Raw genomic sequence first — 57671 nt, 5'->3', positions numbered from 1 at the left:
CGGAGTCGCCCAGGTACTCCGCCAGCCGGATCACCATGCGCTCGGCGCGCTTGCGGAGCTGGAGCGACGGCCAGCCGTCGGGCAGCGCGAGCTCCGGCCAGCGGCGGTCGAGCTCCTGGTTCAGGTCGGTGAGTGATCCCCTCGGGTGGCTCTGCGCGATGGAGTGCAGCAGCGTGCCGAGGCTCTGGTGGGTGGCGTCGGGCTTGGTGCCGCCCGCCGACTCGAACGCCCAGCGCAGGGCGCACGTGGTCACGGTCTCGACCTTGGAGGGCGACACGGTCACGATGTCCTGGGCGCCCCACAGCGGCACCTCGCTGGAGACGCCGGCCACGCCGTACCAGGTGCTCGGGTCCGCCTCGGCGACGGCCGCCGCCGCGAGGTCGGCGAGCAGGGCCGCGGCGGGGTGCGCGGGGTGCGAAGCGCCCGCCGGCTCGGCGGCCGGGCCGGCCGCCGTTCGCACGAGCTCGGAGCGTGCCGCGGCCACCACGCCGCGCAGGTCGAGCGGCGGGCCGACCTGGACGCGGCGCGGGTCCGGCCCGTCGCCGCCGTCGTCGCGCGGGGACACGAGGTCGCAGAAGACGCTCGGGGCCTCCTCGGTGTCCTCCACAGCGGTGACCAAGAGCCGCCGCCGAGCCCGGGAGACCGCCACGGCGAACGCGCGCAGCTCGTCGGTGAGCACCTGGCGCCGCGCCTCGGCGCCGACCACGCGGCCGTCGTCGGACCGCCCCGCGATGAGCTCGACGAGTGCCTGGGAGCCGAGCAGCGAGTCACGCAGCCGCAGGTCGGGCCACACGCCGTCCTGCACGCCGGCCACGACCACCACGTCCCACTCCCGCCCGGCCGCGCCGGGAGGCGTGAGCGCCTCCACGGCGCCCGCGCCCTGGGCCGACGCCGCCAGGGAGTCGGCCGGGAGGTCCTGCGACGCCAGGTAGTCGACGAACGCGGCGACGGGCGCACCCGGCATCCGGTCCACGAAGGTCTCCGCGGCGCGGAAGAGCGCGAGCACGGAGTCGAGGTCCCGGTCGGCCCGCAGCCCCGCCGGGCCGCCGGCCAGTGCGGCGGCGCTCCACCGCTCCGCCAGGCCGGTCGCGGCCCAGGCCGCCCAGAGCACCGTCTGCGCCGTGGCGCCGGGCTCCCCCGCCGCCTCCCGGCCCGCCGCGAGCACGCGGGCGACCGCGAGCGGCCCGCGCCGCACCTGCGTGGGCAGCAGCGCGGCGCGTGCCGGGTCCGCGAGCACCTCGACCAGCAGCGCGTCCGAGGTGCGGCCACCGCCCGCCGACAGCTCCTCGGCACGCAGCGCGCGCCGCAGCCGCCGCAGGGCCACGGCATCGAGCCCGCCGATCGGGGAGACGAGCAGCAAGGCCGCCGTCTCCGGGTCCAGCACGGGCTCCTCGCCGTCGAGCTCCTCGGCGATCAGCGCCTCCAGGCTGCCCCGCGGCGCGCCCGCGCACGTCTTCACGGCGGCGAGCAGGGGCGCCACGGCGGGCTCGTCCCGCAGCGGCAGGTCCGAGCCGAGCAGCGCCACGGGCACCGACGCCGAGACCAGCTCGCGGCGCAGCGCCGCCAGCCGGGTGCCGCTCCGCGCGATCACGGCCATGCGGTCCCACGGGGTGCCGTGCAGCAGGTGCTCCGCGCGCAGCTCGCGCGCGATCCAGGCGGCCTCCTGAGCGGCGCCCGCGAGCACGGCCACCTGGACCGACGCGGGCGTGGGCTCCTCGCTGCCTACGGCGGCCCCCTCCGACGGGGTCTCGCCGGAGGCGTCGTCGTCCGCGCGAGGCCCTTCCGCACGAGACCCTTCTGCACGAGACTCTTCCGCGCGGACCTGGTCCGCGCGGGCCACCGCGCGCCGGTGCATCGCGCTCGCCGACACGGGGATCCGGTTGGTCACGGCGCGCGTCACGGCGCGCAGCTCCGGTGCCTGGCGCCAGACCGTGCCGAGCACCACCGTCTCGGCGTCGAACGCGCCGAACTCCCGGCCCGGCCCGGCGGGAGCGGCGGCACGGCCGGTCAGCCCGGGCGCGGCGCCTCGGAACGTCTGCACGGCGGAGTCCGGGTCCGACAGCAGCACGAGTCGCGCGCCGTCGTCGTGCAGCACGCGCAGGAGCCGGACGGTCGCGGCCGTGGCCTCCTGGTAGTCGTCCACCACGACCAGGTCCCAGGTGGGGCGCGGTGTGCCGGGCACCTCGTCCTCCCAGGAGCGCAGGGACTCCGCGGCCTCGTCGATCACGACGGCGGGGTCGTAGCGCGGCCCGGCGTCGGGCGTGGCCAGCCGCAGCGTCATGGTGTCGAGGTACTCCTCGTAGAGCTGCGCGGCCATGACCCACTCGGGCCGGTCGTTCGCACGCCCCATCTCGTCGAGCTCGACCGGGCCGAGCCCGCGCTCGGCGGCACGCATGAGCAGGTCGCGCAGCTCCTGACGCAGGCCGCGCAGGCCGAGGGACTCCTCCGGCAGGCCGGCGGGCAGCGCGAGCGGGCGCCCCTCGCCCGCGACGTGCCCGGCGAGCAGCTCGGCCAGCACCAGGTCCTGCTCCGGGCCCGAGACCAGGGTGGGGGTCGGCTGCCCGAGCGCCGCGGCACGCGTGCGGAGGACGGCGAACGCGGCCGACGACGCGGTGCGCACCATCGGCGCGCCCACCGTGCGCCCCGCCTGGGCCGCCACCTCGTCCCGCAGCCGGGCCGCGGCGCGGCGCGAGGACGCCAGCACCAGCACCCGCTCCGGCTTGACCCCGGCCAGGAGCGCGCGGACCGCCACCTCACAGGTCACCGTCGTCTTGCCCGACCCGGGAGCACCAAGGACGAGCGTCGCGGGCCGGCTCAGCGCGGACTCGACGGCAGCCGCCTGGCCGTCGTCGAGCAGCACGGAACCGGCGCCGTCGGGACGGGTCCCGGGCGGCGCCAGCCGAGGTGCGAGGGTGAGGGTCGGTGTCACGCGGACGATCGAACCACGAGCCACTGACACTCCCCGACGCCCCGCGCGGAGGCGTCGCGAATGCCCGATTCATCCCCCGGCGTAGCGGGGAACGTCACTCCCGGCCCGCGTCCGGGGCGGGCCACGGCTCCGGGACGCACCCGCTCGTCGTGGTGGTCTGCTGCACCATGACCGTCGCGTGCTTCCCCTTGCCCCGGCACCGGTCGTGGTGGTGGCCGATCACGTGCCCCACCTCGTGGTTCACCAGGTACTGCCGGTAGCGCGCGACGTCGTTCCAGGCCGTGGACCCCGTGGCCCAGCGCTTGAAGTTGAGCACCGCGGTCTCCTGGATGCCGCACGAGAGCTCGCCGATGGTGTCCAGCGGGAGGCAGAGCCGGTCCGTCGTGCCGGGGCTGGCGAGCACCACGCGGGCGTCGTACTCGTCGGTGTCCGTCCGGGCGAACGTCGACCCGTCCGCGGCGTTCCAGCCGCGCGGGTCGTTCAGCGTCGTCAGCACGGCCTCGGCGAAGACCTCCGGGTCCACCGGCAGGCCCCTCTCGACCGCGATCTGGACCCGCCACACCTTGCCCTTGGCGGGCGCCGTCCGGGACCCGGTCGCCACGACGAGCCGGCCCGACAGCTTCGGCTCGACGATGATGTCGGCGCCGAGCAGGCCGGAGCCGGGCTCCGGCGTCGGCGCGTCGACCCGGACCGGCTCCGGCGGTGCGGCCTTCCCCGCGGACGGCGCACTCGGTGAGGTCAGGGGCGCGGCGGGGTCTCCGACGTCGGCCTCCAGCAGCAGCTCCGGGGCCGGCGGCGCGACGCGGTTGCCCGACCGGGCCGCCTCGTACGCGTTCCGGATCGCGTCGCCCGCCTCGACGCCCAGGCTGTCGTCCACCGCGCCGGCCACGACGGCGGCGGACGCGTCGGGCTCGGTGCCCATGGTCACCGCGACGCCCCCACCCAGCCCGAGCGCGAGGCAGAGCCCGAGCGCGGCCATGGCGCGCCGAGGGTCCTGGGGCGACCTGTTCACGCCGACCATGGTGCCACGCACCGGCCCGTAGGCCCACGATGCTGTCCACAGGATGTGGACAGGTATCGGCTCACGGCGAAACCGCAGGCCGACCGCCCCGGTGCGTGACTAGGATCGTCTGGCCGGGTCCCCGGATCCCCGGGCAACGGCGCAATCCCCGACCGAACTGGAGTAAACGTGGACGTCACCATCGGTGTGCAGCACCTGCCGCGCGAGGTCGTGGTCGAGACGGACCAGAGCGCGGACGCCGTCGCGACGGCCGTCAAGAAGGCCCTGACCGGTGGCCCCCTCGAGCTCACCGACTCCCGCGGCCGTCAGGTGATCATCCCTGGCAGCGCCATCGGCTACGTCGAGATCGGCTCCGAGGAGCAGCGCAAGGTCGGCTTCGGCGCCGTCTGAGCGCTGTCGTACCCGACGCCACGTGGCGGACGGCGCCCGCGAGGGCCCTCCGCCACGTGGCGTTCATTACTAACGGCGTCCACGAGGCGTTTCGCTAACCACGCGGAAACATCGTGCGCGTACCATGAATCCCGTACATCGGTTGCCCGGTCGTCACGTTCCGACCCCCGAACCTGTGCTCCGGCCTCCTCCGCGAGGCCGCCGACAGGACGCGCAGCCTGGGCTCCCTGCCCGGCGCGCGATGATTTTCACGATCGGCTGCCGCACGAAGGCGCGATCGCCGGGCCATGAGGGCCCACCGCGCCGCGAGAGATGAAGGCGCCAGTGACTACCACCGAGAACCCGGCCGCGAGTGCGGCCACTGTGACCCCCGAGCCGACCATCGGCACGGGTCCCGACTACTCCTCCCCGTCCGCCATCCAGGCGCAGAACGTGACGTTCGCGGACTTCGGCGTCCGCCCCGAGATCGTCGCCGCGCTGGCGGACTCCGGCATCACCCACCCGTTCCCGATCCAGGCCATGACGCTGCCCGTCGCGATGAGCGGGCACGACATCATCGGCCAGGCCAAGACCGGTACCGGCAAGACGCTCGGTTTCGGCGTCCCGCTGCTGCACCGCGTCGTGGCGCCGGGCGAGGCCGGCTACGACGAGCTCGTCGCCCCCGGCAAGCCGCAGGCCGTCGTCGTGGTGCCGACCCGCGAGCTCGCGGTCCAGGTCGCGAACGACCTGGCCACCGCGTCCGCCAAGCGGAGCGTCCGCATCGTGCAGGTCTACGGCGGCCGTGCCTACGAGCCGCAGATCGAGGCCATGAAGACCGGCGTCGACGTCGTGGTGGGCACGCCCGGCCGCATGATCGACCTGCTCAACCAGGGCCACCTCAACCTGCTGCGTGCGGCGACCGTGGTGCTCGACGAGGCCGACGAGATGCTCGACCTCGGGTTCCTGCCCGACGTCGAGAAGATCCTGGCCCGCACCCCCGCGCAGCGGCACACCATGCTGTTCAGCGCGACCATGCCGGGCGCCGTCGTCTCGATGGCCCGCCGCTACATGAAGCAGCCCACGCACATCCGCGCCGCCGAGCCGGACGACGAGGGCGCGACCGTCAAGAACATCAAGCAGGTCGTCTACCGGGCCCACGCCCTGGACAAGGTCGAGGTGCTGGCGCGTCTGCTCCAGTCCGAGGGCCGGGGCCGCAGCATCGTGTTCGCGCGCACCAAGCGCACCGCCGCCAAGGTCGCGGAGGAGCTGCAGACGCGTGGCTTCGCCGCCGGCGCCATCCACGGCGACCTGGGCCAGGGCGCCCGCGAGCAGGCGCTGCGCGCGTTCCGCAACGGCAAGATCGACGTGCTGGTCGCGACCGACGTCGCCGCCCGCGGCATCGACGTCGAGGACGTGACCCACGTGGTCAACTACCAGTGCCCCGAGGACGAGCGCACCTACCTGCACCGCGTCGGCCGCACCGGCCGCGCGGGCAACACGGGCACCGCCGTCACGTTCGTGGACTGGGACGACGTGCCGCGCTGGTCGCTCATCGACAAGGCGCTCGACGTCGGCTTCCCCGAGCCGGTCGAGACCTACTCCACGTCGCCGCACCTGTTCGCGGACCTGAACATCCCCGAGGGCACCAAGGGCCGCCTGCCGCGCTCCGCGCAGCACCTGGCCGGCCTGGACGCCGAGGAGCTCGAGGACCTGGGCGAGACGGGCAAGCGCAACAGCGGCTCCCGCCCGGCCGGCGGGCGTTCCGGCGGCGGCCGTTCGGGCGCTCAGCGCTCCGGCGGGCGCCAGGGCGGCTCGCACGGCGGGTCGCGCTCCACGTCCCGGCCCGACGGCGAGGCCGTGACCGGGTCGGGCGACGGCGCACCGGCCGACCGTCCGGCGTCGGGCGGCGACGAGGACGGCCAGCGCCGTCGTCGGAACCGCAGCCGCCGCCGCACGCGCGGCGGGCGCCCGGCCGAGGGAACTCAGTCCGAGTCCTGAGTCTGAGCGATCGACGTGTCAGACCCACAGGTCACCCCGGTGACCTGTGGGTCTGACACTTTCCAGAGTTTCTGACAGGCTCGGCGCGTGCAGATCGAGTTCGCCGCTCCCCTGTGGCAGTGGCAGGTGCGTACCGACTCCTGGTGGTTCGTGACCGTCCCGCCGGAGCACTCCGACGAGCTGGCCGACCTCCCGCTGCCCCCGCGCGGCTTCGGCTCGATCCGGGTGCGGGTCACGGTCGGGACGACCACCTGGACCACGTCCGTCTTCCCGAGCGACAGCAACGGCGGCTACGTGCTGCCGATGAAGAAGAAGGTGCGGGAGGCCGAGAAGCTCGTCCCGGAGAAGCCTGTCCAGGTCACCCTGGAGACGATCGACGTCTGAGCTAGACCGTCCGCACGAACTCGATGACGCCGTTCGCGATCATCTGCACGGCGATCGCCGCGAGCAGCACGCCCGCGATCCGGGTCACGAGCGTGACGCCGGAGTCCTTCAGCACCCGGTGCACCACCCCGGCGAACCGCATCGCGGCCCAGGTGCAGACGCAGACCGCCACGATGCCGACGCCGATCGACGCGTAGTGCCCCACGGCCGACTCCCCGGCGTTCACGCCCTGCTGCACGAACACCATGGTCGCGACGATGGTGCCCGGCCCGGCGAGCAGCGGCGTCGCCAGCGGCACCAGCGCCACGTTCCTGCCGGAGCCGGCGTCGGACTCGCCCGCGTCCATCTTGCCCATCAGCAGCTCCAGCGCCACGAGCAGCAGGAGCAGCCCGCCGGACGCCTGGAGCGCCGCGAGCGAGATGCCCATGTGCTCCAGCAGGAGCTGGCCGAACAGCGCGAACACCACGATCACGCCGAACGCCACGAAGATCGCGGTGCGCGCGGCCCGCTTGCGGTCCTGCGCCGTCATCCGCGACGTGAGCGCGAGGAACACCGGCACCGTCCCGGGCGGGTCCATGATCACGAACAGCGTCACGAACACCTCGGTGAACAGCGCGACGTCGAACCAGCTCACCGGAGCACCGCCAGGGCTCCCTGGTCCGCGATGGCGTCGAGGACCTCGGGCGCGGTGGTGTTCTCGCCGATCAGGTTCTGCTTGCCCGCCCCGTGGAAGTCGCTCGACCCCGTCACCAGCAGGTCGAGCGCGCCGGCGAGGTCCCGCAGGCGCCGGCGGGTGTCGGGCGTGTGGTCGCGGTGGTCCACCTCGAGCCCGGCGAGGCCCGCCGCGGCGAGCTCCTCGATCGTCGAGTCCGGGACGATCTTGCCGCGCGCGTCCGCGCCGGGGTGCGCGAGCACCGGCACCCCGCCCGCGGCGCGGACGGCGCGGACCGCGGCGACGGCGTCGGGCGCGTAGTGGCCCACGTAGTACTTGGTGCCCGGACGCAGGATGGTCGCGAACGCCTCGTCCCGGTCGCGGACGACGCCCGCCGCCACCAGCGCGTCCGCGAGATGCGGGCGGCCCAGCGTGGTGCCGGGCTTGGTCTGGGCGAGCAGGTCGTCCCAGGTGATCGGGAAGTCCTCGGCCAGCAGGTCCACCATGCGCCGGGCCCGCGACTCGCGGTCGGCGCGGGTGCGCTCGGTCTCCGCCAGCAGGTCGGGGTGGGTGGGGTCGTGCAGGTAGGCCAGGAGGTGGACGCCGGTGCCCCAGCCCGGGGTCCGGGCGATCGCCGAGATCTCGGCTCCGCGTACCAGACCCACCTGGTACCGGTCCGCCGCCTCGGCGGCCTCGGCCCAGCCCGACGTCGTGTCGTGGTCGGTGATGGCGAGCGTGGCGATGCCGGCGTGCGCGGCGACCTCCACCAGCCGCGCTGGCGAGTCGGTGCCGTCGGACGCGGTGGAGTGCGTGTGGAGGTCGATCACCCCACAAGGGTAGAGATCCCCGGGCCGCGGGGAAGCACCAGGACGTGGTGAGGTGCAGCACCCCGCCGACGGCGCGGCAGCAAGCCCACACAGCACGTTCACGCCTCGTTCCGCCGTCGTCCGCCACGTGCTCAAGCCGATAACGCATCATCGAAGGCAACATGAGCAACAATCGCGAGACCCAGCCCCATAGCCCTGTGAGCGTGGTCTTCGTGCACGGCATGCGCGCCTCCGGCGCGATCTGGGAGCACCAGATCGACCACGTACGCGCCGCCGGCCACGAGGCCGTCGCCGTCGACCTCCCTGCCCACGGCTCACGCCGCAACGACCAGTTCACCATGGACGGCGCCTTCGACGCCGTGGACGACGCCGTCGCGTCGCTCCCCGACGGCCCCGTCGCGCTCGTCGGCCTGTCCCTGGGCGGCTACACGTCCCTGGCCTGGGCCGCCCGGCCCGGCACCACCGACCGCCTCGTGGGCGTGCTGGCCGCGGGCTGCACGGCCGACCCCAAGGGCAAGCCCGTCCGTCTCTACCGCGACATCTCGCGGAGGGTGGCGAGCGCCGTCTACCTCTCCCGTCGCCTGCGCGGGCGCGTGGTCCACCCGGCCGTGCACCGGATGCAGCTCGCCGTGGAGGCGATGCCGTTCAGCCCGCTGCACAGCGCCCCCGGCGGCGCGGACCTGCGCCAGCTCGAGATCGCCCCCCGCCAGACCGCCGAGATGCACCGCCCCACCTGGGACGTCGTCACCGACGCGCTGACGCACCTCGCGGGCATGTCGTCGATCGCGAACGTGCGCGCCGCACGGGTCCCGCTCTGGTTCGTCAACGGCGCGCACGACAGGATGCGCATGGAGGAGCAGCGGCACCTCGCCGCGGCCCGCGACGGCGCGCTCGTCGTCCTGCCGAAGGCGGGGCACCCCGTCAACACCGATGCCCCCAACGCGTTCAACCGGGTGCTCTCCCGGGCGCTTGCCGACTTCGGGCGGGCTGCGTGGAACACTGGGGGGCATGAGCGAGCCGACTACCACTTCGCAGCCTGACGAGCAGGGGACCGCGGACCGCGGCTCCAACCGTTCGCACCGTCCCGCCTCGACCGCGTTCAAGAACTTCGTGATGTCGCAGTGGGCCCCGCGCGCCGAGCTCGGCCTGACGCCGTCGGACGCCGCGCCGTTCACCGTCGCGCGCCGCTCCGCGCTCTCCGACCGGTTCTCCGGCGCGCGCCTCGTGGTCCCGGCGGGCTCGCTCAAGCCCCGGTCCAACGACACCGACTACCGGTTCCGGCCGCACTCGGCGTTCGCGCACCTCACGGGCCTGGGCACCGACCGCGAGCCCGACGCCGTGCTGGTGCTGCACCCCGTCGAGGACGGCGCCGGCGACGCCGGCTCGAACCACCACGCCGTGCTCTACGTGCGGCCGCTCGCCCCGCGGGACAACGAGGAGTTCTACGCCGACGCGCGCTACGGCGAGTTCTGGGTCGGCGCCCGCCCCTCGCTCGCGGACGTCGAGGCCCTGACCGGCATCGAGGCACGGCACATCGACGAGCTGGGCGACGCCCTGGCCAAGGACGTCGGCGAGGGCGGCGTGCGCCTGCTCGTCGTGACCGGCGCGGACGACGCGATCGAGGCCCTGGTCGAGGAGCTGCGCCTGGAGGCCGGCGAGACCGAGGACGAGCAGATCGTCTCGGACGACGTGCTCGTGGAGGCCACCTCCGAACTGCGCCTGGTCAAGGACGAGTACGAGATCCAGCAGATGCGCGAGGCCGTGGCCCGCACCATCGAGGGCTTCGAGGCGGTCGTCCGCGCGCTGCCCGCCGCGAAGGAGCACCGCCGCGGCGAGCGCGTCGTCGAGACCACGTTCGACGGGCACGCGCGGCTGGAGGGCAACGCCGTGGGCTACGAGACCATCGCGGCCTCGGGCGAGCACGCGACGACGCTGCACTGGATCCGGAACGACGGCGAGGTCCGGTCCGGCGACGTGCTGCTGCTCGACGGCGGCGTCGAGGTCGACTCGCTCTACACCGCCGACGTCACGCGCTCCCTGCCCGTCGACGGCGAGTACACCGACGTGCAGCGCAAGATCTACCAGGCGGTGCTGGACGCGGCCGACGCCGCGTTCGCCGTCGCGAAGCCGGGCACCAAGTTCCGCGACATCCACGCGGCGGCCATGGAGGTCATCGCCGCCCGCCTCGAGGAGTGGGGCTTCCTGCCCGACGGCGTCACCGCCGCCGAGGCGCTCGACGAGGACGGCCAGCAGCACCGCCGCTGGATGGTGCACGGCACGTCGCACCACCTGGGCCTGGACGTCCACGACTGCGCGCAGGCCCGCCGCGAGCTCTACCTCGACGGCACCCTGGAGCCGGGCATGGTGTTCACCATCGAGCCGGGCCTCTACTTCAAGGCCGACGACCTGGCCGTGCCCGAGGAGTTCCGCGGCATCGGCGTGCGCATCGAGGACGACGTGCTCGTGACCGAGGACGGTTACGAGAACCTCTCGGCGGCGCTCCCCCGCCGTCCGGAGGACGTCGAGGCCTGGATGGCGTCGCTGCGCTGAGCTTCCCCTGTGGGGTGCGGGTACTGACTTCGGTCGGTTGCCTTGAGACCGGTCGGTCGATTGACCGGTCTCAAGGCAACCGACCGAAGTCATTTCCGGCACCAGGGCTGGCCTCATGTGGGAGGAAGTCTGGGGTCCGGGCGGGCCGCACGCACCACCTCCGGGGGCAGATGCCTGGTCAGGCGGGCGATCATCGCCCGGACGTCCCGCTTGTCCGCGGCGGTGACGTGCTCGATCGTGACGCCGGCCCGGCGGACGGCCTCGGCCCGCGCCTTCTCCCGCAGGTACTCCTGCGCGGGGTCGTGACCAGGGCGGACGCCGTCGGGCCGGTACTTGACCTGGCCGTCGAACTCGATGCCGAGGGCCCACGGCTCGTACCCGAGGTCCGTGTGGAAGCGCCCGCGGTCGGTCTCGACCGGCATCTGGGTGGTCGGCCGCGGCAGCCCGACCCGGAGCAGCTCGTAGCGGGTCCACGTCTCCCAGGCCGACTGGGCGCCGGCGTCGGCCAGCTCGATCACGAGCCCTGCCCTGCGCGCGCCGCGGTGGCCGGCGCCCGCGGCGAGGACGTCGACCAGGGCCCCGCGTTCCGCACCCAGGGCGAGCGCGGAGTCGGCGATCACCAGCCCTTCGAGCGGGTGCATGGTCCGCGCGCAGTCGACGACGGTGCGCTCCAGCGTGGTGACCGGCAGGCCGGCGGCGTCGGTGACGTCGTCAGGTGCGAGCGTCCAGGAGTGCCTGCGGACGTCGTCGCAGGCATGGCCCGACGCGCGATAGTGCTGGTAGACGTGCGTCTCGCCCGGGGTGCTCCAGACCCGACAGCCCAGCAGCAGCGCGGCCGACGTATGACCGAAGACGTGCTCGGCCCGGAGCTGGGAGTGCAGGGCGCCGATCCGGGCCAGGGCACGGTTTCGTTCCTCCAGCAGGTGGCGGGTGGCGCCGTCGGCCCGCAGCTCGCCGGGCGCGCAGTACGCCCCGCGCCGGACCCGGACCACGTCGCCCCGGCGGGCGGCCGTGGCCAGGGCGTTGCGGTCCTGCTCCAGGGTGAGCGCGACTCTCGGGATCTCTACGTCGACCATGCCCCGACGGTGCCCGACCGGAGGGGGTCCGCGGGGGTGGTTCCGACAAACCTGTGCACAAGTGCAGGTCCGGAGGCCCTGTGGTCGCGCTCGAACCGTTGGCTCACCGTCACCAGGGTCTCCGGCTCACCCCAACTGGTCTGCCCGCAACGCTCCCCACCGAGATGGCCTCAGCTCCCTGCCAGGCCCGAAAAATGAGAACGGTCGGTTGCCTTGAGAACGGTCGGTCGATTGACCGGTCTCAAGGCAACCGACCGAAGTCATTGCCTGGGCCTGAAGGCTGAAGGCCGGAGCCCTACTTCTGGTCGTCCGTCGGCGGCGCGTACGGGTTGCCCTGGTGGGGCGCCGGGCGGTCCTTCGGCTCGCCGGGCTCACCTGGCTCGGCCGGCGGGTCGGACGGGTTGTCCGACGGCGGGACCGGAGCGCCCTGGGCGTCGGGAGCAGCCGGGGCGTCCGACGGCGGGACCGGCGCGTCGGCCGGCGCCGCTGCACCAGCACCAGCACCAGCACCAGCACCACCGCCAGGCCGCATCGCGCCGTAGCGCGGCTCGCCCGACGGCGTGACCCAGCGCGGGTCCGGCGTCCGGGGTGCGGCCGGCGCGGCGGGCGCCGTCGGCGCGGCACCAGGGGCCTGCCCGGCCGGGGCCGCGGGCTGCGGCGTCGCGGCCGGGACCCCGACCGAGGCGGCACCGCGCGCCTTGCCGAGCCCGCTCGGGGACTGCACCAGCATGGCCCGGGCGTCGCTCGCGTGGTCGTGGGCGCAGAGGATCGCGTACGTCGCGGCCACGATCTGCGACGACGACGTGAAGTCGCGCCGTCCGCCCGTGAACGCGTACGACAGGATCGAGAACAGCAGGCCGAAGCCGGCACCGAGCGCGATACCGGCGAACATGACCTGGAACCCGGAGGTGGACGAGAAGAGCGTCAGCAGCAGGCCGACGAAGAAACCGAACCACGCGCCGGACAGGGCGCCCGCGAGCGCCACCCGCCCGTACGTGAGCCGTCCGGTGACACGCTCGACCATGCGCAGGTCGGTGCCCACGATGGTGACGTTCTCGACGGGGAACTTGTTGTCGGAGAGGTAGTCGACCGCTTTCTGCGCCTCCAGGTAGGTGGAGTACGCGGCAACCTCGTCACCGGCCGGCAGGGTCGGGACCTTCGGGACGGCACCCGGGCGAGACATGCTCATACCCCATAGTCTCCCCTACCCGGACGCCGGAGGCGAGGAGCGACGCCCCGACACGGGTCGTAGGCTGGCGGGCGTGAGCGCCAGCACCAGGGTTTTTGTCGCACGTCTGGCCGGCACCGTCGTCTTCGACCCGATCGGGGACCAGGTGGGCCGGGTCCGGGACGTCGTCGTGCTGGTGCGAGCGAAGGGGGCGCCGCGCGCGGTGGGCCTGGTGGTCGAGGTCCCGGGCCGGCGCCGGGTGTTCCTGCCGCTGACCCGGGTGACGAGCGTGGACGCCGGCCAGGTGATCAGCACCGGCCTGGTGAACCTGCGGCGGTTCGAGCAGCGGGCCATGGAGTCGCTGGTGCTGGGCGAGCTGCTGGACCGCCGGGTGCAGCTCACGGACGGTTCGGGCGAGGTGACGATCGAGGACGTCTCGATCGCGCAGCAGCGCACGGGCGACTGGCTGGTCGACCAGCTCTTCGTGCGGCGGCGCTCGGCGCGCGGGTCGGGCCCGTTCCGCCGCGGCTCGACCCTGACGGTGCCGGTCGACGCCGTGCAGGACCTGACGAGCCGGCAGGCCGACCAGGGCGCCGCGCGGCTGCTGGAGGCGTACCAGGACATGCGGGCGGCCGACCTCGCGGACGTGATCCGGGACCTGGGTACGGCGCGCCGGATGGAGATCGCCGCCGCGCTCGACGACGAGCGCCTGGCCGACGTGCTGGAGGAGCTGCCGGAGGACGCCCAGGTGTCGATCGTGTCGGGCCTGGACCGGGACCGCGCGGCGGACGTGCTGGAGGTCATGGAGCCGGACGACGCGGCCGACCTGCTGCACGAGCTGCCCCAGGAGCAGGCCGCCCAGCTCCTGAACCTGATGGAGCCGGAGGAGGCGGCCGACGTCCGCCGTCTGCTGGAGTACGCCGAGGACACGGCGGGCGGTCTGATGACCACGGAGCCGGTGATCCTGGGCGCGGACGACACGATCGCGACGGCCCTGGCCCAGATCCGGCGGAAGGAGCTGCCGCCCGCGCTGGCCTCCCTGGTGTTCGTGGTGCGGCCGCCCCTGGAGACGCCGACGGGGCGGTTCCTCGGCGTCGCGCACTTCCAGCGGCTGCTGCGGGAGCCCCCGCACGCGGCCGTGGCCTCCATGCTGGACACGGAGACCGAGTGGCTCACCCCCGACGCGTCCGTGGGCCAGGTGACGCGGCTGCTCGCGGCCTACGACCTGCTCGCCCTGCCGGTGCTCGACGCGCAGCGCCGGCTGCTGGGCGTGGTCACGGTCGACGACGTGCTGGACCACATCCTCCCGGACGACTGGCGCGGCAGCGACGACGAACGCCTGGAGGCGATCGCCGCGCAGTCCGCCCCGGCGGCGCGTCCGGGCACGTCGCGCCCGGGCCAGGGCCGACGGGGGGCCGCTCGTGCCTGACCGTCTCGACACCCCGCTCGCGCAGCGGCGCAGCCTGGTCCCCCGCTTCCGGCTGGACGAGGACGCCGTCGGCAAGGCCACGGAGGCCATCGCCCGGTTCCTGGGCACGCCGCGGTTCCTCATCTACCTCACGGTGTTCTGCCTGCTCTGGCTCGCGTGGAACATCTGGGCCCCGGAGGACCTGCGGTTCGACAGCGCGGCCAACGGGTTCACGGCGCTCACCCTGATGCTGTCGCTGCAGGCCAGCTACGCCGCGCCGCTCATCCTGCTCGCGCAGAACCGGCAGGACGACCGCGACCGCGTCACGGCCGAGCAGGACCGGCAGCGCGGCGAGCGCAACCTCGCCGACACGGAGTACCTGGCGCGCGAGATGGCGGCGCTGCGGATCGCCCTGTCGGAGGTCGCGACCCGCGACTTCGTGCGCTCGGAGATCCGCAACCTGCTCGAGGAGCTCGACGACAAGGACCGCGGTCAGGGCTCCACGTCGTCGTGGAGCACCACGCGCGACAGCTCGTAGGCCCCGCCCGGCAGCTTCCAGTAGTGCAGCCTGCGGGCCGACGGCGTGTTGACCTGCAACGACACCCGCCAGCACACGGCGCCGTCGTCCCGGTGCCGGAACGGGTCGTCGCCGCCGGCGCCCGTGCGGAGCCGGTGCACCTGGAGGCCGTTCATGTCGAGCGCCAGCCCGGTCAGCACCATGACGAGCGTCCAGACCACGCGGTCCCGGCTCACGCCCTCGACGTCGGTCAGGGAGTCGAGGAACCGCGGGCCGAGCGTGTAGCCGGCCAGGGGCCGCCCGGCCTTCTCCGCCGCGGGGATGGTGCGCGCCCACTCGGTCAGCACCTCGAACCGGAGCTGCTCCTCGTCGTCGGCGAAGTGTCGCTCCTCCGGGACCTCGGCCCCGGCGTCGCCCAGCCTGCGGCGCAGGCGCGCGGCCTCCTGCCGCGCCTTGCGCAGCGCCGTGGCCTGCTGCTCCGCCCGGCGTTCGCTGCGCTCCAGCCGCTCGGTGAGCTCGCCGACACGGCCCAGCAGGCGGTCGACCTCCAGCTCCACCTGGCGCCGCCGGACCTTGTCGTCCAGCAGCTCCTTCTCCAGCGACGCCGCCCGGGACCGCGCGGCGTCGAGGGACAGGCTGAGGTCGCGGGCGGCCTTGCCGGCAGGTTCGGGCGCCGTACCGGGCAGCGTCCCGGACGGCGACGGCGAGGGCAGGGCGTCCTGCGCGCCGGCGTGCCGGGCGGCGACGTCCCCGGGGGTCGGCTTGCGCCGCCCGTCGGGCGGCGTCGGCACGGGGCCGACGTCGTCCCGCGCGCGGACCGCTTCGTCCGGCGCGCTGCCGACGTCGTCCGGCGCGGACGGGCGCAGGCCGAACAGGTCGGCGGGCGTGGGCGGCCCTCCAGCCAGCCCCGCTCCGGCCGGCCCCGCGGCCTCGCCCAACGGCGACGGCGGCGCGGGCCCGGCCCCGACCGGACCGACCCCGGACCGCTCAACCAGCGTTCCCACGATCAGCGGGCTCTCGAACCGCGGCAGCTCGGGCTCCGGCTCCGGGGGCTCGAGCCACGGCGGACCGCCGTCGAGCAGCGCGATCGCGGGGACCGGCTCGTCCTCGGACTCGTCAACGTCGTCCAGCCGCAGCGCCAGGCCGTCGAGCGGCGCGGGCACGCGGCGCGCGGCGACGACCTCGCCCTGGGTGAACAGGTCGCTCAGCAGGTCGAGGTCGTTGCCCGTGATCTCGGAGCGGCGCACCCGCACGTGGACGCCGGGCGCCAGGGCGATCCGCACCGCCTCGTCCTCGACGCTCTCGACCCGGCCGAGCACCACCTGGCCCACGCGGTAGGCGGCGTGGACCGCGCGGCGCAGGCCGTCGGCGTCGGGCAGCATGCCGCGGACGTCGAGGAGCCGGCGCACCGGGTCGAGCACGCCCGTGACCCGCATGCCCGGCCCGAGCACGCGGGCGAGGGGCACGTCGGGCAGCACGAGCTCCTCCGCGACGGTGACCTGGCCGCCGTCGTCCGTGCTGACCAGGGCGCGGGTACCCAGGATGCCGAGCACCCTGCCCTCGACGGCGGGCGCGTCCGGGGCGGAGCGGGCCGCGCCGACGATCCCGGCACGCACCGCGAACCGCATGACGTCGCCGATCAGCCGGTCGCGCACCCGGGCGTCCTCGTCCGGGGAGTACGCGAAGTGCAAAGGGGAGCGGCGCGGCTGGTGCACCCACTCCAGGTCGGTGCCGTACACGCGGGAGGCCCCGCCGTACACCTGGGTGTCGGGCGGCATGCCCGAGGAGAACTCCCACGACACGTCGCCCGTCGGGATGACGACGACCTCGGCGAGCCCGGCGACGTCGTCGAGCACCCGCTGGGGGTCGACGAAGGGCGTGTCGTGGCCGGCCGCGGTCGAGATGACGACCACCGGCCAGCGGCGGCCCGGGCGCTGCAGCTCGGCGGCGAGCTCGCGTGCCTGGTCCTCGGAGGTGACACGCCGAACTCGCGCCGGCACGCGTGGTTCGGTCATCGGGCCTCCTCACCCCTGGTGGTGAGGCAGCGTACCGCCACCAATGGACGGGCAGCACAAGGGCATGACCCGGTCATGGCCCGGGAGCGTCAGGGGCCCGGCCTAAGATCGACGCATGACCGCAGTCGACTCCCCCACGCTCGAGGCTCGCGTCCGCGACGCGCTGACCGGCGTGCTCGACCCCGAGATCCGGCGCCCCATCACCGACCTGGGCATGGTCCGGTCCGTGGAGGTGGCCGACGGCGGACACGTCGCCGTCGGCGTGGACCTCACGGTGGCGGGCTGTCCGATGAAGTCGACGCTGGTCAAGGACGTGACGGCGGCCGCGACGGCGGTCGAGGGCGTCTCCGGCGTCGACGTCGAGCTGGGTGTGATGACGCCCGAGCAGCGCTCGTCGCTCCGCTCGAAGCTGCGCGGCGGCGCGGGCGACCCCGTCATCCCGTTCTCGCAGCCGGGGTCGATGACCAAGGTGTTCGCGGTGGCGTCCGGCAAGGGCGGCGTGGGCAAGTCGTCCGTCACGGCCAACCTCGCGGTGGCCCTGGCCGCCGACGGCCTGTCGGTCGGCGTGATCGACGCCGACATCTACGGCTTCTCGATCCCCCGCATGCTCGGCGTGGACCGGCAGCCGACCCGGGTCGACAACATGCTGCTGCCGCCCATCGCGCACGGCGTCAAGGTGGTCTCGATCGGCATGTTCGTGCCGCAGGGCCAGCCCGTCGTCTGGCGCGGGCCGATGCTGCACCGCGCGCTGGAGCAGTTCCTCGCCGACGTCTTCTGGGGCGACCTCGACGTGCTGCTCCTGGACCTGCCGCCGGGGACGGGCGACATCGCGATCTCGGTGGCGCAGCTGCTGCCGTCGTCCGAGATCCTCGTGGTCACGACGCCGCAGGCCGCCGCCGCCGAGGTCGCCGAGCGCGCCGGGTCGGTGGCGACCCAGACGTCGCAGGGCGTCGTGGGCGTCGTCGAGAACATGTCGTGGCTGGAGCAGCCCGACGGCACCCGGCTGTCGATCTTCGGCGAGGGCGGCGGCGAGCAGGTCTCGGCACGGCTCACCGAGGTGATCGGCAAGGACGTGCCGCTGCTGGGCCAGGTACCGCTCGACGTCGCCGTCCGCGAGGGCGGGGACGGCGGTACGCCCGTGGTCCTGACGGCGCCGGACTCGCCGGGTGCGAAGGTGCTGCGGGAGGTCGCGTCGACCCTGTCGACCCGCAAGCGGGGGCTCGCGGGGATGCAGCTCGGGATCAACCCGGCCTGAGGGGCGAAGCGCCTGGTCCCGGGCGGGTGAATTATCGGCACGCTGTACGGTGAGGCGGCTGACATCCCCGACGAAGGACTCCATGAGCACCTCGGCGACGACCGAAACCCAGCCCACGCACGACGACGTCCCACCCGGCACCCGCCGGCGCAGCAGGATCAACCCACCCGTGTTCTTCGGTTCCGCCGGCCTGATCCTGGCGGTGGCACTGTCCGCGATCATCTGGCCCACGCAGACCGAGAAGTACATCGGCAGCGTGGTCGCCTGGATCGCCGACTGGTTCGGCGCCTACTACTTCGTCGTCGCCGCGGCGTTCCTGGTGTTCGTCGTCGGGGTCGCGCTGTCGCGGGCCGGCCGCATCAAGCTCGGTCCCGAGCAGTCCAAGCCGCAGTTCGGCCTGCTGACCTGGTCGGCGATGCTGTTCGCCGCGGGCATCGGCACCGACCTGATGTTCTACTCCGTGGCCGAGCCCGCCACCCAGTACCTGGCGCCGCCCGTGGGCGACGGCAGCACCGTCGAGTCGGCGCGGATGGCCGTGGTGTGGACCCTGTTCCACTACGGGATCATCGGCTGGAGCATGTACGCCCTGATGGGCATGGCCATCGCCTACTTCGCCTACCGCCGCAACATGCCGCTGAGCATCCGCTCCGCGCTGCACCCGCTGTTCGGCGACCGCATCTGGGGCCGGCTCGGCGACGTCGTGGACGTGGCCGCCGTGATCGGCACCATCTTCGGCCTGGCGACGACGCTCGGCATCGGCGTGGAGATGCTCAACCGCGGCCTGTCGGAGCTGATCGGCGTGCCGGTGGGCGTGGGCGCGCAGGTCGCGCTGCTGTCGCTGGCCGTCGTGATGGCCACGCTGTCGGTGGTCTCGGGCGTGCAGCGCGGCGTGCGCCGCCTGTCCGAGCTGAACGTGGTGCTCGCCCTGCTGCTCGTGCTGTTCCTCGTGGTGACGGGCAAGACGACGTTCCTGTTCGACGCGCTGGTGATGAACCTCGGCGACTACGCCTCGTCGCTGCCGGGGATGACGCTGAACACCTTCGCGTTCGACGCGCCCACCGAGTGGCTCAACGCGTGGACCCTGTTCTTCTGGGCCTGGTGGGTGGCGTGGGCGCCGTTCGTCGGCCTGTTCCTCGCGCGGATCTCGCGCGGCCGCACCATCCGGCAGTTCGTGGTGGGCACGCTCACCGTCCCCTTCGTCTTCGTGCTGCTGTGGGTGTCCGTCTTCGGGAACAGCGCGCTCGACTACATCCGCACCGGCGGCGCGGCGGGTGCCGCGTTCGGCGACGCCGCGATGAACGACCCGGCGTCCGGCGTCTTCGCGCTGCTCGAGCAGTTCCCCGCCGCGCCGGCGACCATCGGCCTGGCGATCTTCGTGGGCCTGCTGTTCTACGTGACGTCGGCCGACTCCGGCGCGCTCGTGCTCTCCAGCCTGACCTCGCGCCTGCACCAGGCCGGCGACGACGGGCCGATCTGGCTGCGCATCTTCTGGGCGGCCGCCACCGGCCTGCTCACCATCGGCATGCTGCTGGCCGGCGGTATCGCGACCCTCCAGTCGGGGACCATCATCATGGGCCTGCCGTTCTCCGTGGTGATGCTCGGCGTGATGCTCGGCCTGTACAAGGTGCTGCGGGCCGAGGGCCAGAAGTTCGACACCCTGCGCACGTCCCTGCCCTCCAGCCTGTCCGGCCGCATCGGGCAGAACGGCACGGCGGGCGGCCCCGGGTGGCGGCAGCGCCTCACCCGCCTGGTCAGCTTCCCGGACCGCCGGCACACCTCCCGGTTCATCGACCAGACGGTGCGCCCCGCGCTCACCGAGGTGTCGGCGGCGTTGGCGGAGCAGGACATCACGACGTCGTGCACCGAGGCCCCGGCCGGAGAGACCGGCCTGCCCGCGCTCACGCTCGTGGTCGAGCACGGCGAGCAGCCGTCGTTCACCTACACGCTGTGGCCGCAGGCGCACCCCACGCCGACCTTCCGCATGAACACCTCCGACCAGGACGACACCTACTTCCGGGTCGAGGTGCTGCTGGCGGAGGGCACGCAGGGCTACGACGTCACCGGCTACGCCAAGGAGCAGCTCATCGCCGACGTGCTGGACCAGTACGAGCGGCACCTGCTGTACCTGCACGCGAGCAGCGCGCCGGCGCACCGGACCGAGCAGATCGAGGTCTGACGGCATGGGTCACCACACACCCGCCCGTCCCGACAGGAGCACCACCATGAACACACCCACCACCCTGTACATCGACGGCGTCTGGCAGGCCGCCGCCGCGGGCGGCACCCGCGAGATCCGCTGCCCCGCCGACCGCTCGCTGGTCGCCGAGGTGTCCGAGGCAGCCGCCGCCGACACCGAGCGGGCGATCGCCGCGGCCCGGCGGGCCTTCGACGTCGGCCCGTGGCGCGGCACGACGGCGCCCGAGCGCGGCGAGCTGCTGCACCGCGTGGCCGACCTGCTGGCCGAGCGGGCCGAGGAGTTCGCGCTGGCCGAGTCGCGCGACACGGGCAAGCGCCTGGTCGAGAGCCGCATCGACATCGACGACTGCGTCGCGTGCTTCCGCTGGTTCGCCAAGCTCGCGGGCGTCGACGCCGGACGCGTCGTGGACGCGGGCAGCGCCGACGTGGTCAGCCGCGTGGTGCACGAGCCCGTCGGGGTCTGCGGCCTCATCTCGCCGTGGAACTACCCGCTGCTGCAGACCGTGTGGAAGGTGGCGCCCTGCCTCGCGGCGGGCAACACGTTCGTGCTCAAGCCGAGCGAGCTCACCCCGCACACCTCGATGCTGCTCATGGGGGTGCTGACCGACGCCGGTGTGCCGGCGGGCGTCGCCAACCTGGTGCTCGGCGCGGGCCCCGAGGCGGGGGCACCGCTCTCGACCCACGCCGACGTGGACCTGGTCTCGTTCACCGGTGGCCTGGTCACGGGCCGGATCATCGCGGCGGGCGCCGCGGCGACCGTCAAGAAGGTCGCCCTGGAGCTGGGCGGCAAGAACCCGAACGTCGTCTTCGCGGACGTGGCGGTGACGGACGAGGCCTTCGACGCCGCCGTGGACAACGCGCTCAACGCGGCGTTCGTGCACTCCGGCCAGGTCTGCTCGGCCGGCGCCCGGCTCGTGGTCGAGGAGTCGATCCACGACCGGTTCGTGGACGAGCTGGTGCGCCGGGCGGAGCTGATCCGCCTGGGCGGCCCGTTCGACGAGCGGGCCGAGACCGGCCCGCTCATCTCCGCGGCGCACCGGGACAAGGTCACGGCCTACGTGGAGCAGGCCGTCTCGGACGGCGCCGTGCTGCGCTGCGGCGGGCGCTGGGGCGAGGGCGACCTGGAGCAGGGCTACTACTACCTGCCCACGGTGCTCGACGGCGTGCGGCGCGGGAGCGCCGCCGTCATCGACGAGGCGTTCGGCCCCGTGGTGACCGTCGAGACGTTCCGGACCGAGGACGAGGCGGTCGAGATCGCCAACGACACCGTGTACGGGCTCGCGGGCGCCGTCTGGTCGCAGGACGCGGGCAAGGCGCAGCGGGTGGCGAACCGGCTGCGGCACGGCACGATCTGGATCAACGACTACCACCCCTACCTGCCCCAGGCGGAGTGGGGCGGCTACGGGCAGTCGGGGTTCGGCCGCGAGCTCGGCCTGGCGGGCCTGGGCGAGTACCAGGAGTCCAAGCACGTCTACCAGAACCTGCGGCCCGCGGTCACGGGCTGGTTCGGAGGTACCGATGACTGAGCAGACGTTCGACTACGTGGTGATCGGCGGCGGCTCCGCCGGGGCGGCCGTCGCGGCCCGGCTCAGCGAGGACCCGGACGTCTCGGTCGCCCTGCTGGAGGCCGGCCCGTCCGACGTCGGCGACGAGGCGATCCTGCGGCTGGACCGCTGGATGGGACTGCTGGAGTCCGGGTACGACTGGGACTACCAGGTCGAGCCGCAGACCAGCGGCAACTCGTTCATGCGCCAGGCACGGGCCAAGGTGCTGGGCGGGTGCTCGTCGCACAACTCCTGCATCGCGTTCTGGGCGCCGGCCGAGGACCTGGACCAGTGGGAGGCGATGGGCGCGCAAGGCTGGGGCGCCGCCGCGTCGCGCCCGTACTACACGAAGCTCGAGAACAACGACCAGCCCGGCGAGCACCACGGCCACGACGGTCCGGTGCGCATCCGGCAGGTGCCGGCCGAGGACCCGTGCGGCGTGGCCGTGCTGGACGCCTGCGAGCAGGCGGGCATCCCCCGCGTGCGGTTCAACGACGGCTCCACCGTGGTCACGGGCGCGAGCTTCTTCCAGATCAACGCCCGGGAGGACGGCGTCCGCTCGTCGTCGTCGGTGAGCTACCTGCACCCGATCCTGGACCGGCCCAACCTGACGATCCTCACCGAGCACCGGGCCAAGCGGCTCACGTTCGACGGCACGCGGTGCACGGGCGTGGAGGTGCTCGGGCCGGACCTGATCCGCACGCTCACGTTCACCGCACGCCACGAGGTGGTCCTGTCGGCCGGGGCGATCGACTCCCCCAAGCTGCTCATGCTGTCGGGGATCGGGCCGGCCGGGCACCTCGCCGAGGTCGGGATCGACGTGCTCGTGGACGCCCCCGGCGTCGGCTCCCACATGCAGGACCACCCCGAGGGCGTGATCCAGTGGGAGGCCAGGCAGCCCATGGTCGAGTCCTCGACGCAGTGGTGGGAGATCGGCATCTTCGCGGCCACGGAACCCGGCCTGGACCGGCCCGACCTGATGATGCACTACGGGTCGGTGCCGTTCGACATGCACACCGCGCGGCAGGGCTACCCCACCACCGAGAACGGCTTCTGCCTCACGCCGAACGTGACGCACGCGCGCTCCCGTGGCACGGTGCGGCTGCGGTCCCGCGACTTCCGGGACAAGCCCAAGGTGGACCCGCGGTACTTCACCGACCCGTACGACATGCGGGTCATGGTCGAGGGCATCAAGCTCGCCCGGCGGATCGTGGAGCAGCCGGCGATGGCCGAGTGGGCGGGCGCCGAGCTGTACCCGGGCCCCGACGTGCGGACCGACGAGGAGATCGCCGACTACATCTCGAAGACGCACAACACCGTCTACCACCCCACGGGCTCGGTGCGGATGGGCGCCGACGACGACACGACCTCGCCGCTCGACGCCCGGCTGCGGGTCAAGGGCGTGGCGGGGCTGCGGGCCGCCGACGCCTCGGTGATGCCCGAGATCACGACGGTCAACCCGAACATCACGGTGATGATGATCGGTGAGCGGTGCGCGGACTTCCTCAAGGAGGAGCGCGCGGCCTGACGAGGGCCTGCTCTCCCCTTCTCCTTCGAGACCTAAGTTTCTTCGCTTTCAGCTACTGCAAAGCGAAGAAACTTAGGTCTCGAAGGAGAGGGGCCGCGACCGCCCGTCGGTCAGAGGCCGCGCGCGAACTGCGAGATCAGGGACGGCACGGCGGCGTCGAACCCGGCGACGTCGAGCATGCCCGCGTCGGACGGGTCCGCGATCGAGAACTCGGTCGCGGTCATACCGACCACCACGAGCCGCGCCGGGATGCCCGTGCGCTCCCGGTACTGGCGCAGCGCCTGGTGCGGGTGCACCTCGCCGTGCCACGTCTCGTTGTCGGTGTAGACCACGAACGTGTCGACCTCCAGACCGTTGGCCAGCGCGTACAGCATCGGCTGCGCGCAGTCCGTGCCGCCCATCGGCATCTCGTCGACCACGCGCAGGGCGTCGTCGAGCCGACGGCGGGGCGAGATCCCCAGCGACTTGATCGCCGGCGGATCCCAGGAGCCGTCCGTCGCGGCGGCAAACCCCACCGCCGACGAGCCCGGCTCGGTCGCGAGCTGCACCAGCGCGAGCGCCGCCGACGCCTCCCGGGCCGTGAGCGGCATGCCCGCGATCGGCACGCTCATCGAACCCGACACGTCCACGGCGAGCAGCATCCGCTTCCCGGACGGCTCGACGGCGCCGAAGGCCGCGTAGAAACCGGCGTCCAGCGCGTCGACGACACGCTGCGTCGGCTCCCACCGCCCCGCGCCCCGCGCCGAGACGCCCGAGGCGTAGGTCCGCTGCGCCACCAGGACGCCGACCGGGTGCACGCGGGCACGCCGCAGCCGCTCCGGGTCGGCGAGCAGGGCCGTGACCTCGTCGGTCCGTCCGCCGACGTCGGGCAGCAGCCCCAGGCGGGTGAGCCGCGGGAGCTGGCGCATCAGCGCGGTCGCGGGCAGGCCGACGTCGAGCAGCGCGTCCCACACGGCAGGCTCGGCAAGCGCGGCGTCGGGCAGCATCTCCCAGCTCAGGCCGGCGTCGCGGACGAGCGCCGACCAGGTCGCGGTGTCCGACGCCTCCTGCGCCTTGACGAACGCCTCGACCAGGGCAGGGGTGTGCTCGCCCGTCGCGCCGCGCACGATCCAGTCGAACGTCGCCCGCAGGCCGGGATCGGCGGTGACGGGGTGCGCCAGGCGCAGCAGGTCGCGGTGCGACCAGCCCTCGCGCTGCCGGTACTTGGCCGCCTGGTAGGCGACGGCACCGGCGTCCTTGGCCGTGTACCAGCCGCCGACGGCGCGGCGCAGCCCGCGGCCCCAGCCCCGGAACTGCTCGACGTAGCCCGCGAACAGGAACAGGTGCGTACCGGTGCGGGCCACCTGCGGCAGCGCCGCGAGCGCCAGGGCGGCCGACTCCGGGACCGACGCCGCGTACGCGAGCGCGAACAGGGCCGGGTGCTGCCGGGGTGCGGCGCCGCTGGTGGAGACCTCGACGATCGTGTCGACCAGGGTCACCGGGTCGGCGACCGCCATCCGGCCCACGACCTCGGCGTTCTCCCGGGCGAGCGCCCCGGCGGTGGCGTAGTACGTGCCGCCGTCGACCCCGAGGGTGAGGAACCGCCGCAGGCGGGCGGCGTCGTCCAGGACGAAGGTGTGGCCGCCGGCGGAGTTCGCCTGCTGGCGCGGGTCGGCGGGCTGGTTCTGGGGAGTCCGACGGCGGTTGACGGCACGCAGGATGTCCATGGCGAAGCTCCTCTCGGGGACGGGTCCTTCCGACGGGCAGAGGTGAGCGGCGGCAGGCAGGGCCCGCCGCCGCTCACGGCACATGGACGAGCGGGCGTGTGTCTGCCCTCCGACTCCGCCGGCCGGGGCCGACGGGCAGCGACCCCGGTTGCCCGGGGCGGGACTCGAACCCGCAATGCTGCTGTGTGCCAGATAACCGAAGGACTCCGGCCCGCTCTACGAGGTACGGGTGGGCGTGTGAACGACCGCCGGATGTTGCTCTACCAATTGAGCTACGCCGCCCTGACGGGCGACGGCGGGACTCGAACCCGCAACCTTTCCATGTGAAGTGGTAACCGACGCTCTCCGGCCCACCCGTGCTCGTTCCATGTTCTGTTGTCGAGTCAGGACCCTAGGCCGCGCGAGGTGACCGTGACCAGGGTTTATCGCGAGCTGCCGGGGTGAACCCGAACGGAATCTCGTCTCTGCCGACTCCCCTTTGAGACCTAAGTTTCTTCGCTTTCAGCTGGCCCAAAGCGAAGAAACTTAGGTCTCGAAGGGGAGGTGCCACCTGCGGAATCGAGCAGAACGCACCCGGGGATCAATCCGTACGCCGCGGGGAGATTCGCCAGGAGCAGATACGGGTGCCCCGACGCCCCCGATGCGGTTCGGTGGGCACCATGCGAATCCTGGTGCTCGGCGGAACCGTCTTCCTGTCCCGCGCGGTCGCGGCGGCCGCCGTGGCCCGCGGCCACGACGTCACGTGCGCGGCGCGCGGCGTGAGCGGCTCGGTGCCCGACGGCGCGACGCTCGTGCGCTGGGACCGTTCCGAGGCGGTGCCCGCCGAGCTGACGGACACGGAGTTCGACGCCGTCGTCGATGTCTCCCGCATCCCGTCGCAGGTGCGCGCCGCCGTGGCGGCCTTCCCGCGCGCCCACTGGACGTTCGTCTCGACCGTCAACGTCTACGCCGACACGGCGACCGTGGGCGGCACGCCCGCGACGCTCCCCCTGCTCGACCCGGTCGAGACCGACGAGGACCCGGCCTCGGGCCCCGAGGTCTACGGCGCCATGAAGGTGGCCTGCGAGAACATCGTCCGCGCGGGGACGACGGCGGCCCTCGTGATCCGGCCCGGCCTCATCGTCGGGCCGGGCGACCCGAGCGGCCGGTTCACCTACTGGCCGGCCCGGTTCGCGGAGGCGGCCGACGACGGCCTGCCGGTGCTGGTCCCCGAACCTGTGGACGACCCGGTGCAGCTCGTGGACGTCCGCGACCTCGCGGAGTGGGTCGTGACGGCGGCGGAGCAGGGCACGACGGGCGACTTCGACGGCGTCTCCCGGCCGGTGCCCCGGTCGGAGCTGCTCGCCGGGGTCGCCGAGGGGGTCGGCGCGGACCCGGAGCTGGTCGCGGTCGCCCCGGACGTGCTCGCCGAGCACGAGGTGGCGCAGTGGGCCGGGCCGCGGTCGATCCCGTTCTGGGTCGCGGGCCTGGTCGACGGCGGGTTCATGACCCATGACGTCACGTCCTCGCTGGCGGCGGGCCTGCGCATCCGACCGTTCGCCGACACCGCCCGTGACACCCTCGCGTGGCTGCGCGCCACCCCGGACGCGAAGGTCACGGGACTGACCCGCGCCGAGGAGCAGGAGGTGCTGGCCACGGTCCGGGGCTGAGCGTCACGGTCCGCGGACCGAGCACGCCGAACGCCGTCGGGAAGCGTATTCCCACACGCGTGTCGAGGACCTACCGTTGTCCTGGGTACTCCGGACGAGCGGCCCGCCTGGGCCGTTCCCGACCTGGACAAGGAAGTCCTCATGACGCAGAGCACACACCGGAAGCGGGTCCTCGCGGGCAGTGCCGCCCTGGCCGTCGCCCTGACGACGGCGGGCCTCGCGGTCGGACCGTCGGCGGCGGGCTACGGCGAGGCCGTGATCGAGCCCGTGGAGACCGACCTCGCCGGCAAGGACTGGGTCACAACCCGCGCCACCAGCAACGATGCTGATTCGGGCCGGGCGGTCGACGGCGACGAGAGCACGGCGTGGACGCCGTCGGGCCACCGCGCACACAAAAAGAAGGACCAGGCCCTGACCCTCGACCTCGGCGGTGCCTACGACGGCCTGCACAAGATCGAGGTGGTGCTCGCCGACGCGACGCCCGCCCGCTACGTCGTCGAGACGTCGGCCGACGAGCGGCGCTGGGTGACCGTCGCCGACCACCGCGACGGCCGTAGCGGCGCGGCCGGCACCACCGCCCTGGTCGACCGCGACGGCACCCGGTACGTGCGTGTCCGCTTCACCGACGCGGGACACCAGGGCAAACAGCCCGGCGTCGCCGAGATCCACGCCTACAACTACCTGCGCGACGACCTCCGGCTCGGCGCCGACCTGTCCTACGCCGACCAGGAGCGCGACCAGCCGTACTACCTCGACGCGGAGGCCGCCCTGGCCGGGGAGCCCGACCCCGGCCCGCACCTGCTCGACGTCGTGCAGGACCGCGGCATGGAGCACCTGCGCCTGCGGATCTGGAACGACCCGCGCGACGAGACCACCGGCGTCGAGACGGACCCGGCCTACCAGGGGCCGGAGCGCTCGCTCACGGTCGCCCGCGAGATCACGGCGCGCGACATGAGTCTCGGGATCGACTTCCACTACGCCGACAGCTGGGCCGACCCGAGCAAGCAGCCCAAGCCGCGCGCCTGGGCCGAGCTCCCCTTCGACGACCTGACCGGTCAGGTGCACGACTTCACCGCCGACTACCTGACCCGCCTCAAGGCGCAGGGCACCACCCCGGCCAAGGTCGCGGTGGGCAACGAGGTGATCAACGGCTTCCTGTACGGCAGCGAGGCGGAGATCATCGGCACCACCGCGCCGCAGTACTTCACGGACGAGGCCGACGTCTACCAGTCCCGGCCCGGCGGCGGCCTGCTGTGGGACTACTGGCGCAGCGAGAACCCCGACGAGCAGCGGCTCTACACGCAGCAGTGGGACCGGTTCGCCACGCTCATGGCGTCCGGCATCGACGCGGTGCGCGAGACGTCGCCGGAGTCCGAGGTCGAGATCCACGCGATCGTCGACACCGGGCGCCTCGACAAGACCATGGAGTTCTGGACCCAGCTGCTGACCCGCCTGGAGGCCGCCGACGCCGCCCCCGACGTGCTCGCCCTGTCCTACTACCCCGAGTGGCACGGCAGCCCCGAGGAGCTGGAGAACAACCTGCACACCATCGCCGACGCCTTCCCGGACTACGCGCTCGACGTCGCCGAGACCGCCTACCCAGCGGAGAGCTGGCCGCCCGGTGACCCGACGCCGCTGCCGAACTCACCGTTCCCCGTGACCGTCCAGGGCCAGGCCGACGCGATCCAGCGCGTCTTCCAGGTCGCCAACGACGTGCCGGGCAACCGGGTCCAGGGCGTGCTGGTGTGGGAGCCCGCGAACTGGCAGCCCATGTTCACCTGGGTCGAGACCGGTTCCGGCTGGTTCCCCGAGGCCAACGCGTCGCTCGACGTCTTCCACGACAGCGACGTCGCCCACGTGCTCCAGGACGACGTCCGCGTGGTCGCCCGCGCACACGACGACGTCCGGCTGCCCCGCACCGTCGCCGTGCTCACGCCCGACGACGACGGGCCGGGCGACGGACGGCCGGGCAACAGCAGGCCCGGCCGCACCGCCGTCGTCTGGCAGGCCGTGCCCGACGACGCGACCGCCACACAGCGCACGTCACAGCGCACGTTCACCGTGGAAGGCACCACGCAGTACGGTCCCGTCACGGCGACGGTCCACGTGCTGCCCGACCGCTGACCGAGCGCCACCCGTTCCACCCGTTCCACCTGTTCCACCCGTGAAAGGACCCTCATGCCCACCACCGGAAGCAGCTTCACGCCCGGACCGCAGTTCGACGGCTGGCTGACCGGCGTCGAGCAGATCAGCTACGGCGGCGACTACAACCCCGAGCAGTGGCCCGAGGAGGTCTGGGCCGAGGACGTGCGGCTCATGAACGAGGCGGGCGTGAACCTCGTCAGCCTCGGCATCTTCAGCTGGGCGCTGCTGGAGCCGCGGCCGGGCGAGTTCGACTTCGGCTGGCTGGACCGGATCATCGGGCTGCTGCACGACGGCGGCGTCCGCATCCTGCTGGCCACGCCGACGGCGGCCCCGCCGGCGTGGCTGTACGCGACCCACCCGGACGCGCGAGTCGTCGACAGGAACGGCACGTCGATGGGGCCGGGCGGCCGCGGGCTGATGGCGCCCACCGCCCCCGCCTACCGGGAGGCGGCGCTGCGCATCACCCAGGCCCTTGCCGAGCGATACGGCACCCACCCGGCGCTGGCGGGGTGGCACGTGCACAACGAGTACGGCGCGCCCGTCGCGCTGGACTACTCGGTGCACGCCCAGCGTGCGTTCCGCGTGTGGCTCCAGGAGCGGTACGGGTCGCTCGACGCGCTGAACGCCGCGTGGGGCACCGCCTTCTGGGGCCAGCACTACGCCGACTGGGAGCACGTCCAGGTGCCGGCGGCCGCCCCCGAGGCGGTCAACCCGGCCCAGCAGCTCGACTTCACGCGGTTCTCCGACGCCGCCCTGCGGGACTGCTTCATCGCCGAGCGCGACGCCGTCCGCGAGCACTCCTCCGCGCCGGTGACCACCAACTTCATGGCCGCGAGCTGCCCGTGGACCGACCTGTTCGCGTGGGGCAAGGAGGTGGACCTCGTCTCGAACGACCACTACCTTCAGGCGGCGAACCCGCGCGGCTACGTGGGCCTCTCGCTGGCCGCCGACCTCACGCGGTCGGTCGCGGGCGGCAAGCCGTGGCTGCTGCTGGAGCACTCGACGTCGGCGGTGAACTGGCAGCCGCGCAACGTCGCCAAGCGGCCCGGGGAGCTGGCCCGCAACTCGTTCGCGCACCTCGGCCGCGGCGCGGACGCAGTGATGTTCTTCCAGTGGCGCGCCTCCCGCTCCGGCGCGGAGAAGTTCCACTCCGCGATGCTGCCGCACGCCGGCACGGGCTCACGCGTGTGGCGCGAGGTGGCCGAGCTGGGCGCGAACCTGGGCCGGCTGACCGAGCTGCGCGGCTCGCGCGTGCGGGCCGACGTCGCCCTGGTGTGGGACTACGAGTCGTTCTGGGCGCAGGACCTGGAGTTCCGGCCCAGCGAGGGCGCGCGCCACCGCGAGCGCGTGGACGCCTACTACGACCGGCTCTGGCGCGACGGCCACACGGTCGACCTGGTCCGTCCGGGGCAGGACCTGTCGGGCTACAAGCTGGTCGTCGCCCCGGCGTCGTACCTGCTCACGGCCGACGACGCCGCGAACCTCACCGCCTACGTCGAGGCCGGCGGCTCGCTGCTGGTGAGCTACTTCAGCGGCATCGTCGACGAGCACGACGCCGTGCACCCCGGCGGCTTCATGGCCCCGCTGCGCGACGCGCTGGGCGTGCGGGTGGAGGAGTTCCTGCCGCTGCGCGCGGACGACGCCCTCACCGTGGCGTACCGGGCCGGAGCCGCGGGGGCCGGGGCCGCCACCAACGACACCACCGACCTCACGGGCACGGTCTGGGCCGACGACCTGGTCCTGGACGGCGCCGAGCCCGTCGGCACCTACACGGACGGGCCCAAGCCGGGCGGCGCCGCCATCACCCGGCACCGGCACGGCGCCGGCACGGGCTGGTACGTGTCGACGGCGCTCGGCGTCGACGCGCTGGGCACGGTCCTGGCCGACGTGTACGCGGGCGCCGGCCTGGCGCCGTCGGGCACGGTGGAAGGGCTGGAGGTGGTGCGGCGGCACGGCGACGGCGCCACCTTCACCGTGGCGGTCAACCACACCGACGGCGTCGTGAAGCTGCCGCTGGCGACCCCCGCGACCGATCTGCTCACCGGGCAGCAGGTCGAGGGCGACGCGGACGTGCCCGCCGGGGCGGTCCGCGTGCTGCGCCAGGACGCCTGACGCTGGGTCGCACACCGTCCCGATGACGAGCGCGCCGGTCTCGCTGCCTGACCGGCTGGTGGGGCCGGCGCGCTCAGGGGGCAATAATCAGGTACGTGACCACCATCAACTGGCTCGAGGCCTGGAGCGCCGAGGACGGCGCACGCCGGGTCGACGAGCTCTTCACCCGTTCGTTCGACGGCTCCCCCGAGGGCGTCTGGTCCGCCCCCGGGCGGGTCAACCTGATCGGCGAGCACACCGACTACAACGCCGGGCTCTGCCTGCCCACGGCGCTGCCGCACCGCACCTACATCGCCCTGCGCCCGCGCGAGGACGACCTGGTCCGGCTCGTGTCCGCGCAGGCCGAGGGCGTGTGGGAGGCCCGTCTGTCCGACGTCGCGCCCGGCGCGGTCCAGGGCTGGGGCGCCTACGTCGCCGGAGTCGCCTGGGCCCTGGCCGAGGCCGGGCACAAGGTCGGCGGCTTCGAGGCCGCCGTGGACTCGTGCGTGCCCTTCGGCGCCGGCCTGAGCTCCTCGGCCGCCCTGGAGGCCGCCGTCGCGGTCGCCCTCGACGCCGTGACCGGCCTCGGCCTCGTCGCGTCCGACGCCGGGCGCGCCGAGCTGGTCGACGTCACCCGCCGCGCGGAGAACGAGATCGCGGGCGCGCCCACCGGCGGGCTCGACCAGTCGGCGTCGCTGCGCTGCCGCGAGGGCTACGCGCTGCTGCTCGACTTCCGGCCGGGCCTCAAGCCGCTGGAGTCGGGCGTGCCGGTGCCGTTCGACCTGGCCACGGCCGGACTCACGCTCCTGGTCGTCGACACCAAGGCGGAGCACTCCCACGTCGACGGCGAGTACGGGGCGCGCCGCGCCTCGTGCGAGCAGGCCGCGGAGCTGCTGGGGCTGGAGTCGCTGCGCGAGATCGCGCCGACCCTCGGCGGCATGGGCATCGACCGGGCCCTGGCCGAGCTCGAGCCCCACGACGCCGACGGCGTGCTGCGCCGCCGCGTGCGCCACGTCGTGTCCGAGATCGACCGCACCGCACGGTTCGCCGACCTGGTGCGCGAGGGCCGCGCGGCCGACGTCGGCCCGTTCATGGTCGCCTCGCACGTCTCCCTGCGGGACGACTACGAGGTCTCCTGCCGCGAGCTCGACCTCGTCGTCGACTCGGCCATGGCGGCGGGCGCGCTCGGCGCGCGCATGACGGGCGGCGGGTTCGGCGGCAGCGCCATCGCGCTGGTCCGCCTGGCCGACGTCGACACGGTCGCCCGGGCCGTCGCCGACGCGTTCGCCGACGCCGGCCTGACGGAGCCGGTGTTCCTGCTGGCGCCGCCGTCGGCCCCGGCGGGCTGACGGCGGCACCGGTCGTGGCGACCTACAGCTCGTAGGTCGCCACGACCGGGGCGTGGTCGCTCCAGCGCTCCGCGTAGGTGGGCGCCCGGTCGACCTCGACCTTGCGGCAGGCACCCGCGAGCGCCTTGTTGGCGAGCTGGTAGTCGATGCGCCAGCCCGAGTCGTTGTCGAACGCGGCGCCGCGCCACGACCACCAGGTGTACGGGCCGGGGCCGTCGCCCGCGTGGTGGCGGCCCAGGTCGGTCCAGCCGTGCTCGTCGAGCCAGCGGGTGACGTAGGCGCGCTCCTCGGGCAGGAAGCCGGCGCTCTTCTGGTTGCCCTTCCAGTTCTTGATGTCGGCGTTCTGGTGGGCGATGTTGAGGTCGCCCGCCACGACGGCCGGGGCGGGCGCGTCGGCGAGCTGCGCCAGGCGCGCCGTCACCTTCTCCAGGTACGCGTACTTGGCCACCATGGTGTGCTCCTGGCCCGGGTTGGTCGAGCCGGAGTGCAGGTAGGCGGAGACCGCGGTGAGCGTGCCGCCGTCGGGCAGGCGGACGTCGGCCTCGACCCAGCGGCCGGTGTCGGCGCCCGTCTCCGCGGCGCCGTCGGGCCCGTGTGCCGCGAGGCCCGTGCGGACCTCGCCGAGCGGCAGGCGTGAGGCGATCAGCACCCCGGCGCGGCCCTTGACCTCGCTCTCGGCGTGCGCGACGTGCCAGCCGTCGAGCAGCTCGCGCGCGAGCTTGTCGGGGGCGCGGACCTCCTGCAGCAGCAGCACGTCCGGCGTCCGGGTGGCGATCCAGGACTCGATGCCGCGGCGGACGGCGGCACGGATCCCGTTGACATTGGCGGTGGCGACGATCAGGGGCACCGGGGAAGCCTAACGGCCGCCTCTGACAGCGGCGGATCACGCCGGCCCGGCGGCTCCTGCTTTCCGGTGTGCTCTGGCCGTCTCAGCTGACATGCAATATATTGCATTCACGATGCGTTACGCGGGGGGACGAAGACAACCAGTCTTCGGCGAAGCACGACCGATCCGAGAGAGGGCATCATGAACACCACCGCCACGAAGCAGACCATCGTCCTGGTCCACGGCGCCTACGCCGACTCGTCGAGCTGGAACGGCTCGATCACGGCGCTGCGCGAGGCTGGCCACCGCGTGATCGCGGTCGCCAACCCGCTCCGCGACCTGGAGCAGGACGCGCAGTACCTGCGTGACGTGCTGAAGACCGTCGACGGCCCCGTCGTCCTCGCCGGCCACTCCTACGGCGGGCACGTGATGAGCCACGCGGCCGCCGGCAACCCGGACGTGACCGCCCTGGTCTACGTCGCGAGCTTCCTCGCGGAGCCGGGCGAGAGCCTCGTCGACCTCGTCGAGAAGTTCCCCGGGGCCAGGCTCGGCGGCGCCGCGCAGCCGTTCCCCTACACCACGCCCGACGGCGGCACCGCCACCGAGCTCTACATCGACCCGGCGCAGTTCCACGAGCTGTTCGCGGGCGACGTGGACGTGATCACGGCCGAGCACATGGCGGCCACGCAGCGCCCGCTCGGGCTCGCCGCCTTCGAGGCTCCGGCCAGCGCGGCCGCCTGGAGGTCGATCCCGTCGTGGGTGCTCTCGGCGACGAAGGACCTGGCCGTCCCCGCGGAGCTCTCCCGCTTCATGGCCGACCGCGCCGGTGCCACGCTCGTCGAGGTCGACGCCTCGCACGCCGTGACGGTCTCCCGGCCGGAGTCCGTGACGGACGTGATCCTCGAGGCCGCGCGGTCCACCGCCAGCTAGACCGGGCACCGGGACGGGCAAGGAGAACGAGTACCCCCATGGACACGATCGTCCCCTTCGGCATTCCGCTCTGGGCCGAGCTCGCGGCGGTGGCCCTGGGCGCGCTCCAGGGTGCGCTCTTCGCGGGCGCCATCACCGACCGCCGCATCGACGTGCTCGGCACCGTGCTCGTCGGCATCGGGGTGGCACTCGGCGGGAGCCTGCTGCGGGACATCCTGCTCGGCGAGCCGCCCGTGGCGATCTACGGCCCCTGGTACGTGCTCGTGGCGACCGTCGCGGCCCTCGCCGGACTGTCGCTGCAGCGGCTCCTTGCCCGTCTCGACCCCGTCATCCTGTCGCTGGACGCCGTCGTCATCGGTCTGTTCGGTGCGATCGGCACCTCGAAGGCACTCGCGCTCGGGGTGCCCGCCGTCCCGGCGGTGTTCGTCGGCGCGGCGGCCGCCGTCGGCGGCTCCGTGCTCCGCGACGTGACCCTCGACCTCCCGGTCGCACTGCTGCACGTCGGATCGCTGTACGCGGTCGCGGCGGCGGCCGGCGCCGCGCTCCTGGTGGCACTCGTGGCGCTCGGGGTCCCGGTGCTCGGAGCCGCGGCCGCCGCCGTGGTGCTCACCACCCTGGTGCGGCTGCTCGCCGTGCGCTACGGCTGGAGGTTCCCGGACCAGCAGGCCCTGGTCGTGCGACGCCGGCCGCGCTGAGCGGCCTACGCGCCGTCGTGCGCCGCCTGGAGTGCCGCGACGTCGATCTTGCCCATCTGCAGCATGGCGTTCATCGTGGCGATCTCGGCGGGCGTCGTGTACGAGCCGCTGAGCCGTTCGAGCTCCTTGGGGATCACCTGCCAGGACACCCCGAACTTGTCCTTGCACCAGCCGCAGGCCCCGGGCTCGCCGCCGTCGGCGGTCAGGACGTCCCAGTAGTGGTCGACCTCGGCCTGGCCCTCGACCGACAGGTAGAACGAGAACGCCTCGTCGAGCGTGCGGTGGGGGCCGGCATTCAGCCCGATGACGGGCTGGCCCGCCACCGTGAACTCGACGACGAAGTCGGTGCCCGGCTCGGCGCCCGGCGCGTTGTCCGGCGCCTTCACCACGCGCTCGACGGACGAGCCCGGGATGTGCTCGGCGTAGAACGCGGCGGCCTCGCCGGCCCTGTTGTTCCCGAACCAGAGATGGGTCCGAACGCTCACCATGATGTCCTCCTGAGTCGGTCGGGGCCGCGACCGGCCCCAGCATCAACTCTTCAGACCCCGAGCCGCCCCGCAACTCATCGCCGCGTCTTCACCCGCCACGAGCTCCCCGTCACGAGCTACCCAGCACCAACTGAACGTAGGTGTAGTCGCTCTATGAGTGGCCATAGAGCGACTACACCTACGTTCAACTGCGGCGGTGCTCAGCCGTGCAATATCAGCAGAGCCGTCAGGGGACCAGCGAGCGCTCCGCCGACTCCACGACGTTCGCCAGCAGCATCGCCCGCGTCATCGGGCCGACGCCGCCCGGGTTGGGCGACACCCAGCCCGCGATCTCGGCGGCCTCGGGCGACACGTCCCCGACGACGCGCGACTTGCCCGTCTGCGGGTCGGTCTCGCGCGAGACGCCGACGTCGATCAGCACGGCGCCCGGCTTGACCATGTCGCCGGACACGATGCCCTTGACGCCCGCGGCGGCCACGACGACGTCGGCCCGCCGGACCAGCCCGGCGAGGTCCTGCGTGCCGGTGTGCGTCAGGGTGACCGTCGCGTTGACGGCGCGCCGCGTGAGCAGCAGGCCGATCGGGCGGCCCACGGTGACGCCGCGGCCGAGCACCACGATCTCCTTGCCGGCGAGCTTGATGCCGTGCCGCTCCACCAGCTCGATGATGCCGCGCGGCGTGCAGGGCAGCGAGGACGTGACGTCCTCGTTGACCCGCAGCACCAGGCGCCCCAGGTTGGTGGGGTGCAGGCCGTCGGCGTCCTTGTCGGGGTCGACGAGCTCCAGCACGCGGTTGGTGTCGATGCCCTTCGGCAGCGGGAGCTGGACGATGTACCCGGTGCAGGCCGGGTCCTCGTTCAGCCGGCGCACCGCGGCCTCGATCTCGTCCTGCGTCGCCGTGGCCGGGAGGTCCTCCCGGATCGACGCGATGCCCACCTCGGCGCAGTCGCGGTGCTTGCCCGCGACGTACCACTGCGAGCCCGGGTCCTCGCCGACCAGCAGCGTGCCGAGTCCGGGGATGACGCCGCGGTCACGCAGCGCCGTCACGCGGTCCTTGAGCTCCGCCTTGATCGACGCGGCGGTGGCCTTCCCGTCCAGGATCTGTGCGGCCATCGGCTCAGAGCCCCGGGTAGAGCGGGAACGCGGCGGTCAGCTTCTCGACCCGCGCGGACAGGGCGTCGACGTCGGTCGCGGCGCCGTCCTTCAGCGCCGTCGCGATGATGTCGGCGACCTCGGTGAACTCGGCGTCGCCGAACCCGCGCGTGGCGAGCGCCGGCGTGCCGATCCGCAGGCCCGAGGTGACGCGCGGCGGGCGCGGGTCGAACGGGACGGCGTTGCGGTTCACGGTGATCCCGGCGTCGTGCAGGAGGTCCTCCGCCTGCTGGCCGTCGAGCTGCGAGTTGCGCAGGTCCACCAGCACCAGGTGCACGTCGGTGCCACCGGTCAGCACGGACGCGCCGGCCGCGGCGACGTCGGGCTGCGAGAGGCGCTCGGCGATGATCGAGGCGCCGCGGAGCGTGCGCTCCTGGCGGTCCTTGAACGACTCGGTGCCCGCGATCTTGAACGAGACCGCCTTGGCGGCGATCACGTGCATGAGCGGCCCGCCCTGCTGGCCGGGGAACACCGCGGAGTTGATCTTCTTGGCGTACTCCTCCTTGGAGAGGATGAAGCCGGAGCGCGGCCCGCCGATCGTCTTGTGCACGGTCGAGGAGACGACGTCGGCGTGCGGCACCGGGGACGGGTGCAGGCCGGCGGCCACGAGGCCGGCGAAGTGCGCCATGTCGACCCAGAGCTTGGCACCGACCTCGTCGGCGACCTCGCGGAACGCGGCGAAGTCGAGGTGGCGCGGGTAGGCGGACCAGCCGGCGATGATGACGTCGGGGCGGTGCTCCAGCGCCTTCTTGCGCACCTCGTCCATCTCGATGCGGTAGGACTGCGGGTCCACGCCGTAGGCGCCGACGTCGTACAGCTTGCCGCTGAAGTTGATCTTCATGCCGTGCGTGAGGTGGCCGCCGTGGGCCAGCTCGAGGCCGAGGATCTTGTCGCCCGCGTTGATCAGGGCGTGCAGGACCGCCGCGTTCGCGGTGGCGCCCGAGTGCGGCTGGACGTTGGCGTGCTCGGCGCCGAACAGCTCCTTGGCGCGGGCGATCGCGAGGTTCTCCGCGATGTCGACCTGCTCGCAGCCACCGTAGTAGCGGCGGCCCGGGTAGCCCTCGGCGTACTTGTTGGTCAGGACCGAACCCTGCGCCTCCAGGACGGCACGCGGCACGAAGTTCTCGGACGCGATCATCTCGAGAGTGTCGCGCTGGCGGGCCAGCTCACCGGTGAGAACGGCGGCGATCTCGGGGTCGAGCTCGGCGAGCGGGGTGGCGAGCGGGTCGGGAGTCGATGCGCTCATAGCTCCTCGATTCATGCGGGACGGGGATAGTCGGACGGCGGCGGATGACACACGCACCGTGACAGACAGCCCGGGCGCACACCCTCCACGAGGTGACCCAGGGCCCAGGCGAACGACCCGTCGTCGGCATGACTCGTCGCTCCCCGGTGGTGATCCACCTGACGCCAGTCGCGACCCGAAGATCGTAGCAGCGGCGGTCGCGGCACGGGCCCGGCGCCCGCGCGAGCACCGGCAGGACACCGACAGAGCACCACCCGTATGCCCGTGTCAAGCCAGAAACCGCGGAATCACAACGAAAGTACCTGAGACCCTTTTGCGTTTCACCTCGACGTCGCTACTGTGCCGCCATGCCCTCCCCCGTGTCACCGGACGCCGGCGTTCCGGAACACCAGCCCGACCCGCGCCCGCACCAGTTCCAGCCGGGCCAGCGGTCCGGCCAGTTCCAGCCCGGCCAGTTCCAGCCGAGGACGGGCCAGTTCCCGGCACGGCCCGGTGCCGATCCGCTCCGGCCCCCGCCCGGCCGGCGGCCCGGCGGCGAGCCCGAGCGGGGCAGCGAACCCGGGCGCGGCGAGCCCGGAGCCGGCGGGCGCGGCGGCGGGCGCGGCGGCGGCGAGCCCGGTAGCAAGCCCGCGCGCAAGGGCCGCGGCCGGCGGGACCGGATCTGGTCCGTCGTCGCCTTCGCGGTCGCGGCCGTCGTGATCGCCGCGGTCGGCATCCACTTCTTCGGGCCGGACCGGACGGAGGAGGTCGTGGCGGCGGCCTGGGCGGTCGAGTCCTGCGCCGGGCCGGAGCCCTCGCCGACGGCCACCGACGGGTCGGGGACCTACCGCCCCCTGTCCTGCGACGACGCCGAGGCGACGGTCTCGATCCTCGACATCCAGGACGCCGTGTCGGTGGCGCAGCTGCACTGCCCGGCGGGCACCGACGTCGTCTTCCAGAAGGACGGCCAGGCCGGGGGCAACACGCAGGCGGTGTGCGCGCGCAACCTGTCCGACGACCACCCCGGTGACCCCGGCAAGGGCGGCGGGCAGCTCGTGGCCGGCGACTGCGTGGACGACCAGGGCAGCGAGCTCGCCTGCGCCTCGGACGGCGCACGCAAGGTCACGGCCCTCATCGTCAGCGGGATGCAGTGCCCCAAGGGCACCGCGGACAAGCTCGAGCTCGGCTTCGACGCCTCCCGCAGCTTCGAGACGATCTGCCTCGGCGGCTGACCAAAGCGTTATACCCCCTCTCACCTGCGACGTCATCTATCGCTCACCCTGGCGAAACCAACATTCACCGGACATTGGCTAGATTTGCGGCATGGGACACCTGCGGCAGACCGTCTTCGAGCGCAATGTTCCGGCCAGGTCTGTCGTCGACCATGCGCTGTCCACGACACGCCAAGCGGTCTACTGGCAGGACGACCTGGGCGACTCCCCGGTGCTCCCCGCCCTGTCGGCACCGGTGCGGGCGGACGTCGCCGTCGTCGGCGCCGGGTTCGCCGGGCTGTGGACGGCGCTGCGGGCCCGGCAGCGCGACCCCGGCGCGCGCGTCGTCCTGATCGAGGGCAGGACGGCCGGCTGGAGCGCGTCGGGCCGCGGCGTCGGGTTCTGCGGCACCCGCCTGGCGCACGACGGCGGGGCCGACGCCGAGGAGCGCGCCACGCTGGCCCGTGTCGGGCACGAGAACCTGGCCGCGATGGGGGCGGCCGTGGCCGAGCTCGGCCTGGACTGCCAGTGGGAGCGCACCGGCGTCGTCGACCTCGCCGTGGAGCCCCACCAGATCGACTGGCTGCAGGACGCCGCCGCTGCCGCGGCCAGGGCCGGCGTGCCGCACACCCTCCTCGACCGGGCCAAGCTGCGCGCCGAGATCGCCAGCCCCACCTACGAGGCCGGGCTGGTCCGGCCCGACGACGTCGCGCTCGTGCACCCCGCGCGGCTGGCCGCCGGGCTGGTGCGGGCGGCCGGCGAGCTCGGCGTGGAGATCTTCGAGCAGACCCGGGTGACCCGCCTGACGCCGCCGGGACGGGGTACGGGCGGCGACGTCGTCCTGCACACCACCTCGCCCGCCGGCGAGGCGGAGGTGCGCGCCGACCGCGTGGTCCTCGGGACCGGCGCGTTCCCGCCGCTCCTGCGGCGCTACCGGCGGCACACCGTGCCGGTGTACGGCTACGCCGTCGCGACGGAGCCCCTCCCCGCGGACCTGCTGGGCGCCATCGGCTGGCGCGGCCGGCAGGGGCTCACGGACCTGGCGAACCAGGCGCACCGCTACCGGCTCACGGCGGACGACCGCATCGTGTTCGGCGGGTACGACGCCGTGCACCCCTACGGCGGGCGCCTGCGCCGGGCCCACGAGAACCGTCCCGGCAGCTCGCGGCGCCTGGCCGAGCACCTGCTGACGACGTTCCCCCAGCTCGAGGGCGTGCGCCTCTCGCACCGGTGGGCGGTGGTGGCCGACACCCCGACCCGGCCGGGGCCGTTCTTCGGCCAGGCCGCGGGCGGCCGCGTGCAGCACGTGGCCGGGTTCGGCGGGACGGGCGCCGCGGCCGCGCACTTCGCCGCGCAGGTCGTGCTGGACCGGTTCGACGTGCTCGACGGCGGTCCCCCGACCGAGCGCACCACGTTAGGCGCGGTGCGGCGGGTCCCCGCCCCGTACCCGCCGGAGCCGGTCGCGTCCGCGGGCCTGCGCGCCGTCCGCCGGTCGCTGGACCGCGCCGACCACCGCTCCGGCAGGCGCGACGCGCTGCTCCGCTCGCTGGACGCACTTGGCCTGGGCCGCGATCTCTGATGGGGTGCGATGGACGGGTGCGACAGGCACCCGCCGCCCACGTCGAAGGAGCACGCAGTGACCAAGCCCCCGGTCCCCGAGCACATCGCGAAGGTCCTCGAACGACCCAACCACGCGGTCATGGCGACCGTCCGGCCCGACGGCGCGCCCGTGTCCGTGGCCACCTGGTACCTGTACGAGGACGGCCGCGTGCTGCTGAACCTCGACGGCACCCGCAAGCGCCTCGACCACCTGCGCGCGGACCCGCGGGTCTCGCTCACGGTGCTCGACGGCGAGAGCTGGTACCGGCACGTGAGCATCCAGGGCACCGTGACGATCACGCCCGACGAGGGGCTCGCCGGCATCGACCGGCTCTCGGTGCACTACGGCGGCAAGCCCTACCCGAACCGCGAGAACCCCAGGTTCGACGCGTGGCTGGACATCGAGTCCTTCCACGCCTGGGGCTTCTGAGCTACTTCTCCTGCGGCACCGGCTGGGCGCCCGCGGCACCCAGCACCCGGCGCAGGTACGTGTAGGTCAGGTCGCCCGCGGCCTTGTCGTACTGCTCCTCGTACCCGTGCTTCGTGTACAGCGCGAGGTTCTGCTTGGAGTCCTTGCCGGTGAAGACCCAGATCTCCGTGGTCTGCTCCGGCAGGTACGGGAGCACGGCGAACAGCATCTCGGTGCCGATGCCGCGCGCCTGCTTGTCCGGGGCCACGGCGAGCCGGCCGAGGGTCGCCTTCTCGCCCTCGATCTCGACGCGCACCGAGCCGATCATCCGGTGGCCCTCCCACGCGCCGATCGTCACCACGTCGTCCCGCGCCAGGTCTTCCCGCAGCTCGGCGAGGGTCTGGGTGAGCGGGGGGATGTGCGGGTCGTCGTACAGCTGGGCCTCGGTGACGAACGCGGCGCGGCGCAGCGTGAGGAGCTCGCCCGCATGGTCGTCCTCGACCAGGGCGATCGTCGTGGTGGAGTTGCTCATGGGTCCATCGTGTCAGAGGTGCCACGCCCGAGTCGACGACGACCACGGTCCGGGCGGGCGTGTCGGTGGCTGCGCGTAGGTTCGGGACATGGAGCGCATAGACGTGCGGCCCGCCGTCGGGCGGTACGAGGACTTCTACGAGGTGGTCGGCGTCAAGAAACCCGGGGGCAAGGGCTGCTGGTGCATGGCCTACCGGGACAGCCGCGTCGCGCAGGAGGACCGGCCCGGATACATGCGGGACCTGTGCGCCGGCGAGCCCGGCCCGGGCGTGCTCGTGTACGTGGACGACGTCGTGGCGGGCTGGTGCTCCGTCGCGCCCCGGTCCACGTACCGGCGGCTGATGAACACCCGCACCATCCCGTTCGTCGACGACCGGGACGCCTGGGTGGCGGTGTGCTTCGTGGTCCGGGCGGGGTACCGGAAGCGGGGCCTCATGCACCACCTGCTCGCCGGAGCCGTCGAGCACGCGCGGGCGCACGGCGCCGAGGTGGTCGAGGGCTACCCGGTCGACGCCGGGGCGGAGCGCGTCGACGTGATCAGCGGGTACGTGGGCACGGTGCGCATGTTCGAGGCGGCGGGCTTCGAGCGGGCGGCCGAGACGGGCGGCGTGAGCGGCGGCCGACGACGCTGGGTGATGCGCCGGGAGCTGGCGGGTGAGGGCCGCGAGCCGGCGCGGGACGGCAGCCCGCCCGGGGCGCCGGCGGGTTAGCCTGACCGCGTGAACGACGTGACCGCTGCCACCACCCACTGGATCCTCACCCTGTCGTGCCCGGACCAGCCGGGAATCGTGCACGCGGTGGCGGGCATGCTCGCCGAGCACGGCGGCAACATCACGGAGTCGCAGCAGTTCGGCGACCCGGCGTCGGGCCTGTTCTTCATGCGCGTGCAGGTCGAGTCCGCGGCGTCCCGCGACGAGCTCACCGCCGCGATGACGCAGGTGGCGGGCCGGTTCCGGATGACGTGGACCCTCGACGTCGTCGGGCGGCGCATCCGCACGCTCGTCATGGTCTCCAAGGCCGCGCACTGCCTGGTGGACCTGCTGTACCGGGAGCGGTCGCAGCGCATGCCGATCGACGTCGTCGGCGTGGTGGGCAACCACCGCGACCTGGAGGACATCGCGACCTTCTACGGCAAGCCGTTCCACCACGTGCCCGTCACCAAGGACACCAAGGCCGAGGCGGAAGCGACGCTGCGCGGCCTGGTCAAGGAGACCGACGCCGAGCTCGTGGTGCTGGCCCGGTACATGCAGATCCTGTCCGACGAGCTCTGCCGCGACCTGAGCGGGCAGGTCATCAACATCCACCACTCGTTCCTGCCGTCGTTCAAGGGGGCGGGGCCGTACCGCCAGGCGCACGACCGCGGCGTGAAGATCATCGGCGCGACGTCGCACTACGTGACCGGCGACCTCGACGAGGGCCCGATCATCGAGCAGGACGTCGAGCGCGTCGACCACTCCCGCACGGTCGAGGACCTGGTGGGCATCGGCGAGGACGTCGAGCGCCGCACCCTGGCCCGCGCCGTCCGCTGGCACGCGGAGCGCCGGGTGCTGCTGGACGGCCGCCGCACGGTCGTCTTCCGCTGACCTGACGCTGATTCGGGTACGGCTAGTAGTGCCTTGGAGCCGTTGCGTATACGCAACAGTCATTTGACGCGCGGTGGTCGCAGTGGTGCACCAAGATTGCGGGATGCCCGCTGAACCAGCCTCGCCCGATGTCCGCGACTTCCGCCTCCATGCGTGGGTCGACGAGTCGATGCGTGCCACACGGAACGGCGCCGACGGCATCTATCTCATGGCGGCGGCAGTTGCCGACCCATCGGCGTGCGACGTCGTTCGTGACGACCTGCGCGCGATGACGGAGAAGAAGGCTCAACGACTGCACTGGCGCCACGAGACTCCCGAGCGCCAGGCCAAGATCGCGGCAACCATCGGGAGCCACGACCTGGTCAACCTCGTCGTCGTCGGCATGCCCCTCGATGCCCGGCGGCAGGAGCGAGCACGAGCGATCTGCACCGAACGCCTGCTCTACGAGCTGGACGACCTGGGAGTTGCACACGTGTGGCTGGAAACCCGGCACCCCGCCCTAAATCAGCGTGACCTTCGCCTGGTCAAGGCGCTCCGCGGCAAGCGGTCGATCAGCTCGTCGATCCGGGTCGAGTTCGCGCGCCCGAAGGACGAGCCGATGCTGTGGATCCCAGATGCCGTCGCCGGTGCGGTCAACGCTGCACGGTCCGGTGCCACCGACGTCGTCGATGACATGGGCAGGATCAGCATCATCGATGTCGATCTGCCCTAGAAATGCGCGATGCCGGGCTCCTGACGTCCATCAGGGGGTCCCGGCTTCACTTCCGACACTCCACGCAGGAGGCGGCTGACATCAGATTACCCGGCCGGCCTGGCTAAGGCGAGTGATCGGCAGAATGTCAGGTGATCGGTAGTTCGAGCTACCGATCACCTGACATTCTGCCGACCGCCCGCCCGGCGGCGTCAGCCAACCTGCACGCGCCGGGGCGCCGGCGTCAGCCCTTGACCGCGCCCGCCAGGGCGAAGGCCGAGCCCGAGATGCGCGTGACCAGCACGTACAGCCCGAGCACCGGGGCGGCGTAGAGCAGCGAGTACGCGGCGAGCTGCCCGTACGCGACCGACCCGTACTGCCCGAAGAACGCGAAGATGCTCACGGCCGCCGGCTGCTTCTCCGGGGAGAGCAGCAGCACGAACGGGACGAAGAAGTTCCCCCACGCCTGCACGAACACGAAGATGAACACCACCGCGATCCCCGGCCGCATGAGCGGCAGCACCACGCGCCGCAGGGCCTGCATCGCGGAGGCGCCCTCGGTCCACGCCGCCTCCTCCAGCGAGATGGGCACCGAGTCCATGAAGTTCTTGGTCATCCAGATCGCCATGGGCAGCGACGTCGCGGCCATGAAGAAGATGGTCCCCGGCAGCGAGTCGAGCAGGTTGAGCTGCACGAACAGCGCGTACACCGGGACCATGATCGCCGTGATCGGCAGGCAGGTGCCGAACAGCACCGAGTACAGGAAGTACTTGCCGAACCGCATCCGGTACCGCGACAGCGGGTAGGCCGCGAGCACCGCGACCACCACCGTGATGGCCCCCGACCCCGCGGACAGCACGAACGCGTTCCACAGGGGCAGCCAGGTGAGCTCCGGCGTCATGATCGCCGCGAAGTTCTCGGTGGTCACGGCGTCGGGCAGCCCGAAGGAGAGCGTGGCCTGCGCGTCGAACGACGCGACGACCACCCACGCCATCGGGAGCACGAAGCACAGGGCGATCACCAGCAGCACCACGTTGGCCGCCACCTTGGTGGCCGTGCCACGCGGCGCGGCCAGCTGAGCGCGACCGCTCCTGGCCGGCGCGGCGGGCCTCGTCAGAGTGTCCGTCATCAGTCCACCTCCGGTCGGAGCGCGCGGATGTAGATCACGGAGAAGATCGCGCCCACGATGATCATCACGGTCGCGATGGCCGTGCCGTAGCCGACCTGCGCGAACTTGAACGCCTCCTGGTAGGCCAGGATCGGCAGGGTCGAGCTGTCGGTGCCGGGTCCGCCGCCCGTCATCACGTAGATGAGCGTGAACACGGACAAGGTCTGCAGCGTGGTCAGCATCAGGTTGGTCGAGATGCTGCGCCGGATGACCGGGACGGTCACGAAGGCGAGCCGCTGGAACCCGTTGGCGCCGTCGAGCTGGGCTGCCTCCGTGAGCTCGGGCGGCACCTCCGCGAGGGCGGCCGAGTAGACCATCATCGAGAAGGCCGTGCCGCGCCAGATGTTGGCGAGGATCACCGCGAGCATCGGGGTGGAGTAGAGCCAGTCGGGCCCGGTGACGCCGAACCCGGCGAGCAGCGTGTTGAGCGTGCCCTCGGAGTGGAAGAACGCGTAGGCGGCGAACGCCGCGACGATCTCGGGCAGCACCCACGCGGCGACCACGATCGTCGAGGCGATCGAGCGGACCGGCTTGACCGCGGAGCGGAGCAGGCCGGCCAGCGCGATGCCCATCACGTTCTGCCCCACGACGGCGGACAGGAACACGAAGACGACGGTGAGCCACAGCGACTTGGGGAAGTCGGGGTCGCCGACCAGCGCCGCGTAGTTGTCGAACCCGATCCACTCCGGGCTCAGGGCGGCGGGGCCGGTGAGGGCCGCGTTGGTGAACGAGCCGTAGAACGACCAGACCACGGGGCCCAGCATGAACAGGGCGAGCAGGACGACGGCGGGCGCGAGCGGAACCACTCGCGCCACGCCGCGGGACGTGACGGCCATCAGGTCAGCCCTGGACCGTGTTCTCTTCGCCGACGATGCCGGTCACCGCCTCGTCGTAGGCGGCGGCCGCCTCCTCCGGCGTCTGCTGGCCGGTCATCACGGCCTCCATCGCGACCATGATCTCGTTGGAGACCTTCGGGTAGTCCGACGTCGCGGGCCGGAAGTGGGTCACGTCGACGAGGTCGGTGAAGAACTCGGTGGTGGGGTTGGTCGCCGTGTACTCGGGGTCCTCGGCGACGTCGGTGCGGACCGCGATCTGGCTGTTCGCGACGTCGAACCAGAGGGAGTTCTCGCGGTCGAGCGCCATCGAGATGAACTCGAACGCGGCGTCCGGGTTCTTGGAGCCGGAGCCCATGGCGAGGGTCCAGCCGCCCGACATGCTCACGGCACCGGGGGCGGCGCCGTCCTGCGTGGGCATGGGCGCGGTGCCCATCGTCTCGGACCACTCGGGCCACGGCGCGACGCCGGACTCGAGCCAGTTGCCCGCCACCCAGGAGCCGTCGAGCGCGATGCCGACCTTGCCCTCGGGCAGCCACTCGGCCTGCACGGTGTTGCCGATGTTGGTGTCCAGCGCCTGCTGCGGCGTCGGCGCCAGGCCCTCGCTGAACACGGTGGTGATGAAGTCGAGGCTGTCGACGAAGCCCTGCGAGCCGACGACCCACTTGCCGTCCTCGTAGAGGGTGTCGCCGGTGCCGTACAGGAGCATCTCGAAGCCCTGCATCACGGCGGCCTCACCCTGGGGCTTGCCGGAGTACATGTTGAACGGGATCACGTCCGGGTCGGACTCCTTGATCGCCCGGGCGGCCTCCAGCAGCTCGTCCCACGACGTCGGCGCCCAGTCCTCGGGCAGGCCGGCCTCGGCGAGCACGTCCTTGTTGAACCAGAGCCCGCGCGTGTCGGTGCCCATGGAGACGCCGTAGGTCTTGCCGTCGTCGCCCGCGCCGGCCTCCTTGGCGCTGTCGACGAACTGGTCCCACTCGTCCCATTCCGCCAGGTAGTCGTCCAGCGGGGCCAGGTACCCGGCCTCGACGTCGGACTTGATCATGTACGTGTCCTCGTACATGACGTCCGGCGCGGTGCTGGGCGACCGGTTCATGAGGGCGAGCTTGGTGAAGTAGTCGTTCTGCTGCGCCTCGATGGGCACGAGCTCGACGGTGATGTCGGGGTTGGCCTTCTCGTAGTCGGCCTTGACGTCCTTGAACAGCTCGTCGGCCTGCGTGAAGTTGCCGAACTTCTGGTACGCGACCTTGATCGTGGAGGCGTCCGAGCTACCTCCGCCGGAGCCGCAGGCACCGAGCGAGAGGGCGAGTGCCGCTGCCGTGACGGGTGCGATGAGGAATCGTGCCGTGCGCATGAAGCTCCCTTGCGTCGTGCGAGGCCGGCTACGTCGCCGGACCAACTGACGCACACGATTCACCCCCGGCGGGTCCGAGTCAAGGCTCTGCGCCGAACAGATGTCAGCGCTGTCACCGGCCACTGCCGGACCAGACGGCTGAGCGGGCACTCACCAGGCGGGCGGCGACCATGACTCGCGGAGTCATGGTCGCCGCCCGCCTGGTGAGCGCTCGCTCAGTGATCTGTCAGCGGCCCCGGGGGTCCGTCAGGACCGCCACCGTGCGGGGCGGGACCGTGACCGTTCCGGCGGCGCGGTCCCACGTGGTGTCCCGCACCACCGGGTCCGCCCCGCGCGCCTGGATGCGGGAGAGCGCGTAGTCGCGCCCGGCCAGCTCCGGCACCTCGACCGTGGCCGTGTCCGGCGACGCGTTGAACACCACGAGCACGCCGTCCAGCTTCCGGTCGACGTCGGTCCGGCCCGCGCGGTCGTCGATCGACATCGTGATGACGCCGGGGACGGCGTCCGGCCCCGAGCCCGGGAACGTCACCTTCTGCCGGATCAGGTCGGCAGAGCCCAGGCGGAACAGCTCGGTCGAGTGCCGCAGCTCCAGCAGCTCGCGGGCCTGGGCGGAGGCGAACCCGATGTCGTCGGCGTCCGGCTTGAGCGCGGCGTCGGCGAGCAGGGGCCCCTGGTACGGCCACTTGTCCTCGTTGTCCGCCGCCATCGGCAGGCCGCGGCCGAACCCGTTGTCCTGGCCCGACCAGTCGATCGTGTTGAACCAGTCCCCCGAGTCGAACGAGTTACGGTCCAGGGACTTGGACCGCAGCAGGTCGGTGCCCGCGTGCCAGAACGAGGGCGACTGCGACAGCGCGGCCGTGGCCAGGGAGACGGTGTTCATCCGCACCCGGTCGCTCATGGGCGTGTCCGCCGGCAGCTTGAGCGCGAGCAGGTCGAACAGCGTCTCGTTGTCGTGCGCGTCCACGTACGTGACGACCTCCTCCGGCGAGTCCGCGTAGCCCGCGGGCGCGCCCCGGTAGTCGAGCTCGTCGCCCCGGACCCGCTCCCCAGTCGAGGTGGTGACCTCGTAGGCGCGCAGGTTGCCGGCCAGGCCGAGCTTCACCAGGTCGGTCTGGTGGGCCAGGTCCGCGGCCTCGTCGTCGCCGCCGTCGTTGACCGACGCCGGGTCCTCCAGCCGGGCCTCCCGCCCGTTCGGGTCGGTGAACAGGCCCGTGCCGAAGCCCTGCGTGAACAGGGACGACCCGTCGACCGGCGATCCGCCGTGCACTGCGTCGCGCAGGCGGTCGCTGAACGTGCCGATGCCGGTGCCTCCGAGCTGGCCCTGCGTGGCCTGCTCGAACCGGGCGTTGCCCGCGACCTCGCCGAAGTCCCAGCCCTCGCCGTACAGGTACACGCTCTTGCCGTCGACGCCGTCACGCCGCAACGTGAGCGCGTCCAGCCCGGCCCGCACGGCCTCCATGTTCTCGCGGGAGTGGTGGCCCATGAGGTCGAACCGGAACCCGTCCACGCGGTAGTCACGGGCCCAGGTGACCACGGAGTCCACCATCAGCTTCTGGGCCATGGCGTGCTCGGTGGCGACGTTCTGGCAGCAGGTGCTGGTCTCGACGGCGCCCGTGGTCGCGTTCAGCCGGTGGTAGTAGCCCGGCACCACGCGATCCAGCACCGACTTCGGGTCCTGGCCCGACGCCGCCGTGTGGTTGAACACCTGGTCCAGCACCACCTGGAGCCCGGCGCCGTGCAGGTTGCCGACCATCGAGCGAAACTCGGCGACGCGCTCCCCGCCGTCGGCCCGCACCGCGTAGGAGCCCTCCGGCGCCATGAAGTGGTACGGGTCGTAGCCCCAGTTGAAGGCGTCGCTCCCCTGCACCTCGGCGACGGCGGCCTGCTGCTCCGTGCCGTCGGGCGCGAACCCGGTCAGGTCGCCCGTGGTGGTCTGGTCGGCGCGGTCCTCGGGGATCGTCGCGATGTCGAACGTGGGCAGCAGGTGCACGGTCGTGAGCCCGGCGTCGGCCAGCGAGCGCAGGTGCCGCATGCCGTCCGAGCCCTTGACCCCGAACGCGCCGTACGTGCCACGCAGACGCGCGGGGACGGTCTCGTCGGAGCTGGAGAAGTCGCGGACGTGCAGCTCGTAGATGGTCTGGTCCACGGCCCGCTCGACCTGCGGCGCGGGCGTGCTGCGCCAGACCTTGGGCTGCCACGCCTTGTCGTCGAGGTCGACGGCGACCGAGTGGGTCGAGTCGAGCGTGAGGCCCACCGAGTAGGGGTCGGTCACCACGTTGGTCTCGACCTGGCCTGTGCTCGGCACGTACACCTCGACGGCGTAGCGGTAGCGGGCGCCCTGCCAACCGCCACGCCGGTCGAGCTTGTCGAGACCCCGGCCGCCGTCGAGCGTCCAGGCGCCGTCCTTCTGCCGGGTCATCGCGAAGGCGCGCGGCTCGGCGTCCAGCGACCGGCCTGCGGGCCAGGCCTGGAGCGTCACGGCACGCGCGGTGGGGGCCCAGAGCGCGAACGAGGCGCCCTTGCCGCCGTGCCCGCCCTTCGCACCGTGCCCGTGCCCGCCGTCGGGCCAGGTCACGCCCAGCGCGCGCTGGGTCGCGAACAGGTCGTCGAGCACGCCCGGGATCTGCACGCCGGTCGCGGCGGTGAGGGTCTCGCCGTCGTGCCGCGTCAGGCGCAGCGCGCCCTGCAGGGCGGACGACGCCGCGGTGCGGCTCAGGCCCTCGGCCTCCAGGGCGAGGTACCCGGCCAGGTGGGGGAAGTCCGCCGCCACGTCGGCGGGCACGTCGCCCGCGCCAGCCGGGGTCAGGGGGTACGACGCCGCGTCCGTCTCCAGCGCCCAGGTGTCGCCGGCGCCGAAGCCCGCGGCCGGGACCAGGACGAGACCCTGCCGTACCCAGTGCGCGGCCTGCTGGCCCTCGCCGGGCGTGCCCGGGGTGCCGACCTCGACCGACGGCACCTTGGTCTCCGGGTCCCAGGCGAACGTGACCGGCCCGCCGCCCGTCGAGTAGGAGATGTTGGCACCGTCCCGGACGCCGTCGGCGCCGTAGTTCTCCGCCCAGGAGCCGTTGACCGCCACCTTGAAATCGTAGGACCCGGCGGGCAGCTCGAACGTGCCGGTGTACGTGCCGTCGTCGGCGAGGGTGAGGCGCGCGGCCTCGCAGTCCGGGGTCCAGTCCCCGGCACAGCCCATCTCGCTGTTGTGCGAGCCGGGCACGGTGACCAGGTCGATGTCGGGGTCCGTCGGGTCGTCGACGACGCCGCTCACGTCCACGCCCACCGACGCGTACGAGCTGGCCGCGGCGCGGTCGCCGTCGGCGTCCCGGGTGACGGCGCGGTACTCGACCAGGGTCCCCTCGGGCAGGCCGGCGTCGTTGGCGGAGACATCGTGGAAGACGCGCGGGGAGGTGTCCTCGGCGGTGCCGAGATCGTGCCACTCGTCGGTGCCGACGGCGCGCCAGGCGAAGGAGGTCTCGGCCCAGGCGTCGTCGATCCCGGCGGCGACCGGCGCGACGCCGGTCAGCGCGGCGCCCGGCCGGGCGCTCGTGCCGGGGACCACCGTCACGGTCCCGGCCGTGTCGGCGCCCACGGTGCGGTCGGCGAGCAGCACGATCGCGGAGCGCGCCGGGACGGTCAGCGTGACCGCGCCGTCGGCGTCGGCCGTGACCGTCGCGTCGGTGCCGTACAGCGGCGCGTACGTGGCGCCCGGGGTGAGCGTGTCGAAGGTGACCGTGCGCTGCTGCGCGGCGTTGTTCGCGGCGACGAGGTGCTCGACCCGCTCCTCGCGCTCGACGCGGGAGAAGGCGTAGACGCCCGCGCCGTCCTCGGCGTAGCGCTCGACCTGGGCGCCCGTCGCCAGGGCCGGGTGCTCCTCGCGGAGGTCGGCCAGGGCGGCGATGTGCTCGTAGAGCGGCGCGTCGGTGTCGTACCGGTCCACGCTGCCGGCCTGCTCACCGGTGACCAGCGGCTGGTCGGCGTACTCGTCGACCTGCGTGGCGAACAGCGTCTGGCGGGCGTCCTTGTCGCCGCCGGTGCCCGCGAAGCCCTGCTCGTCGCCGTAGTAGACGACGGGCTGGCCGCGGGTCAGGTACATGAGCTCGTGCGCCAGTTCGTCGCGCTCCAGCGGGTTCTCGGCGCCCGCGAGCATGTAGCCGACGCGGCCCATGTCGTGGTTGCCGAGGAACGTCGGCAGGGCGGACGGGCTGCTGTGCGGCGTCGTGTACAGGTCGTCGGAGGCGTACAGGTCCGCGAGCCGCCGCGCGCTGTTGCCGCTGGCGTAGCTCGTGGCCGCCGACTGGAACGAGAAGTCGAGCACGGAGCTCATGTCGGTGCGGCGCACGTACGGGGAGGTCTTGGCGGCGTCGGCGTCGTACACCTCGCCGAACGTGAAGAACTCGTCCTTGCCCTGGTCCCGGGCGTAGTCCTGGATCTCGGTGGACCACTCCTCCCAGAACTCGAAGTTCACGTGCTTGACCGTGTCGATGCGGAAGCCGTCGATGCCCAGGTCGATCCACGCCTTGTAGATCTCCTCGAAGCCGTCCACCACGGTCGGGTGCTCGGTCATCAGGTCGTCCAGGCCGCTGAAGTCGCCGTAGGTGACGGACTCGCCCTCCCACGTCGAGTTGCCCCGGTTGTGGTAGAGCGTGGGGTCGTTGAGCCAGGCCGGGACCTTCACGTCCTGGTCGGCCGGGTCGACGACGGGCGTGTACGGGAAGCTCGTCGCCGCGTCGAGCTGCGGGAAGTCGCCCGTGCCGGCGAAGTCGGCGGGGTCGAACGGGGTGCCGTCGGCGTCCCGGTACGGGGTGGTCGCCTGGTCCACGTAGTCGTAGGTGCCCTCGGCGTAGTCGACGACGTCGGCCGTGTGGTTGGTGATGATGTCGAAGTAGACCTTGAGGCCGCGCGCGTGGGCGTCGTCGATCAGCGCCGCCAGCTCCTCGTTGGTGCCGAGGTGCGGGTCGATCCGCGTGAAGTCGGTGATCCAGTAGCCGTGGTAGCCGGCGCTGACGTCGGCGCCGGAACCCTGCACCGGGCGGTTGAGGAAGCTCGGGGTCAGCCAGATCGCGGTGGTGCCCAGGTCCTCGATGTAGTCGAGGTTCTGCCGCAGGCCGGCGAGGTCGCCGCCCTGGTAGAAGCCCTTGTCGGCCGGGTCGAAGCCCGTCGTGAGCCGGTCGCCCTCCAGGCCGCCCTCGTCGTTGGACGGGTCGCCGTTCGCGAACCGGTCGGTCATCACGAAGTAGAAGCGCTCGTCGCTGCCCGGCTGGCGCACGGGGTCGTGCACGAGGGCGTCGTCCGCCTCCGAGTAGTCCTCGGCCAGGTCGAGCGGGGTGAGGGCGGTGCGGTGGGTCGTGTCGTCGTAGGAGACGCGGACGCGGGCCGGGCCCTCCAGGTGGAGCGGGGCGTTCTCGGCGCCGCCGTCGCGCCCGTAGGACTCGTCCCACGCGTCGTCCAGGGCGACCTTGTACTCGTAGGTGCCCGCGGGGACCTCGAACTCGGCCACGAACGTGCCGTCGCCCTGGGCCACGAGCTCCGTGTCCGCGCAGGCCGGGTCCCAGTCGGCGGCACAGCCGAGCTCGTCCTGGAGGCTGCCGACCAGGGCGGCCGTGCGGTCCTGGGCGGTAGTGCGTGCGGTGGCCGCTACGGCTGTTCCCGCCGTGGCGGGCGTTGCCGCCGCCGAGGCGGCCAGCCCGACCGAGGCCACCAGGGTGACGGCGACGGCTGCCGCGCCGACCTGTACGGGGCGCGGGGGCGCGCTGCGAGACATGGATGACCCCTTCGTCGTCCGGAACCCAAGTGTGTGATCCGAGCGCGACTGTAATGCTTGCAGAGATTTGCAGCAAGAGTCGGGAGTGAGCAGTTCGTCCGGTCCGCGAAATGCGCGCGAGCGTCAGGGCGGGGCGGGGGTCAGAGCGGGAGCTTGAAACCCTCGTGCGACTGCTCGTAGCCGAGGTTCCGGTAGAAGCGGTGCGCCTCGGGCCGCTGCTTGTCCGACGTGAGCTGGGCCAGCACGCAGCCCCGCGCGCGCCCGCGCTCGTGGGCGTGCTCCATCATCAGTCGGCCGATGCCCTGGCCGCGCTGCGCCTTGTCCACGCGCACGGCCTCCACCAGGAGCCGCGCGGCCCCGTTGCGGGAGATGCCGGGGATGAAGGTGAGCTGCATGACGCCGACCACCTCGCCGTCGGACTCGGCGACGACGAGCTCGTTGTCCGGGCTGGCCGCGACGGCCTCGAAGCCGGCCAGGTGGGGCGCGCCGTAGGTGCCGGTGCGGGTGGCGGCGACGGCGTCGTCGGCGATGAGCTCGACGATCCGCTCCAGGTCACCCCGTACCGCCTCACGAAAGATCAGGGTCATGCCGCCACCCTAGGCACACGTGTCAGACGCTCAGGTCACCCGGGTGACCTGAGCGTCTGACACGTCAGGCGGGAGGTGCGGCCGTACGATCTTGTCGTAACGCCGTCCCCCGAGAGGCGCCTTCCCGTGACCACCTCCCCCGCGCCCGCGGCCCCGAACGACGCACCCGGCACTCCCCCGCGCAGCTCCTGGCTCGCGCTCGCGGTGCTCATCCTCGGCATCTCGATGGCCCTGCTGGACACGACCATCGTCAACGTCGCGCTGCCGACCATCCGCCTCTCGCTCGACGCGTCGGAGGGCACGCTGTCCTGGATCATCTCCGGGTACGCGCTGGCCTACGGCCTGGCCCTGATCCCCGCGGGCCGCGTGGGCGACCGGGTGGGCCACAAGTGGGTGTTCATCGTGGGCCTGGCGGGGTTCACGCTCGCCAGCCTCTGGTGCGGCCTGGCCAACGGCGCCACCGAGCTCATCGTGGCCCGCGTGGTCCAGGGCCTGTGCGGCGGCATCTTCTTCCCGGCCGTGACGGCGCTGATCCAGCTCATGTTCACCGGCCGCACGCGCGGCAAGGCGTTCGCCGTGATGGGCGCCGCCATCGGGTTCTCGACCGCGCTGGGGCCGATCATCGGCGGCCTGCTCATCGAGGCGTTCGGTGAGAACGAGGGCTGGCGCTCGATCTTCTTCGTCAACCTGCCGCTGGGCCTGATCGCGGTGACGGCCGCGTTCGTCCTGCTGCCCAAGATCGTGGTCGGGGGCGCCGCGCGGGGCGTCGACGTCGTCGGGCTGCTGCTGGTCTCGGTGGCGCTCGTCGCGATCCTGGTGCCGCTCATCGAGGGCGAGGACGCCGGCTGGCCGTGGTGGACCTTCTCGTTGCTGGCGGCCGGCCTGCTGCTGCTGGTCGCGTTCGCGTTCTGGGAGCGCCGGGTCGCAGCCCGCAGCGGCAGCCCCCTGGTTCCGCCGCACCTGTTCTCGCACCCCGCCTTCACCGGCGGCGTGATCCTCGCGCTGGTCTACTTCGCGGCGTTCACCAGCATCTTCTTCACCATCTCGATCTTCTGGCAGTCCGGCCTGGGCCATACGGCGCTCGCCTCGGGCCTGGTGTCGGTGCCGTTCGCCATCGGCTCGATCGCGGGCGCGTCGCAGAGCGAGCGCCTGTCGCACCGCCTGGGCCGCACCGTGCTCGTGATCGGCACCGGCCTGGTCGCGATAGGCCTGGTCTCGGTGTGGCTGGTGCTCTGGCTGGTCCCGACCGGCGACCTCACCCACTGGCACCTGGCCGGCCCGCTGCTGCTCGGCGGCATCGGCAGCGGCCTGTTCATCGCGCCGAACGCGCAGTTCATCGTCGCCACCGTGGACCGCGACGAGGCGGGCGCGGCGTCGGGCGTGATCGGCACCATGCAGCGGATCGGCTCGGCGGCGGGCATCGCCGTCGTCGGCTCGGTGCTGTTCGGGGCGCTCGACTTCCCGGCCGGCCGCCCGACGCCGGAGGTCGTCGCCGACGTCTTTGCCCACGGCGCGACCCTCGCGATGGCGACCAGCGCGAGCCTCGCCGTGGTGGCGTTCCTGCTGGTGTTCGTGCTGCCGCACCGGGTGGAGCCGGCTCGCTGACGCCTGCCGCGTGCCCCCGTCACTCGTCGGGGAGCTGGCCCACGGCCTCCTCGTAGCCGCCGGTCGGCGGGTTCGGGTCGGGCGTGTAGACCAGGTGCAGCAGGCCGGTGCGGAACGGCGTGGCCGACAGGAGCTTCATCGGCCGGGACGGGTCGCCGTCCTGGAACAGCCGCAGGCCGCCGCCCGCCGTGGCCGGGTGCACGAACAGGTGCAGCTCGTCGAGCAGCCCGGCGTCGAGGAGCTGGCGCACCACCGAGATCGAGCCCGACAGGGCGATCTTCTGGATGGCGGGGTCGGCCTTCAGCGCGGCGACGGCCTCGACCAGGTCGCCCTGGAGCTGCTCGGAGTTGCGCCAGGTGAGGTCGAGCGGGCTCCGCGACGCGACGATCTTGCGGACGTCGCCGATGCGCCGGGCGAACCCGGCGTCCTCCCCGCCGGCCGCCTCGCGCTCGGGCCAGGCGCCCGCGAACGAGTCGTACGTGACCCGGCCGAACAGGAAGACGTCCGCGGTGTGCGTCTCGTCGACCGCCGCGCCGAGCTCGTCGTTGAAGTACGGGAAGTGCCAGTTGCCCTTGTCCGGCTCGACGACGGCGTCGAGCGCCATGAACAGGCTGGACACGATCTTCGCCATGGGGGTTCTCCTCGTCCGTCACCGGCCGGTCGCTGCTGCGCGGCGGCTCTCCCCCGTCCGACGACGACGGCCGGGCGAACTCATCGCTCGCCCGGCCGTCTCGTGCGGTCTGCCTGTCTCGTGCGTCCCGCTGTCTCGTGCGGTCAGCCGTCGTGGGTGTCAGCCCGCGAGGTGGCTCCACCGCGGGGCGAGACCCGACCACGGGCCGACGTCGGCCACCGCGCCGTCGACCAGCACGACCACGCGGTCGGCACGGGCGAGCGCCGCGCGCTTGGAGGTCGCGCCGACCACCGTGGTGCCCCGCTCGCGCAGGGCGGCCCACAGCTCGATCTCGGTCGAGGCGTCCAGGGCGCTGGACACGTCGTCCGCCAGCAGCAGCTCGGTGTCCGCGGCGAGCGCCCGCGCGAGCGCGAGCCGCTGCACCTGGCCGCCGGACAGCCGCACGCCGCGGTGCCCCACGAGGGCGTGCGGGCCGCCGGCGTCGCGCATGTCCTGCTCGAGGCGCGCGCCCCGGACCGGGCCGTCGAGGTCGCGGGCGTGGTCGAGCTGCACGTTGTCGGAGAACGAGCCGGACAGCACCCGCGGTACCTGGGCCACGTGGGCCACCTGGCCGGGGCGCAGGAACGCCTGGGCGTCGGTCACCTCGGTGTCGTTCCAGCGGACCTGGCCGGTGTGCTCCATGAGCCCGGCCAGCGCGGAGAGCAGCGACGACTTGCCCGAGCCGACCTGGCCGAGCAGCAGCACGAGCTCGCCCCGGCGCACCTCGAGGTCGACGTCGGAGACGCCGATCGTGCCGTCGTCGTGCACGGCGGTCAGGTGCCGCAGCTCCAGGCGGTCGAGCGGCTCGCGGGGAGACGGCTCCGGCGCGGGGGCCACACCCGTCACGAGGTCCACGCCCTGCTGCCGCGAGACCAGGTCGGTGCCGCCGGCGAACCGGGCGGTCGCGACCTGCCAGGCACGGGTGCCGGGCGCCTCGGTGACCACGGCGCCGGCCACCACGCCGAACCAGGCGAAGCCGGTCACGGCGTTGGCGACGAGCAGCGTGGTGGCCAGGTCCCACCGGTTCGTCAGCAGGAAGCCCCAGGCGACGACGACGCCGATGTAGAGGGTGACCAGCGGCACCGAGTCGAGCACGGCCTGCACCCGGTGCTCGAAGATCGCGGCCTTGACCCGCCCGGAGTCCACCTCGCCGAGGTGGCGGCGCACGTCGGGCGTGCGTGCGGCGAGCTTCACCGTGCGCGCCGAGTCGAGGGCGGAGACCAGCGCCCGGCCGAACCGGGCGCGGGCCGCAGAGGACCCGGCGGCGGAGCGGCCGGCGATCGGCCGGCCGATGGCCGAGGCCGCCGCGGAGACCACCATGACCGCGAGCAGCACGGCACCGGCGGTCCAGGTGCCGCTGATCAGGGCCGTGACCGCGACGATCGCGAGGCCGTTGACGAAGTCGACCCAGCGGTCGGCGTACCGCACGAAGCGGTCGGCGTCCATGGACCGGGCCACCACCTCGCCGGGCGGCGTGGCGGGCAGCCGGTACTGCCGGGTCTGCCCCGCCATGACCGACATCCGGATGCGCAGCAGCACCTCGATCCACCAGCGCGGGTACACGCCCAGCGCGCGGGAGATGAACAGCGGCTGCACGAGCAGGAGCAGGGCGAGCGCGACGAGCAGGCCGACGGGCAGCTCGCCGGTGCCGACGATCTCGACCGTGCGGCCCCACAGGAACCCGCTGACCGCACCCTGTGCCGCGACGAGGCTCGCCAGGAGGAACAGGACCGCGCCGAACACGCCCCACTTCGGGCGGACGAACAGCGCGTGCAGCACGCCGCGCGCGAGGCTCGGGCCGTCCCCGGGCGGGGTCAGGTCGGGCGGGGTGCCCGCCCGTCGGCGGCCGCCGACGGCGTCGGGAGCGGCGGCGCCGGCCTGGGCCGTACCGGTCGCGTTGGCGTTGGCGTCGGCGGCGCGCGCGGAGGCGTCGGCGTCGGGCGCGGCCGTGTCGGCCTCGCCGTCGGCGGACGCCGTG

44 protein-coding genes and 1 riboswitch (2 of these 45 cut by a window edge) are annotated in these 57671 nt (G+C 73.0%); of the genes, 24 read left to right on the top strand and 20 right to left on the bottom strand.

The features are described from left to right. Both FHX71_RS28080 and FHX71_RS28915 read right to left on the bottom strand, forming a co-directional pair. On the bottom strand, nucleotides 1-2860 hold the 5' portion of the coding sequence (locus FHX71_RS28080) for an ATP-dependent helicase (RefSeq protein WP_182620872.1). 464 nt of this gene lie to the left of the window's left edge; the window shows 2860 of its 3324 coding nt (coding positions 1-2860); its start codon is at nucleotides 2858-2860; its stop codon lies off the left edge, out of view. 163 nt (nucleotides 2861-3023) lie between these two features. Next, nucleotides 3024-3941, bottom strand: coding sequence for a DUF3152 domain-containing protein (locus FHX71_RS28915; protein WP_220490510.1), 918 nt, complete (start codon nucleotides 3939-3941; stop codon nucleotides 3024-3026). 177 nt (nucleotides 3942-4118) lie between these two features. Here FHX71_RS28915 and FHX71_RS28070 point away from each other — a divergent pair, with 177 nt between their 5' ends. From FHX71_RS28070 to FHX71_RS28060, 3 genes are all read left to right on the top strand, one after another. Beyond that, entirely contained in the window at nucleotides 4119-4340 is a 222-nt protein-coding gene (locus FHX71_RS28070; RefSeq protein ID WP_182620736.1) for a DUF3107 domain-containing protein, read from the top strand. A 312-nt stretch (nucleotides 4341-4652) separates the two neighbouring features. Continuing rightward, nucleotides 4653-6317 (top strand): DEAD/DEAH box helicase, encoded by a 1665-nt coding sequence (locus tag FHX71_RS28065; protein ID WP_220490509.1) that lies wholly within the window; start codon nucleotides 4653-4655, stop codon nucleotides 6315-6317. 87 nt (nucleotides 6318-6404) lie between these two features. After that, the gene (locus FHX71_RS28060; RefSeq protein ID WP_182620734.1) at nucleotides 6405-6701 is read left to right on the top strand and encodes a DUF1905 domain-containing protein; all 297 of its coding nucleotides are present in this window, start codon (nucleotides 6405-6407) and stop codon (nucleotides 6699-6701) included. A 1-nt stretch (nucleotide 6702) separates the two neighbouring features. Here the strand turns inward: FHX71_RS28060 and FHX71_RS28055 are convergent, their stop codons facing one another. Then, a complete protein-coding gene (locus tag FHX71_RS28055) occupies nucleotides 6703-7335 on the bottom strand; it encodes a MarC family protein (RefSeq protein ID WP_182620733.1) in 633 nt (210 codons plus the stop codon). Continuing rightward, entirely contained in the window at nucleotides 7332-8180 is an 849-nt protein-coding gene (locus tag FHX71_RS28050; protein WP_182620732.1) for a PHP domain-containing protein, read from the bottom strand. The genes FHX71_RS28055 and FHX71_RS28050 overlap by 4 nt, the downstream gene beginning before the upstream one ends. Before the next feature lie 161 nt (nucleotides 8181-8341). On the opposite strand from FHX71_RS28050, the gene FHX71_RS28045 reads away from it, so the two are divergent. Both FHX71_RS28045 and FHX71_RS28040 read left to right on the top strand, forming a co-directional pair. Beyond that, on the top strand, nucleotides 8342-9220 hold the full coding sequence (locus FHX71_RS28045) for an alpha/beta fold hydrolase (protein WP_182620731.1): 879 nt from the start codon (nucleotides 8342-8344) through the stop codon (nucleotides 9218-9220). Then, nucleotides 9189-10730 carry an aminopeptidase P family protein gene (locus FHX71_RS28040; RefSeq protein ID WP_182620730.1) on the top strand — a complete coding sequence of 514 codons (1542 nt, stop codon included), beginning with the start codon at nucleotides 9189-9191 and terminating at the stop codon, nucleotides 10728-10730. The genes FHX71_RS28045 and FHX71_RS28040 overlap by 32 nt, the downstream gene beginning before the upstream one ends. A 113-nt stretch (nucleotides 10731-10843) precedes the next feature. Here FHX71_RS28040 and FHX71_RS28035 read toward each other — a convergent pair whose 3' ends face one another. Continuing rightward, the gene (locus tag FHX71_RS28035) at nucleotides 10844-11806 is read right to left on the bottom strand and encodes a hypothetical protein (protein WP_182620729.1); all 963 of its coding nucleotides are present in this window, start codon (nucleotides 11804-11806) and stop codon (nucleotides 10844-10846) included. A 295-nt stretch (nucleotides 11807-12101) separates the two neighbouring features. After that, complete coding sequence (locus tag FHX71_RS28030; protein ID WP_182620728.1) at nucleotides 12102-12995, bottom strand: YflT domain-containing protein; 894 nt, start codon at nucleotides 12993-12995, stop codon at nucleotides 12102-12104. Between the two features lie 73 nt (nucleotides 12996-13068). Here FHX71_RS28030 and FHX71_RS28025 point away from each other — a divergent pair, with 73 nt between their 5' ends. Both FHX71_RS28025 and FHX71_RS28020 read left to right on the top strand, forming a co-directional pair. Then, nucleotides 13069-14403 carry a magnesium transporter MgtE N-terminal domain-containing protein gene (locus tag FHX71_RS28025; RefSeq protein ID WP_182620727.1) on the top strand — a complete coding sequence of 445 codons (1335 nt, stop codon included), beginning with the start codon at nucleotides 13069-13071 and terminating at the stop codon, nucleotides 14401-14403. Continuing rightward, complete coding sequence (locus tag FHX71_RS28020) at nucleotides 14396-14920, top strand: DUF1003 domain-containing protein (protein WP_182620726.1); 525 nt, start codon at nucleotides 14396-14398, stop codon at nucleotides 14918-14920. Before FHX71_RS28025 ends, FHX71_RS28020 begins: the two co-directional genes overlap by 8 nt. Here the strand turns inward: FHX71_RS28020 and FHX71_RS28015 are convergent. Next, on the bottom strand, nucleotides 14875-16914 hold the full coding sequence (locus tag FHX71_RS28015; RefSeq protein WP_182620725.1) for a hypothetical protein: 2040 nt from the start codon (nucleotides 16912-16914) through the stop codon (nucleotides 14875-14877). The two genes, FHX71_RS28020 and FHX71_RS28015, sit on opposite strands and share 46 nt — an antisense overlap. 115 nt (nucleotides 16915-17029) lie before the next feature. Here FHX71_RS28015 and FHX71_RS28010 point away from each other — a divergent pair, with 115 nt between their 5' ends. The 4 genes from FHX71_RS28010 to FHX71_RS27995 all read left to right on the top strand — a co-directional run bounded on the left by FHX71_RS28010 (nucleotide 17030) and on the right by FHX71_RS27995 (nucleotide 23437). Further along, nucleotides 17030-18169, top strand: coding sequence for an Mrp/NBP35 family ATP-binding protein (locus FHX71_RS28010; RefSeq protein WP_182620724.1), 1140 nt, complete (start codon nucleotides 17030-17032; stop codon nucleotides 18167-18169). A gap of 82 nt (nucleotides 18170-18251) precedes the next feature. Beyond that, nucleotides 18252-20345 carry a choline BCCT transporter BetT gene (gene betT / locus FHX71_RS28005; protein ID WP_182620723.1) on the top strand — a complete coding sequence of 698 codons (2094 nt, stop codon included), beginning with the start codon at nucleotides 18252-18254 and terminating at the stop codon, nucleotides 20343-20345. A 46-nt stretch (nucleotides 20346-20391) separates the two neighbouring features. Then, the gene (locus FHX71_RS28000) at nucleotides 20392-21891 is read left to right on the top strand and encodes an aldehyde dehydrogenase family protein (protein ID WP_220490508.1); all 1500 of its coding nucleotides are present in this window, start codon (nucleotides 20392-20394) and stop codon (nucleotides 21889-21891) included. Next, nucleotides 21884-23437, top strand: coding sequence for a GMC family oxidoreductase (locus FHX71_RS27995; RefSeq protein ID WP_182620721.1), 1554 nt, complete (start codon nucleotides 21884-21886; stop codon nucleotides 23435-23437). Before FHX71_RS28000 ends, FHX71_RS27995 begins: the two co-directional genes overlap by 8 nt. Before the next feature lie 110 nt (nucleotides 23438-23547). Here FHX71_RS27995 and FHX71_RS27990 read toward each other — a convergent pair whose 3' ends face one another. After that, on the bottom strand, nucleotides 23548-25143 hold the full coding sequence (locus FHX71_RS27990) for a TROVE domain-containing protein (RefSeq protein WP_182620720.1): 1596 nt from the start codon (nucleotides 25141-25143) through the stop codon (nucleotides 23548-23550). A 659-nt stretch (nucleotides 25144-25802) separates the two neighbouring features. On the opposite strand from FHX71_RS27990, the gene FHX71_RS27985 reads away from it, so the two are divergent. The 4 genes from FHX71_RS27985 to galK all read left to right on the top strand — a co-directional run bounded on the left by FHX71_RS27985 (nucleotide 25803) and on the right by galK (nucleotide 32377). Then, nucleotides 25803-26792, top strand: coding sequence for an NAD-dependent epimerase/dehydratase family protein (locus tag FHX71_RS27985; protein ID WP_182620719.1), 990 nt, complete (start codon nucleotides 25803-25805; stop codon nucleotides 26790-26792). Nucleotides 26793-26933: 141 nt separating this feature from the next. Next, a complete protein-coding gene (locus FHX71_RS27980) occupies nucleotides 26934-28916 on the top strand; it encodes a glycosyl hydrolase 53 family protein (protein ID WP_182620718.1) in 1983 nt (660 codons plus the stop codon). Between the two features lie 54 nt (nucleotides 28917-28970). Next, nucleotides 28971-31049 carry a beta-galactosidase gene (locus tag FHX71_RS27975; RefSeq protein ID WP_182620717.1) on the top strand — a complete coding sequence of 693 codons (2079 nt, stop codon included), beginning with the start codon at nucleotides 28971-28973 and terminating at the stop codon, nucleotides 31047-31049. Between the two features lie 95 nt (nucleotides 31050-31144). After that, nucleotides 31145-32377 carry a galactokinase gene (gene galK, locus FHX71_RS27970; protein ID WP_182620716.1) on the top strand — a complete coding sequence of 411 codons (1233 nt, stop codon included), beginning with the start codon at nucleotides 31145-31147 and terminating at the stop codon, nucleotides 32375-32377. A 22-nt stretch (nucleotides 32378-32399) separates the two neighbouring features. Here the strand turns inward: galK and FHX71_RS27965 are convergent, their stop codons facing one another. Further along, nucleotides 32400-33224: an exodeoxyribonuclease III gene (locus tag FHX71_RS27965; RefSeq protein WP_182620715.1), complete on the bottom strand. Its 825-nt coding sequence runs from the start codon at nucleotides 33222-33224 to the stop codon at nucleotides 32400-32402. Between the two features lie 180 nt (nucleotides 33225-33404). Between FHX71_RS27965 and FHX71_RS27960 the strand changes: the two genes are divergently transcribed. Both FHX71_RS27960 and FHX71_RS27955 read left to right on the top strand, forming a co-directional pair. Further along, nucleotides 33405-34133 carry an alpha/beta fold hydrolase gene (locus FHX71_RS27960; protein WP_182620714.1) on the top strand — a complete coding sequence of 243 codons (729 nt, stop codon included), beginning with the start codon at nucleotides 33405-33407 and terminating at the stop codon, nucleotides 34131-34133. A 38-nt stretch (nucleotides 34134-34171) separates the two neighbouring features. Beyond that, the gene (locus tag FHX71_RS27955; RefSeq protein WP_182620713.1) at nucleotides 34172-34828 is read left to right on the top strand and encodes a trimeric intracellular cation channel family protein; all 657 of its coding nucleotides are present in this window, start codon (nucleotides 34172-34174) and stop codon (nucleotides 34826-34828) included. A 5-nt stretch (nucleotides 34829-34833) separates the two neighbouring features. On the opposite strand, the gene FHX71_RS27950 is transcribed toward FHX71_RS27955, so the two are convergent. The 3 genes from FHX71_RS27950 to glyA form a co-directional block, all read right to left on the bottom strand. Continuing rightward, entirely contained in the window at nucleotides 34834-35316 is a 483-nt protein-coding gene (locus FHX71_RS27950; RefSeq protein ID WP_182620712.1) for a VOC family protein, read from the bottom strand. A 226-nt stretch (nucleotides 35317-35542) separates the two neighbouring features. Beyond that, nucleotides 35543-36427, bottom strand: coding sequence for a bifunctional methylenetetrahydrofolate dehydrogenase/methenyltetrahydrofolate cyclohydrolase (locus tag FHX71_RS27945; RefSeq protein ID WP_182620711.1), 885 nt, complete (start codon nucleotides 36425-36427; stop codon nucleotides 35543-35545). A gap of 4 nt (nucleotides 36428-36431) precedes the next feature. Next, on the bottom strand, nucleotides 36432-37712 hold the full coding sequence (glyA, locus tag FHX71_RS27940; RefSeq protein ID WP_182620710.1) for a serine hydroxymethyltransferase: 1281 nt from the start codon (nucleotides 37710-37712) through the stop codon (nucleotides 36432-36434). Between the two features lie 95 nt (nucleotides 37713-37807). After that, a riboswitch (ZMP/ZTP riboswitch) is annotated at nucleotides 37808-37894 on the bottom strand. Nucleotides 37895-38059: 165 nt separating this feature from the next. Here glyA and FHX71_RS27935 point away from each other — a divergent pair. From FHX71_RS27935 to FHX71_RS27925, 3 genes are all read left to right on the top strand, one after another. Next, a complete protein-coding gene (locus tag FHX71_RS27935; protein ID WP_182620709.1) occupies nucleotides 38060-38923 on the top strand; it encodes a hypothetical protein in 864 nt (287 codons plus the stop codon). Nucleotides 38924-39014: 91 nt separating this feature from the next. Beyond that, the gene (locus FHX71_RS27930; protein ID WP_312877246.1) at nucleotides 39015-40481 is read left to right on the top strand and encodes an NAD(P)/FAD-dependent oxidoreductase; all 1467 of its coding nucleotides are present in this window, start codon (nucleotides 39015-39017) and stop codon (nucleotides 40479-40481) included. Between the two features lie 57 nt (nucleotides 40482-40538). Further along, nucleotides 40539-40931, top strand: a complete 393-nt coding sequence (locus FHX71_RS27925) for a PPOX class F420-dependent oxidoreductase (protein WP_182620708.1) — start codon at nucleotides 40539-40541, stop codon at nucleotides 40929-40931. A gap of 1 nt (nucleotide 40932) precedes the next feature. On the opposite strand, the gene FHX71_RS27920 is transcribed toward FHX71_RS27925, so the two are convergent. Then, nucleotides 40933-41442 carry a GNAT family N-acetyltransferase gene (locus tag FHX71_RS27920; protein WP_036968504.1) on the bottom strand — a complete coding sequence of 170 codons (510 nt, stop codon included), beginning with the start codon at nucleotides 41440-41442 and terminating at the stop codon, nucleotides 40933-40935. Between the two features lie 88 nt (nucleotides 41443-41530). Between FHX71_RS27920 and FHX71_RS27915 the strand changes: the two genes are divergently transcribed. The 3 genes from FHX71_RS27915 to FHX71_RS27905 all read left to right on the top strand — a co-directional run bounded on the left by FHX71_RS27915 (nucleotide 41531) and on the right by FHX71_RS27905 (nucleotide 43736). After that, nucleotides 41531-42151, top strand: coding sequence for a GNAT family N-acetyltransferase (locus FHX71_RS27915; RefSeq protein WP_182620707.1), 621 nt, complete (start codon nucleotides 41531-41533; stop codon nucleotides 42149-42151). 9 nt (nucleotides 42152-42160) lie between these two features. After that, nucleotides 42161-43024, top strand: coding sequence for a formyltetrahydrofolate deformylase (gene purU, locus FHX71_RS27910; RefSeq protein ID WP_182620706.1), 864 nt, complete (start codon nucleotides 42161-42163; stop codon nucleotides 43022-43024). A 103-nt stretch (nucleotides 43025-43127) separates the two neighbouring features. Further along, a complete protein-coding gene (locus FHX71_RS27905) occupies nucleotides 43128-43736 on the top strand; it encodes a hypothetical protein (RefSeq protein ID WP_182620705.1) in 609 nt (202 codons plus the stop codon). Nucleotides 43737-43959: 223 nt separating this feature from the next. Here FHX71_RS27905 and FHX71_RS27900 read toward each other — a convergent pair whose 3' ends face one another. From FHX71_RS27900 to FHX71_RS27880, 5 genes are all read right to left on the bottom strand, one after another. Continuing rightward, nucleotides 43960-44844: a carbohydrate ABC transporter permease gene (locus FHX71_RS27900; protein ID WP_182620704.1), complete on the bottom strand. Its 885-nt coding sequence runs from the start codon at nucleotides 44842-44844 to the stop codon at nucleotides 43960-43962. Further along, nucleotides 44844-45719 carry a carbohydrate ABC transporter permease gene (locus tag FHX71_RS27895; protein WP_182620703.1) on the bottom strand — a complete coding sequence of 292 codons (876 nt, stop codon included), beginning with the start codon at nucleotides 45717-45719 and terminating at the stop codon, nucleotides 44844-44846. Before FHX71_RS27895 ends, FHX71_RS27900 begins: the two co-directional genes overlap by 1 nt. A 4-nt stretch (nucleotides 45720-45723) precedes the next feature. Then, the gene (locus tag FHX71_RS27890; RefSeq protein ID WP_182620702.1) at nucleotides 45724-47073 is read right to left on the bottom strand and encodes an extracellular solute-binding protein; all 1350 of its coding nucleotides are present in this window, start codon (nucleotides 47071-47073) and stop codon (nucleotides 45724-45726) included. Between the two features lie 226 nt (nucleotides 47074-47299). After that, nucleotides 47300-52831, bottom strand: a complete 5532-nt coding sequence (pulA, locus tag FHX71_RS27885; RefSeq protein WP_182620701.1) for a pullulanase-type alpha-1,6-glucosidase — start codon at nucleotides 52829-52831, stop codon at nucleotides 47300-47302. Nucleotides 52832-52971: 140 nt separating this feature from the next. After that, entirely contained in the window at nucleotides 52972-53418 is a 447-nt protein-coding gene (locus FHX71_RS27880) for a GNAT family N-acetyltransferase (protein WP_182620700.1), read from the bottom strand. Nucleotides 53419-53544: 126 nt separating this feature from the next. Here FHX71_RS27880 and FHX71_RS30250 point away from each other — a divergent pair, with 126 nt between their 5' ends. Then, on the top strand, nucleotides 53545-55023 hold the full coding sequence (locus FHX71_RS30250; RefSeq protein ID WP_182620699.1) for an MFS transporter: 1479 nt from the start codon (nucleotides 53545-53547) through the stop codon (nucleotides 55021-55023). Nucleotides 55024-55042: 19 nt separating this feature from the next. Here FHX71_RS30250 and FHX71_RS27870 read toward each other — a convergent pair whose 3' ends face one another. Together FHX71_RS27870 and FHX71_RS27865 are read right to left on the bottom strand one after the other, a co-directional pair. After that, the gene (locus FHX71_RS27870; protein WP_182620698.1) at nucleotides 55043-55654 is read right to left on the bottom strand and encodes a dihydrofolate reductase family protein; all 612 of its coding nucleotides are present in this window, start codon (nucleotides 55652-55654) and stop codon (nucleotides 55043-55045) included. 159 nt (nucleotides 55655-55813) lie between these two features. Then, on the bottom strand, nucleotides 55814-57671 hold the 3' portion of the coding sequence (locus tag FHX71_RS27865; RefSeq protein WP_182620697.1) for an ABC transporter ATP-binding protein. It continues 1823 nt past the right edge of the window; 1858 of the gene's 3681 nt are visible here — the last part of the coding sequence; its start codon lies off the right edge, out of view; its stop codon occupies nucleotides 55814-55816.

Source organism: Promicromonospora sukumoe (assembly GCF_014137995.1).
Lineage (GTDB): Bacteria > Actinomycetota > Actinomycetes > Actinomycetales > Cellulomonadaceae > Promicromonospora > Promicromonospora sukumoe.
Note: the sequence above shows the minus strand (reverse complement) of the source record. Positions and strands in the feature narration are given on the sequence as shown.

Excerpts from the sequence above, each read along its gene's own strand:
- FHX71_RS28065 (WP_220490509.1), top strand. The coding sequence starts at position 4,653 with ATGAAGGCGCCAGTGACTACCACCGAGAACCCGGCCGCGAGTGCGGCC.
- FHX71_RS28045 (WP_182620731.1), top strand. The coding sequence starts at position 8,342 with ATGAGCAACAATCGCGAGACCCAGCCCCATAGCCCTGTGAGCGTGGTC.
- FHX71_RS28040 (WP_182620730.1), top strand. The coding sequence starts at position 9,189 with ATGAGCGAGCCGACTACCACTTCGCAGCCTGACGAGCAGGGGACCGCG.
- FHX71_RS28035 (WP_182620729.1), bottom strand. The coding sequence starts at position 11,806 with ATGGTCGACGTAGAGATCCCGAGAGTCGCGCTCACCCTGGAGCAGGAC.
- FHX71_RS28030 (WP_182620728.1), bottom strand. The coding sequence starts at position 12,995 with ATGAGCATGTCTCGCCCGGGTGCCGTCCCGAAGGTCCCGACCCTGCCG.
- FHX71_RS28015 (WP_182620725.1), bottom strand. The coding sequence starts at position 16,914 with ATGACCGAACCACGCGTGCCGGCGCGAGTTCGGCGTGTCACCTCCGAG.
- FHX71_RS28010 (WP_182620724.1), top strand. The coding sequence starts at position 17,030 with ATGACCGCAGTCGACTCCCCCACGCTCGAGGCTCGCGTCCGCGACGCG.
- betT (WP_182620723.1), top strand. The coding sequence starts at position 18,252 with ATGAGCACCTCGGCGACGACCGAAACCCAGCCCACGCACGACGACGTC.
- FHX71_RS28000 (WP_220490508.1), top strand. The coding sequence starts at position 20,392 with ATGAACACACCCACCACCCTGTACATCGACGGCGTCTGGCAGGCCGCC.
- FHX71_RS27995 (WP_182620721.1), top strand. The coding sequence starts at position 21,884 with ATGACTGAGCAGACGTTCGACTACGTGGTGATCGGCGGCGGCTCCGCC.
- FHX71_RS27990 (WP_182620720.1), bottom strand. The coding sequence starts at position 25,143 with ATGGACATCCTGCGTGCCGTCAACCGCCGTCGGACTCCCCAGAACCAG.
- FHX71_RS27985 (WP_182620719.1), top strand. The coding sequence starts at position 25,803 with ATGCGAATCCTGGTGCTCGGCGGAACCGTCTTCCTGTCCCGCGCGGTC.
- FHX71_RS27980 (WP_182620718.1), top strand. The coding sequence starts at position 26,934 with ATGACGCAGAGCACACACCGGAAGCGGGTCCTCGCGGGCAGTGCCGCC.
- FHX71_RS27975 (WP_182620717.1), top strand. The coding sequence starts at position 28,971 with ATGCCCACCACCGGAAGCAGCTTCACGCCCGGACCGCAGTTCGACGGC.
- FHX71_RS27960 (WP_182620714.1), top strand. The coding sequence starts at position 33,405 with ATGAACACCACCGCCACGAAGCAGACCATCGTCCTGGTCCACGGCGCC.
- FHX71_RS27955 (WP_182620713.1), top strand. The coding sequence starts at position 34,172 with ATGGACACGATCGTCCCCTTCGGCATTCCGCTCTGGGCCGAGCTCGCG.
- FHX71_RS27950 (WP_182620712.1), bottom strand. The coding sequence starts at position 35,316 with ATGGTGAGCGTTCGGACCCATCTCTGGTTCGGGAACAACAGGGCCGGC.
- FHX71_RS27945 (WP_182620711.1), bottom strand. The coding sequence starts at position 36,427 with ATGGCCGCACAGATCCTGGACGGGAAGGCCACCGCCGCGTCGATCAAG.
- glyA (WP_182620710.1), bottom strand. The coding sequence starts at position 37,712 with ATGAGCGCATCGACTCCCGACCCGCTCGCCACCCCGCTCGCCGAGCTC.
- FHX71_RS27935 (WP_182620709.1), top strand. The coding sequence starts at position 38,060 with ATGCCCTCCCCCGTGTCACCGGACGCCGGCGTTCCGGAACACCAGCCC.
- FHX71_RS27930 (WP_312877246.1), top strand. The coding sequence starts at position 39,015 with ATGGGACACCTGCGGCAGACCGTCTTCGAGCGCAATGTTCCGGCCAGG.
- FHX71_RS27920 (WP_036968504.1), bottom strand. The coding sequence starts at position 41,442 with ATGAGCAACTCCACCACGACGATCGCCCTGGTCGAGGACGACCATGCG.
- FHX71_RS27915 (WP_182620707.1), top strand. The coding sequence starts at position 41,531 with ATGGAGCGCATAGACGTGCGGCCCGCCGTCGGGCGGTACGAGGACTTC.
- FHX71_RS27905 (WP_182620705.1), top strand. The coding sequence starts at position 43,128 with ATGCCCGCTGAACCAGCCTCGCCCGATGTCCGCGACTTCCGCCTCCAT.
- FHX71_RS27900 (WP_182620704.1), bottom strand. The coding sequence starts at position 44,844 with ATGACGGACACTCTGACGAGGCCCGCCGCGCCGGCCAGGAGCGGTCGC.
- FHX71_RS27895 (WP_182620703.1), bottom strand. The coding sequence starts at position 45,719 with ATGGCCGTCACGTCCCGCGGCGTGGCGCGAGTGGTTCCGCTCGCGCCC.
- FHX71_RS27890 (WP_182620702.1), bottom strand. The coding sequence starts at position 47,073 with ATGCGCACGGCACGATTCCTCATCGCACCCGTCACGGCAGCGGCACTC.
- pulA (WP_182620701.1), bottom strand. The coding sequence starts at position 52,831 with ATGTCTCGCAGCGCGCCCCCGCGCCCCGTACAGGTCGGCGCGGCAGCC.
- FHX71_RS27880 (WP_182620700.1), bottom strand. The coding sequence starts at position 53,418 with ATGACCCTGATCTTTCGTGAGGCGGTACGGGGTGACCTGGAGCGGATC.
- FHX71_RS27870 (WP_182620698.1), bottom strand. The coding sequence starts at position 55,654 with ATGGCGAAGATCGTGTCCAGCCTGTTCATGGCGCTCGACGCCGTCGTC.